This is a genomic window from Chloroflexota bacterium (genome assembly GCA_040902225.1).
GTDB lineage: Bacteria > Chloroflexota > Limnocylindria > QHBO01 > QHBO01 > CF-167.
Window position 1 is genome coordinate 739,603 of sequence record JBBDXT010000004.1, and the last position, 56,160, is coordinate 795,762.

Genomic DNA, 56,160 nt, shown 5'->3' on the forward strand with positions numbered 1-56,160 from the left:
GCGAACGTGGTCGATCGCCTCCTTGGTCTGTGGCATGACGCCGTCGTCGGCCGCCACCACGATGATGGCGATGTCGGTCACCTGGGCGCCGCGGGCCCGCATGGCGGTGAATGCCTCGTGACCGGGCGTGTCCAGGAAGACGATCCGCTTGCCGTTGTGCTCGACCTCGGATGCGCCGATGTGCTGGGTGATCCCGCCACGCTCCGCTGTCGCGACGCTGGTGCTGCGGATGGCATCCAAGAGGCTGGTCTTGCCGTGGTCGACGTGGCCCATGATCGTCACGATCGGGGCGCGGGTGACGACATCCGCCGCCTCCTCCTCGGTGAAGAGAACGCGCTTGCCCGCGCCCTCCTCCTCGCTGCCGGGCGCCACGATCTCCTGCTGCGAGGCCGCATCGGCGGCTGCCCGCTGCGCGACGCCCCGCTCGACCGTCTCGATCCCCAGCTCCCCCGCGACGAGGGAGGCGGTGTCGAAGTCGATCGACTGGTTGATGGTGGCGAAGATGCCGTTGCGGATCAGCTCCTTGATCACGTCCGCATGGCTGACGCTGAGTGCGGTCGCGAGGTCGGTGACCGATACGGACGAGGGAAGCTCGACCGGCGGGCCGCCTCGCGGGACGACCGGCTGGGTCTCGACCGCGAGGCCGCCGTCGGGCCCGCCGTCACGGCGCCGCTGCGGGCGAGGGCCACGTCGCGGCTGATATCTACGCGGAGGCATGGGCCACCTCCGCGAGGATCTGCTCCGGCACGACCGAGCCGCCCAGCGCGCGCTGGATCCCCTCAGCCAGGCGCTGGGGATCACGGCAGGACGGCTGGTCGCACACGTATGTCCCGCGTCCCGGCGCCTTGCCGCTCGGATCCACCGCGACCGAGCCGTCCGCGCCCCGCACCACGCGCGTCATGGATCGCTTGGGGTGCACCTCGCGGCACACCGCGCAGGTCCGCTGCGGCTGGTGATCAGGCCTCCGCTTCGGCATCGACCGGCGCCTCCTCGCGAGTTACGCCGTCGTCCGGGTCGGTGCTGTCGTCCAGGGCGGCGCTGTCGTCCAGGGCACTGCCATGCGCGGCGGCAGCGGTGGCGACCCCAGCGTCGGAACGAATGTCGATGCGCCAACCGGTCAGCTTGGCGGCGAGGCGGGCGTTCTGGCCCTCCTTGCCGATCGCCAGCGAGAGCTGGCGCTCCGGGACGACCACATTCGCGATCTTGTGCTCCTCGTCGATGCGCACGTTGAGGACCTCCGCCGGCGAGAGCGCCTCGGCCACGAACTGGGCGGGGTCCTCGTTCCAGAGCACAACATCGACCTTCTCGCCGTTGAGCTCGGCGACGATTGCCTGGATCCGCGCTCCGCGCTGGCCCACCGCCGCGCCCTTGGCGTCGACGCCGACCTGGCGGCTCTCGACCGCGACCTTGGAGCGACTGCCTGCCTCGCGAGCGATGCCGCGGATCACGACCGTCCCGTTATAGATCTCGGGAATCTCCATCTCCATCACGCGGCGCAGGAATCCCCGGTGGGTGCGGCTGACCACGAGAACCGGACCCCGCGTGGTGCGGCGTACCTCGAGCACGTAGACCTTCAGGTGCTGTCCGATGCGGTAATGCTCGCCGGGCAGCTGCTCGCTAACTGCCAGCACCGCCTCGACCCCCTTCCCGAGGTCGAGGACGACCGCCTGGTCGGTGGTGCGATGCACCACGCCGGTCATGATCTCGCCTTCGCGGCTGGCGTATTGACTGTAGACCACGTCGCGCTCCGCCTCGCGCAGGCGCTGGCGGTAGACCTGCCCGGCAGTCTGTGCGGCGATGCGACCGAGCTGCGCCTGGGTCACGTTCTCCGGAACGCGGACCTTGGCCCCCACGCCGGTGGTCGGGTCGATCTGCTGCGCGGCGGCGACAAGCATCTGGAGCTCGGGATCCTCGACCTCGTCAGGGGTGGCGACCACCTCGTACTCGCGATAGACGCTGATCTGGCCGGACTCGGGGTCGACGCGCACGACGACGTTCTCGGGCGCGTCGGCATTGCGGCGATAGGCGGATTCGATTGCCTGCTCCAGGGTCTCGATCAGGATCTCCTGGGGGACGCCCTTCTCAGCGTTCAGCTGGAGCAAGGCTCCGATGAAGTCCCGGTTCACATCCGCACCTCGCCCCTGCGGGGCAGAAACAAAAACGTGGGACTGGCGAACCGACCCACGTTGCACTCATGATCAGTATCGATTTGGTCCGCTCGAACGGTCCGCGAGACCGCCCGAAGTATAGCAGCCGAGGCACTCTCCTGCCACCCGCCGAGGGGGTCGACGGGTCGCTAACCGCCGATCAGATTTGCCACGTCGCGGATCGAGATGAGGATGACCAGGGCGATCAGGACCATGAACCCCGTCAGGTAGACGAGCGCCTCGCGCTCGGCCGGAAGGCGGCGGCGGCGGACCGCCTCGATGGCAATCACGGCCATCCTGCCACCGTCAAGCGGCGGGAAGGGAAGGACGTTGAGGACGGCCAGGTTGACCGAGAGGATTCCGACGAAGAAGAGCTGGATCGCGAGCGGCGCCTGCAGCACGCGACCCGTCTCGGAAGCGATCCCGATCGGCCCGACCGCGGTACCCGCATCGGGCGCCAGGCCAAGCAGGCCTGCAACCGCCGAGGCGAGGCCGCCGGGGATCTGCCGAGCCAGGTCGGCGGCAGAGGTGAACCCCTTCCAGGCAGCCTCGGCGGGACCACTTACGCTCGGCGGGACCTCGACGAATCGGTCGGGCTCGTAGCTGAACCCCACTGCCCCAAGCCCCTTCGCCTCGTCGGAGACGCTCAGCTTGCGGGGTGAGACGTGAATCACCCTTTCCGTCCCGGCGCGGCGGACAGTGAGGTCGACCTCGTGCCCGGCTCGCGAGCGGACGTAGGCAGTCAGCTCCCGCGAGACGTCGAAGGTGCGCCCGTCGGCGGCCAGGATCACGTCCCCCACTTCGAGCCCGGCGGTGATAGCCGGGCTGGCGGGCTGGATCTCGGTGATGGTCAACGGCCCGCGCCCCTCCGTGCCGGGCAGGCTGAGGGCGACCGCGAACAGGAGGGCGGCGAGCAGGAAGTTCATGGCCACCCCGGCCACCAGGACGACCATCCGCACCCAGATCGGCTTGCGGTTGAAGGCTCCCTCCATCGCCTTCTCGACCGCTGCCTCCGAGAGGCCGCGCTGCCGCATCTTGTCGGCCTCGACATCGCCGTCCTCGCCGAGCATCTTCACGAAGCCACCCAGCGGGATCCAGTTCACCGAGTAGCGCGTGCCATGCCAGACGATCGATGCAATGCGTGGCGGGAATCCGACGCCGAACTCCTGCACCGTGATGCCGGCCCGCTTGGCCACGACGAAATGGCCGAGCTCGTGGACGAGGACGAGGACGACCAGCACCCCGATGAAGGCCAGGATCGTTCCGAGCACGTCCATCAGGCGGCGCCGCCCAGGCCGAGCTCCAGCGCGAGAGCAGCTCGGACCTCACCGTCGAGCGTCATGATCCCATCCAGGTCGGGCTCTGAGGGGTCGCCCCAGCGCTCGATGGCGTCCGAGATGACCGCGGCGATGCGCGGGAAGGTGATCGTGCCCGCCAGAAAGGCCGATACCGCAGCCTCGTCGGCGGCATTGAGGATCGCTCCCCGGTTGCCACCCGCGGCCGCCGCGGCGCGCACGGCGTCATAGGCCGGAAAGCGACCCGGGGCGAGGGCCTCGAACTGCAGCGTGCCCCAATCCTGCGGGCCGGCATGGCGTGCCGGCGATGGCAGGCGCCGTGGGTAGGTCAGCGCGTACTGGATGGGGAGGCGCATGTCGGGTAGCCCGAGCTGGGCCTTGAACGAGCCGTCGGCGAACTCGACGAGCGAGTGCACCACGCTCTGGGGGTGGATCACAGCCTGAATCCTATCGTACGGCAGGCGGTACAACCATTTGGCCTCGATCGCCTCGAACGCCTTGTTGACGAGCGTGGCAGAGTCGATCGTGACCTTGGGGCCCATCCGCCAGTTCGGGTGCTCGAGTGCCTGGGCAGCGGTCACGTCCTCGAGTTCGCCCGCTGGTCGATCCCGAAAGGGGCCACCCGAGGCGGTGAGGACCAGACGCGCGACCTCGTCGAGCCGTTCCCCGGCAAGGCACTGCCAGATCGCCGAATGCTCAGAATCGATCGGCCGCAGGCGCTCCAACGGGTCGCCGCCGAGATCGGCCACCAGCCGTTCGACGAGGTGGCCACCGGTGACCAGCGTCTCCTTGTTGGCGAGGGCCACCCGGCGACCGCTGCGCAGTGCCGCAAGCACCGCCGGGAGGGCCGTCATGCCGGTGGTGGCGACCACGACGATCTCGGCGAGGTCCAGGGTCGCGAGCTCCTCGAGGCCACCCGCGGCCCACCGTTCGCGAGCCAGGTCTGCCGGGCTCCCATCGCTGCACCAGGCGCGCGCGGTCGGCCACTCGGCAAGCTGCTCAGCGAAGTCGTCGCTCCTGCGGCCGGCCGCGAGGCCGACGACGGAGATGTGATCGCGGTGCGCCGCTATCACCTCGAGGGTCTGGCGTCCGATCGATCCGGTCGATCCGAGCAGGACGACCCCGGTCACAGGCTGAAGCCGGCGATCAGCAGCGCGTAGCCGACCAGGACGGGTGCCGCGAAGAGGAACGAGTCGATCCGGTCTAGGACGCCACCGTGGCCGGGTACCAGGAAGCCCGACTCCTTGCGGCCAGCCGCGCGCTTGACCATCGACTCGGCCAGGTCGCCCGCCTGGGCGGCGAGGCCGACGATCGGCCCGATCAGCAGCGGCTGCCAGGCGTCGAGCCCGATCAGCCACGCGCCAACTCCTGCAGCGACCGTGGCGGCCAGCAGTCCCCCGACCAGTCCCTCCACCGTCTTGGAGGGACTGATGTGGTCGATCAGCCGTCGTCGTCCCAGCCACCGCCCGGTCAGGTAGGCGCCCGAGTCGTATCCCCACACCACCAGCAGGAGCAGGAGCATCCAGGCGGTCCCAGCGTGGAGGTTGAGCGCGCCGATGGGCGTGGTGGCGGAGCCACCGGCCGGCGCGAGGTGAGCGACCACCACGATGAACGGGGCCAGCAGCCCCACGTAGGCGACACCGAAGGACGTGACCGCCCAGGTCATGAAGCCATCGCGCGGCTCGGCGCGCGTGAAGCCGGCCACCCCGAGCACCACAACTGCCGCGGCAAAGGTTACGGCCGCCAGGCCGGGCGGATCGGCGGCGCGCAGCATGTCAGCCAGGGCTCCGCCCACCAGCGCCTGGTTGGCGGCAACCAGGCCGGCACCCGCCACGAGCAGGCCGGCCGCGAGCGCGACGACCTGCGGCGGCGCGAAACCGCCGGCGTCCAGCAGGGCGATCAGCTCGACCATGGCCAGGAAGACGAGCAGGCCGACCAGGGAGGAGACCCAGGGCTCGCCGAGGAGGGCGACCACGACAACGATCGGCGCCAGGATGCCGGCGCTGATCAGGCGGGTTGCGAGCATCGGCCCATCATGCGCCGTAGCGGCGCTGGCGTTGGGCGAACTCCTCGATCGCGGCATCGAGATCGGCCTCGGCGAAATCCGGCCACAGGGTCTCGGAGAAGACGAGCTCGGCGTAGGCGCCCTGCCACAGCAGGAAGTTGCTGGTGCGCTGCTCCCCTCCGGTGCGGACGATCAGGTCCGGATCGGGCAAACCGGCGGTGTAGAGATGTTCGCCGAAGCGATCCTCGTCGATCTCGTGGGCGGGCACGCCGGCGGCGACCAGGGCACGAGTGGCGTCGATGATCTCGGCGCGACCGGCGTAGTTGAAGGCGATGTTGAGTGCCATGCGCTCCCCGCCCCGGGTCCGATCCTCTGCCTCGCGGATCGAGCGCACGATGTCGGCGGGTGCCTCGTGCAGGCGACCGATGACCCGTACGCGAACACCCTGCGCCACGAGCTCGTCGGTGTGCTGGCGGACCGCACCGTCGATCAGGCCCAGCAGGCCTGTCACCTCGTCATCGGGGCGCCGCCAGTTCTCGCGGCTGAAGACGTACAGCGACAGGACCTCGATCCCCTTGTCGGGGGCGACCCGAACGATGGGACGGATCGCCTCCACACCCTGGACGTGGCCGGCGATGGCCGGCAGGCCGCGCGCTGCGGCCCAGCGGCGGTTGCCGTCCATGATGATCGCGACGTGTCGCGGATGCTCACGGAGCGGCAGCGCCTCAGACCTCCATCACTTCCGCTTCTTTGCGCTCGCCGCGCGCCTCGACAAGCTCGACGAAGCGGTCGGTCATGCGCTGCAGGGCCTCGAGCTCGCGGCGCTCCTCGTCCTCCGAGAGGCTGCCGTCACGGAGGGCCTTCTTGAGGTGATCGGCAACCTCGCGCCGGTGCACTCGCAGCTCGACCCGCGCCTCCTCGGCGCGCTTGCGGACCTGCTTCACCATCTCTCGGCGACGGTCCTCGGTGAGCGGTGGCACGCTGAGCCGGACAACGGTTCCGTCGACGTTCGGCGTGAGGCCGATGTCGCTCTTGATGAGGGCGCGCTCGATCGCCGACAGGACCGATCGGTCCCACGGCTGGATCACGATCAGGTGCGGGTCGGGCGTGCTGATGCCGGCGATCTGGTTCAGCGGAGTCGGAGTGCCGTAGTACTCGACCTGGATCCGCTCCACGAGCGCGGTCGATGCGCGTCCTGTGCGGATCCCCGCAAAGTCGCGTTCCATCGCCTCCACCGAGCGCTGCATCTTCGGCTCCGCCGCCAGGATCTCTGGGTGGGTCACGACCGCTCCTCGCCCCCAATGCGGGTTCCGATCGTCTCGCCGCGCACGGCACGCAGGATGTTCCCTGGCTGCGTCATGTCGAAGACCACGATTGGCATCTCATTGTCCATCGCCAGGCTCACGGCCGTGGCATCGAGCGCCTCGAGCCGGCTGGCAAGGAGCTCGGTATAGCCGATCTGAGCGAAGCGCGTCGCACCAGGGTGCTTCTCGGGATCGGCATCGTACACGCCGTCGACGCGAGTCGCCTTCAGGATCACCTCGGCCGCCAGCTCAACGGCCCGCAGGGTTGCGGCGGTATCGGTCGTGAAGTATGGGTTCCCGGTCCCTGCCACGAGCACCACCACGCGTCCCTTTTCGAGGTGCCGCACCGCTCGGCGCCGAATGTACGGCTCCGCGATCTCGTTCATCGCGATCGCGCTCATCACGCGCGTCGGGCACTCCGCCTGCTCAAGGGCGTCCTGCAGCGCCAGCCCGTTCATGGCCGTCGCGAGCATGCCCATGTAGTCGGCCGTCGCGCGATCCATGCCCGACGCGGCTGCCGCAACTCCACGGAAGATGTTGCCGCCGCCGACCACCACCGCCACCTCGATCCCATCACGGCGCGCCTCGGCCACCTGGGCGGCGATGCCACGCACCACGTCCGGGTCGATCCCGTACTGGCGGTCGCCCATCAGCGCCTCGCCCGAGAGCTTCAGGAGCACCCGGTGCGGCAGCCTGGCAATGTCGCGAGCGGGATCGGTCAATCTAGGCGGCCTCCTGGCCGTCGCGTTCCGCGGTCTCCCCGACCGCCATGCGCGCGAAGCGCGCGACCCGGATATTCTCACCCAGCAGGGCAATCTTCTCGCTGATGAGGTCGCTGACGCGCTTCTCCGTGTCGCGGAACGGCATCTCCAGCAGGCACACCGATTCCAGCCACTTGTTGAGCTTGCCTTCCACGATTTCGGCCACGCGATCGGCCGGACGCCCGTCGCGCTCCGCGTCCGCCGCAAACTGCTGCCGCTGCTCGGCGAGCACGTCGGCGGGCACATCGTCGCGGCTCACCCAGCTCGGCGACAGGCCGGCCACCTGCATCGCCAGCTCGCGGGCGAGCTGCTGGAAATCGTCGGTGCGCGCCACGAAATCGGTCTCGCAGTTCAGCTCCAGCAGCACTCCCAGGCGCGCGCCGTGGTGGATGTAGCTGGAGATGACGCCCTCGCGCGCCGCACGGCCCGCCTTCTTGGCGGCGGTGGAGAGGCCCTTCTCCCGAAGCCAGGCGACGGCCTGCTCGACATCGCCGGCGCTCTCCTCGAGCGCGCGCTTGCAATCCATGATCCCCGCCCCCGTCTGCTCACGGAGGCGCTTCACGTCCTCGGGTCTGATCATCGCGTGTGGTTCGTTCCTTCCTGTCAGGACCGATGCTGCCTCAGGCAAGCGTCGGATCTTCATCGGTCTCTTCCTCGGAGGCTTCGGCCGCCCGGCGGGCGCGCGCTCGGCGCTCCTCCTCCTCGTCCTCTTCGGGCTCCGGCTCGAAGACGAGCGCCTCGCCGCTGGCCAGCGCCGCGCTGTAGTCGGCGTCGGCCACAAGCGCCGCGTCGTCCACCGGCGGCAGCGCCTCGGCCTGCTCGAATTCCTCGTCGAGGCGGGCCTGTCGCTCGGCCTGGGCCTCAAGCGCGGCATCCGCCACCTTGGCGCAGATCAGCCGCACCGATCGGATGGCGTCGTCGTTGGCCGGGATGACCCAGTCGATCTGATCGGGGTCGCAGTTCGTGTCCGTCATGGCCACGATCGGGATCTCGAGGCGCCTGGCTTCGAGAACGGCGATCGACTCACGGTGCGGGTCGACGATGAAGAGGGCGCCCGGAACGCGCCGCATGCGACGAATCCCTCCCAGGGCCGTGTTCAGCTTGGTGATCTCCTCGGTGAGCTTGCCGGCTTCCTTCTTGGTGAGGCGTTCGAATTCGCCGGCGTCACGCCTCGCCTCGAGCGCCTCGAGGCGCTGGATGCGGCGCTTGATGGTCGTGAAGTTGGTGAGCATCCCGCCCAGCCAGCGATTGTTGACGTAGTGCTGCGCGGAGCGTTCGGCCTCCTGGGAGACCGATTCCTGGGCCTGCTTCTTCGTGCCCACGAAGAGGATCGAGTCTCCGCGACGGATCGTCTCGCGCACGAATTCGAGGGCGGCATCCAGGCGGGTGACCGTCTGGGCGAGGTCGATGATGTGGATCCCGTTGCGCTCTCCAAAGATGAAGTCGCGCATCTTGGGGTTCCAGCGCCGGGTCTGGTGTCCGAAGTGGACGCCGGCCTCCAGCAGCTGCTTCATGCTGACGGCAGCCAAGGGTATTCCTCCGGTTCTTTCCTCCGCTCGCCTTCAACTCCCGTCGGTCGACCCGTCGCGTGCGACGGGCACCGTTGACCGCGGGATCAGCGGGCGTGTGTGATGGGATCGTTCGGCCCTTGCGCGTGTGTGAGCACGCGATTGACCGGGCGGCAGTATAGCACCGGCGAGCTCCGAGCTCCCCCAGGCCGGCACGGGGACCCGTGCACACGGTACACAAGTACCCCAATCCACATCCCTCTCGTACCTTGACCGGGTGGGGATGCCTGCGACGATGCGGCTGCCATTTCGTGGAGGAGTCGCAATCGCATGCCATACCGGATCCGCCTGCCCCTGGTTCGCATCGCCGCCCTGGTGGCGATCATTGCCGGTGGCGCAATCTCCGTCCCGGCCGCTGCGACCGACCGGGTGGTGGTCGTCCAGCTGGGCGATACCCTCAGCGAGATCGCGCTGAAGCACGGCGTCAGCGTCGAGCAGCTACGCGCGCTCAACGGGATCGCCGATCCGAATCGCATCTACGCCGGCCAGCGCCTGCGAGTCAGCGGACAGGCCGCCAGCCGTCCCGCGGCGCCGGCCCCGAGGGCGAGGGAGGTCGTGCACGTCGTTGCGCGGGGCGAGAACCTGACCGGCATTGCGCGTCGCTACGGATCGACCATCAAGGCCATCGCCAAGGCCAACTGGATCGCCAACCCGTCGTTCCTGCGCGTCGGCCAGCGGCTCACCATCCCCGGCACCGCGCCGTCGACCACAGCCCCGGCACCGGCTGCGCCGGCGGCCGCCAGCAAGGTCCACGTCGTCACGTCGGGCGAGAACCTGACTGGCATTGCGCGTCGCTACGGGTCAATGATCGCCTCCATCGTCAAGGCAAACGGGATCGCCAATCCGTCGTTCCTGCGGGTCGGCCAGAGGCTCACCATTCCGGGCGCAGACGGCTCTGCGTCGGTGGAGAGCAAGATGCCCGCCGGCATGTCGTCGCTCGTGGCGAAGCGCAAGGAGATCGGCGACGTCATCCGCGCCGAGGCGAAGGCGCGGGGAGTGCCAGTCGCCTTTGCGCTGGCCGTGGCATGGCAAGAGTCGGGCTGGCGGCGCAGCCTCGTCAGCCGAGCCGGCGCGGTGGGTGTCATGCAGCTCACCCCGGCAACCGCCGACTGGGTCGCCGTCACGATGCTCGGGCACCGAGTGGACGTGTATGACGCCCGCTCCAACGTACGGGCCGGCGTCGCCCTCCTGCGCCATTACCTTGACCGATACCACGGTGACCGCAGGCTGGTGCTGGCGGCCTACTACCAGGGCCAGACCGCAGTCGATCAGCACGGCGTCTACCAGGTCACCCGCCCGTACGTCGCCTCGATCCTGGCGCTCGAGAAGCTCTTCGGCAGCTGAGAGGCTCAGCGCTCACCAGGCGTCGATGGCCCGTTGGTGGGTGAGCCGCAACCGGCCCTGCCCGCCTGGGCAAAGCGCCACCAGGTCGACGCGAAGTCCCTCGTCGACCGACCCGTGCACGGCTGACCTGTAACGGCCGAGGGCTGCCCGCAGGCGCCGTAGGCGCTGCCGGTCGATGCTCTCCAGCGGATCGCCGGCCCGGCCCGTCCGACGGACCTTGACCTCGATCGCAACGAGCACACCGTCAGGATCCCGCGCGACGAGATCGAGTTCGCCCTCAGGGCAGCGCCAGCGTCGGGCGAGGATCGTCCAGCCGCGCGTCTCGAGCCAGGTGGCGGCCGCCGCTTCAGCACGCTCCCCAAGCGCATGTCGCGGATCTGGCACCAGGTTCGCTCCTCGGCGGGAGGCGAGCAGCGATTCTCCCTATTCCTCGGGGTCCAGCTCCTCTTCCGTCAATACCAGACCGTCGAGCAGCATCTCCAGCGAGAGCTGCTCCCCGGCGAGCATCAGGCGCAGGGGCGCGAACGAGCGGCGATGCCATTCGCACGGGCCTTCGTTTATCAACGCCTCGACGTGGCGTCGCGTGCCGTAGCCCTTGTTGCGGGCGAATCCGTAGGCTGGATAGCGGGTGTCGAACTCGGCGCAGATCCGATCGCGGGTCACCTTGGCCACGATGCTGGCGGCGGCGATCGAGGCACTGATGGCGTCGCCGTCGATGATCGGTCGTTGCGGGAGATCCACCTCGCGCAGGCTGAGTGCGTCGATCACGAGATGGTCGGGCATCGGGCTCAAGTGCCCGAGCGCCTGGCGCATCGCGAGCTTGGTGGCCTGGAGGATGTTGATGCGGTCGATCACCTCGACCTCCATGCAGCCAACGCCCACCCCCTCCGCCCGGTCGAGGATAAGCTCGTAGAGCGCCTCGCGCCGAGCTCGGGTGAGCACCTTGCTGTCGCGCAGGCCCTTGATCCGATGTCGGTCCGGGAGGACCACCGCGGCGGCCACGACCGGTCCGGCCAGCGACCCGCGCCCCACCTCGTCGATGCCCGCGATGCGGCGGAACCCGGCGAGACGCAGCTCGCGCTCGTGCCGCATGTGCGCATCACGGGGAGGAGAGGCCGGCCGTTTGGCGCGGCGCGTTGGTGATTGGAAGAGACCGGCCACCGGCTCAGCGGCCGGGTCGGCGCTCGCGCAGGGTGGCTGACTTTCCGACCCGATCGCGCAGGAAGTAGAGCTGGGCGCGGCGAGCGACGCCATGCCGCACGATCTCGATCTTCTCGACCCGCGGCGCGTGCACCATGAAGGTGCGTTCGACGCCGACGCCGGACGCGATGCGGCGCACCGTCATGCGCTGATTCAGACCGCCACCACGCAGCCGCATGACCGTCCCCTCGAAGATCTGGATTCGCTCGCGGCTCCCCTCCACCACCTTGACCGACACCTTGACGGTGTCGCCCGGTGCGATCGCGGGGACGTCGCTGCGGAGCTGCTCGCGCTCGAGCTCCTTGATCGGATCCATCCTGCGGGAGACCTCGTTATCGCGGCATTAGCCGCGGATTATCGGCTCGATGGCACGCCTGCAACGGCGCGAACGTGACGAACGCGACCGACCTGCGGCCGCGACGGGCGGAGTATAGCAGCGGCCTCGGAGTCTCGACAACGGGCTGGTTCCCCAGCCCCAGGCGGTGGCGACGCCTATCGGCTACGGCGAATTGACGTAAGCAACCCCCAGCCACCCGCAACAACGAGGGTGGCCACGAGTGCCGCTACGACCAGGCTGGGAAGCCACTCGGTCGTGGTGCGGACAGCGCATGGCGTCGGCGTGCATGCCGGTCCACTCGAAACGTTGGCGAAGACCGGGATGGTCCACGCCAGCGCAAACGCCAGCACCAGCAGCCAGAGGACGAGACCACCGATCGCCCATGGCGAGAGGGCATTGCGCAAGCTGGTCACGCACGATTCTTTCCGGTGATTTGAAGCGGCGTCAATCCGCCGATCGTCGTAGCTCCTCCACGATGGCCCGGTCCTCATCCGACAACGGCGCAGCAGCGAGGAGATCCGGGCGGCGGGCGAGGGTGCGGCGCAGGGCCTCGATCCGCCGCCAACGTGCAACCTCGGCGTGATGCCCTGACAGCAGAACGGGCGGGACGAACGCATCCCGAAACTGCTCGGGGCGGGTGTAGTGGGGCCCTTCTAGGAGGCCGTCCGCGAAGGAGTCGGACTCGTGAGAATCGGCCTCGATGACGCCGGGGACGAGGCGACCAACGGCATCGATGAGCACCAGGGCCGGCAGCTCGCCACCGGTCAGGACGTAGTCGCCGATGCTCACCTCGCGGTCAGCCAGGGCGCGGGCGCGCTCGTCGATCCCCTCGTATCGGCCGCAGACCAGAACCAGGTGCCGTGCCGCGGCGAGATCGCGAGCCAGCGGATCGGTCAGGCGCTCGCCGGCGGGGTCCAGCAGGATCACCTGTGCACCATCCGCGCGGAGCGGCTCAATGGCGGCGAAGAGCGGCTCGGGGCGCATCACCATCCCCGCTCCCCCACCGTAGGGAGCGTCGTCGACGACCCGGTGCCGCCCGATGCCGTGAGTGCGCAGGTCGTGAACCGCCACCGAGATGATGCCGCGCTCGACCGCCCGGCCGATGACCGAGGTGCGCAGCGGCGCGTCGAACAGCTCGGGAAAGAGCGTGACGACATCGAAGTGGAGCAGCGTGTCGGACCGTTCGGCTCCCATCGATCAGACCTCCTCCGCATCGTACCGAACGACCATACGCCCGGACCCGACGTCGATCGAGCGCACCACCTCGCGCAGCGCCGGAACGAGCAGCTCGCCGGCGGGACCCTCGATGCGGTACACCTCGTTCTCGCCGGCCCTGAAGATCTCCACCACCTGCCCCAGCTCGTTCCCCGTCTCGTCGATGGCCGCGAGGCCGATCAGCTGATGCCAGTAATAGGTGTCCGGAGGCAGGGGCTCCGCCGACGCCTCCAGATAGCGCCCGGCCAGCTGCTCAGCCGCGGCGCGGTCAGAGATCCCCTCGAGCCGAAGAACCGGCACCCGACCGCCAAAGCCGGCCTCGAGGATCATTCGCGAGCTCGTCTCGTCCTCGATCCAGATCGACGCGCCGGCGGCCAGCCGCTCGGGATGATCGGTGAGGGCTTCGATGCGCAGCGAGCCGGCGAGGCCCTTGGCGCCAAGCACGCGCGCGACCGCGAGGCGCTCAGTCGTCGCCGACGATCTCCAGCTCGACATGCCGCCCGTCGCGCGCGCCCATCACCCGCAGCAGGCTGCGGATGGCATTCGCGATCCGCCCGTCGCGCCCGATGATGCGGCCCATGTCGCCCTCCCCAACCTTGAGGGTCAGGGTGACCTCGTCATTGGCTTCGCTGACCTCGACCACAACAGCGTCAGGATCGTCGACGAGCGAGCGTGCGACGTACTCGAGGAAGGCCTTCACTTTGCGGCCTCGTCCGTTTCAGCGGGCTCAGCCGCGGGAGCCTCCTCAGCCGCGGGAGCCTCCTCAGCCGCGGGAGCCTCCTCAGACTTGGCTGCAGCGGCTGCCTTCTTGCGCGAGCGCTTCGGTTTGGGAGCAGGCGATTCGAGCGCGGGCGCTCCAGCGGCCGACGGCGCGCTGCCGTTGATCTTGATCAGCTTCGCTACGGTGTCCGAGGGCAGGGCACCCTTGCCCATCCAGACAGCCAATCGCTCAGCGTCGATCTTGACGGTGGCCGGCTTGGTCAGCGGGTCGTAGAACCCGAGGATCTCCAGCGCGCGGCCATCACGCGGTCGACGCCGGTCGATGACCACCACCCGATAGCTGGGCCGCTTGGTGGCTCCCACGCGTGAGAGCCGAATGCGTACTGCCAAAGGTTCTCTACCTCTCTGCTGCTGTGACGGCAGTCACCTGCCGTTGCGAAGTCTCTGATCTCATCTGACGGTCAGCACGCCACTGATTTCCAGCCGATCGTCGGTGGCGGTTGCGCTGATTGCAAGCTCGCCGATCTGGTGGAGGATATCGCGAACTTCGTTTCCGGGGTCGAAGATGCCAGCCACCGCGTCGACCATGGTTGGTAGGTCGGCCCAGAATTCGTTGCCGGCGTGCGCACCGGCGAGCTCAAACGGCGCCCGGTACCGATCGTCGTTGGCAAGCGTCTCTCCGGCGGCATGCGCCTCCAACGCCGCCGTGACGTCGGCCGGATCGAGAGCCAGGATCACGACATCGTCCAGCATCGCGTAGGAGACTGTGCCGATCGGCACGACTGCGACCGTGGTGATCGTGGTGCCCGCCACCTCGCTCGTGGTCACCCTCGACCCGCGATCGGCCCGTGAAGACCGCATCCGATCGAGGGCAGCCTGCGCAGCAGCCGCATCGGACGGACGCAGCAGAACCTGTGCGTGGAAGCCATCGGCGTCAAAGCTCTGCAGCGCCACCGCGCCCTCGCCATCGAAGAGCGGCAGCAGGTCGCGGTTGAAGTTGATCCCCAGCCCGAGAGCTGCGATCCCGCGGAGCTGGTTCAGCGCATCGATCGCGGGGGTGAGGGCCGTCTCGCCAGCCAGGCTCGCCTCCAGGTCCTCGAAGCTCTGTGCGGCGCCGAAGAGGACGACCTCGGCGCTCGTGGTCCGCGGCATCCAGCCGGCGAGGGTGGACTGCTGCGTGCCGAGCGCGAACGCCGCGCGGGCACTTTCGCTGGCGGCGTCTGCGGTGAACGGGGCCACGCCGCCGATGCGCAGGCCGTCGGCATCCGCGGTGAGCGCCAGGGCCGCGGTGCCGAATCCTCCGAGCTCATCCCCCGCCGCCAGGCCAACCGCTCGTGGCAGGTCCACGTACACGGACGCCAGGTGATCGCTCGCGACCCGACGCATGGCGGCCGTGAAGGCCGGTGAGTCGGCCAGGGACGGAGCGACGTCCGCATCGGCCTCGAGGGAGGCGCGCAGCCGCTCCGGCGTGTTGGCCACCACCAGCAGGTCGTCGAGCAGGGCGTAGCTCGTCTGGTCGCTCGTCATCAGGGCGTGGCCCCGGAACGTCTCCTGCGCGAACGCGATCTCCAGCGACGCAAACAGGCGTGGCACCCCCGTGCGCGCTTCATCGGAGTCCTTCACTGCGACGAGCAGGAGCTTGCTCGGCGGCGAGCCGGCCTCAGCGGGCGCGACGGCGATCGCAATCTGAGCGCCCAGCCAGGGGCGGACGTCTGACGAGTAGTCGATCCCCGCCTGGCCAAGGAGGCGTCCTGCCACCTCGTCGATCTTGGCCTCGAGGGTCGCCGGATCGCCGAAGCCGCGCAGCTCACCGACGAGGCCGAACAGGTTCATCTGCTGCCCGGCCGACGGCTGGAGGTAGGCGTTGACGTAGATCGCGGTGTCGGCCGGTGCCGCGCGGGAGGCCCGGTCCGCGACGGCGGAGAGGAGAAGCAGATAGCCGACCACCACCGCTCCCCCGAGCGTGACGAGCAGAGCGGTGACCGCGACGACGAGCCGCCGCATGCCGGCTAGCCGCCCAGGATGCTGCGCAGACCGCTCTCGCTCCGCGGCAGCCGAACCGAGCCGAGCTGGCGCATCAGTCGCTGCATCTCCCCGAACTGCTTGAGCAGCCGATTGACGTCGGCGGGGGTCGTTCCGCTGCCCGTCGCGATCCGCCGACGGCGGCTGGCCTTGATCAGCTCCGGATGCCGGCGCTCCGCCGGTGTCATCGAGTCGATGATCGCCTCGATGTGCTTGAGCTGCCCGTCATCGACCGCCTGCTGGGCGGCACCGGCCAGCTGCCTGGCGCCGGGGATCATGCCGACCAGCTGCCCGATCGGCCCCATCTTCTTGACCTGCGCCAGCTGCGAGCGAAAATCGTCGAGCGTGAAGCGAGACTCCATCAGGCGCTGCGCGACCCGCTCCGCCTCGTCCTGGTCGACCGTCTCCTGCGCTCGCTCGACGAGCGACCGGATGTCCCCCATCCCCAGGATCCGCTGAGCGAGCCGATCGGGGTGGAATGGCTCGAGGCCGTCGGTGCGCTCCCCGGTGCCGATGAAGGCGATCGGCAGCCCGGTGGCGCTCCGAATGCTGAGCGCCGCACCGCCACGCGCGTCGCCATCCATCTTGGTCAGCACCAGCGCGGTGAGCGGCAGTCGATGGTGAAACGCCTCGGCCACCTTGACCGCGTCCTGCCCGGTCATCGCGTCGACGACCAGCAGCGTCTCGGCCGGGGTGACGGCCCCGGCGACGCGCACCAGCTCGTCCATCATCGGCTCATCCACGTGCAGCCGCCCGGCGGTGTCGAGCAGCACGACGTCCAGGCTTCGCTGGCGGGCCTGCTCCATCCCCGAGCGGGCGATCTCCAGCGCCGGTGTCCCGGCGGGACGGGTGTGAACCTCCACGCCGATCTGGTCACCGAGCGAGACGAGCTGGTCGACCGCGGCGGGGCGGTAGACGTCGGCAGCGACGAGGAGGGGCTTGTGCCCGTCGCGACGGAGCCGCACCGCCAGCTTGGCGGCGGTCGTCGTCTTGCCCGATCCCTGCAGGCCGACGAGCATCACCAGGCTTGGCCTGCCGTCGAGCTTGAGCACGTGGCGCGCGCCGCCAAGCACCGCCACCAGCTCGTCATGGACCGCCTTGACCACCTGCTGGCCCGGGTGCACGCCGGTCAGCACGTCCGCTCCCAGGGCACGCTCGCGGACCTTCGCCACGAAGTCCTTGACCACGCGGAAGTTGACGTCCGCCTCGAGCAGCGCAAGGCGGATCTCGCGCAGCGCAACGTCAAGGTCGGCCTCGGTGATCTTGGCCTTGCCGCGCAGGCGATCGACGACGCCCTGCAGCCGTGCGGACAGCGATTCGAACATGCAGTAACCGATGCGGGGTTCGTTGTCGCGCATGGCCGGCGGCCGCGCGAGACAGCTGCCCATTCTAGGCGGCTCGCCCCGGACCGGCAATCAGAATCGGGCGTGGGGATCAGGCCGCCAGCAGCCACTCCACGTAGGCCTCGGGGTCGAACGGGGCGAGCGAGTCGAGCTCCTCGCCGACCCCCGCGAAGAAGATCGGCAGCTGCAGCCGATCGGCGATGGCGACCGCCACGCCACCCTTGGAGGTGCCATCCATCTTGGTCAGGACGATCCCGGTGACGCCCGCCTCGCGGCTGAACGCCTCGGCCTGGGAGAGGCCGTTCTGACCGGTGGTGGCGTCGAGCGCGAGGAGGACGTGCCGCGGCTGGCCCGGCTGGCGCCGTTCGATCACGCGCCGGATCTTGGCCAGCTCGGTCATCAGCTGAACCTTGTTCTGCAGGCGGCCGGCGGTGTCGACGATGACCACCTCGATACCCCGCGACTCGGCCGTCGCCAGCGCGTCGAACGCGACGGCGCCCGGATCGGCACCAGGGCGCTGGGCGACCACCGGGACCCCGACCTGCTCGCCCCACAGGCGAAGCTGCTCGACCGCGGCGGCGCGGAACGTGTCCGCGGCGGCGAGGACCACGCTGTGGCCGTCGCGCACGAATCGCGCCGCCAACTTGGCGATTGTCGTCGTCTTGCCCGATCCGTTGACGCCCACCACCAGGATCACTGCCGGGGCCGGTCCGAGCTCGAATCTGCCGCAGCCCACTCGATCGAGACGCAGGCGAATCTCCTGCGCCAGGGCTGCGCGCACCGCCTCGCCAGTGGCCGACGCGCCGGCGCGTTCCTGCGTGGCGGCGATCAGCGCCACCGTGGTCTCTGGTCCCACGTCGGCCGCGACCAGGGCCTCCTCGAGCTCGTCCCAGGTCGACTCGACGACCCGGTCCCGGCCCAGCAGGGCGCGCAGCCGGCCGCCGAGTCCGCCGGGCCGTGGCCGCAGGCCGAGGCCCGGCGGCTCACGCCTCGGGCGCGCCATCATCCGACGGCCACCTCAACCGGGACATCGGCCAGGCGCAGCGAGAGGAGCCGCGACACCGCGGCATCGGTCATGGTCACGCCGTAGATCGTGTCCGCCGTCTCTATCGTGGCCCGGTTGTGGGTGATCACCACGAAGTCGATCGTCTGGGCCAGGAGGCGCAATGCATCGGCGAAGCGGCCGATGTTGGCCTCGTCGAGGGCCGCATCCACCTCGTCGAGGATGCAGAACGGGACCGGGTTGACGCTCAGCATGGCGAACAGCAGGGCAACCCCGGTGAGCGCCCGCTCCCCGCCGGAGAGCATCGGCAGCCGCTGGAGGCGCTTGCCCGGGGGCTGGACTGCGATCTCGATCCCGCCAGCCTCCCCGTCCGCGTCGCTCATCTGCAGCGAGGCCGAGCCGCCAGCGAAGAGGAGCCGGCAGAACTCGTCGAACTTTGCACCGATGGCGACGAACGCCGCGTTGAACTGTTGCGCGATGTCGGCTTCGAGGCGACCGATCAGCTCCTCGGTCGAGGCGCTGGCCGCGGACAGATCGGCGTCCTGCGCCACCAATGTCTCGAGGCGTCCGGCCAGCTCTCGATGCTCGTCGATCGCGAATGGGTTGACCGAGCCGATCTGGGAGAGCGTCCGGCGAACCCGGGTCAGCTCCTCTGCGATCGCCTCGAGTGGCGCATCGCCCAGATCCGCGTCGGCGATCGCGCCATCCGCGCCGGCGTCGACATCGTCGACGGTCGGCGGCAGCGACTCGATCGCCAGATCTCGCTCGCGGACGATCGCGACCAGCTCATCCTCGTGTCGTTGCGCCACGAGCGCGGCAGCCTGGGAACCTCGCTCCAGCTCTGCCATGCGAGATGCCGCACCGCCCCGCGTCCGCTCGCGCTCGAGGAGGTCGGCACGCAGCCGATCTCGCTCGGCATCGGCGAGGTCGCGTTCGTTCGTCGCCAGCGCGACCCCCGCGGCGGCGGCCGCAGAAGCCTCACCGGCCGCGTTGCGGTCTCGGTCCAGCGCGGCGAGCGATTCCCGGTCGCCGGCGAGAGTCGCTCGCAGCTGATCACTGCGCGCTTCCAGGAGAGCCTGCTCGTAACCGCCGCGACTCCGGGCCGAGTCGGTGGCATCGACCGCGGATTGCGCCGTCTGCCAGGCCGCGCGCAGCTGGTCGCGCGTCACGGCAAGCTCGGCGCGGCGTTCCCGCGCGGCGATCGCGGCTGCGGCAAGGGTGGCGACGTAGGTGTCGGCCGCTGACGGTGGCGCTCCGGAGCTCCCGGCCACGGCGTCGTTGCCTGACGCATCCAGCTCGGCTGCCAGGGCGCGCTCTCCGTAGCGCGCGTGGTCTGAAACCTCGACGGCGCGCGCATGGGCCGCGCGTGCCTGCGAAGTGCGCTGCTCTGCCTCGGACCGAAGGGCGCGGGCTTCGTCACGTGCGCGGTGCGCCTGCGACGAGGCGACCAGCGCCAGTCCGGCCGCCTCACCCGCCCGCGACTGCTCGAGCTCCAGCGATTCCACGAGCTGTGCGAGCTCCCGCCGCCGTTCGTGCTGTCGCGCCGCCTCCCCGGCTGCTTCATCCTGGCGCCCGCGGACGATCACCAGCCCGCGCTCATCGGCGAGGTCTCCTTCCGCCGTCACCGCGCACCATCCGGGCGGCAGACGGCGCCAGCCGCCGAGCAGCGTCGGCAGGTCAGGTGCTACGACGGCGCGCGCGAAGAGGCGCGGCGATGACGCGGCGCCGATCCACTCGGCCACGGTCATGGTCGCTCCGACAGCGGCGAGCGCGGCCGGACGCCCTTCCAGCGCATCGTTGCTCTCCGCCAGCAGGCGAGCCGAGCCGCGTGCATCGGCCGCGTGCTCGGCCACGCCATCGTCCTGCCACACCAGGGCCTGCTGGACCTCGCCGCCGACCAGCGCCTCGATCGCTGCCCATGCCTCGCGGGGAGGATCGATCGCGTTCATCAGCGTCCGCCATCCGGCGTTGGCCAGTCTCGATCCCAGTCGCGACCCGCTCTCCGCGCGCTCTCGCAGCGATTCCAGCTCGGCACGCAGGCTGCCCACCCGCTCCGCTAGGGCGGTCGCACCCGCGCGAGCCTCGTCGGCCCGGAGCTGCGCCTCGTCGCCCTCGCGGTCCGCCACCTGCAGGCGACCGATGGCCTCGGCCTCGGCAGCCTCCGCCTCCGTCAGCTCAGTCTCCGCCGCTTCGAGAGCCGTCCCCGCCGTTGAGGACGCCACCCGCGCCGCTCGCAGCTCCTCCTCGATTCGTTCGGCCTTCGCGGCAGCGCGCGCCACGGCCTCGTCGCGTCGGGCGGCCTCGGCGATCGAGGCCCCGGCACGTGCCCGCGCCGCGCTGACCGCCTCCTCGGCAGAGAGCGCGTCGCGGTCCGCGGCGTCGAACCCCTCGCCGGCTGCCCGCCAGCGGCGCTCGGCCTCCCTGGCAGCCTCCCACGTCGCGTCCGCGTTGGGATCCGCCGCCGCCGGCTCCGCCTGGAGCGCGGCCTGAGTCGCGTCGAGCTCAGCCTGCGATCGCGCGATCACCGACGAGAGATCGGCGAGCCTGCGGGCGATCGCCTCGGCGTGCGCCTCCGCTCGGATCAACGCCTCTCGTGCTGCCTCACGCCCCTCGGACGCTGCGCGCGCGCTGGACTCCGCTGACCAGTAGGCGGCCTCCGCGGTGCCGATCGCCTCGCGTCCGGCGGCCTCCTCGGCTCGCAGCGCCTCCACCGCGGCCTCGGCGGCGGCCTTCCTGCGGCGTGCCTCGCCCAGCGCCGTTCGCGCGATGAGCTCCCGACGGCGGTGGACCTCGATCACGAGCGTCCGGGCCCGCTGGCCCAGCACGTCGTGCTCCTGCTGGTGCTGCGCCTGGAGGGCCAAGCGGCGGACCTGGGGCTTGAGCTCGCCGATCAGGTCGCCCACCCGGGTCAGGTTGTCGCGCGCCCGCGCGAGCCGCCCGAGTGCCTCGTTCTTGCGAACCTGCAGGTTCTTGACGCCGGCAGCCTCCTCGAAGAGCTGGCGCCGCTCCTCGGGGCGCAGGGAGAGCGCCGCGTCGACGGTGCCCTGCCCGACCACCACCAGCTCGTTGGCCCCGAGCCGGCCCCCCGCCAGCAGGTCGACCACCTCGCGCAGCCGCGCGCGGGCTCCGTTGATCAGGTACTCGGTCTCGCCGGATCGGTAGGCGCGGCGGCCGATCGACACCTCGCTGAAGTCGATCGGCAGCCAGCCGTCGCTGTTGTCGAGGGTGAGGATCGCCTCGGCCATCCCCTGCGGGCGGCGTCCCTCGCTGCCGGCGAAGATCACGTCGTCGGCGCGCCGCGTGCGCAGCGAGCGGTTCGACTGCTCGCCGAGGACCCAGCGCACCGCGTCGGCCATGTTGCTCTTGCCGGACCCGTTCGGGCCGATCACCGCCGTCACTCCGCGCTCGAAGACGAAGCGGGTCGGGTCGGCGAACGTCTTGAAGCCGTGGAGCCGCAGCTCCTTCAACCGGGTCATCCGGCGCCCCTCGACGGTGCCGCGTCATCGATCAGCTGTGTCAGCGCCACGGCTGCCGCGTTCTCCTCGGCTCGCTGGCGGCTCGACCCGTGACCGATCCCCATCTCGCGCCCGTCGACGACGGCGGAGACGGTAAATGCGTGTCGGTGCGACGGGCCGCTCACGTCGGTCAGCTCGTAGTGCGGCTTCTGACGGTGCTGGCGTTGCGTCCATTCCTGGAGCCTGCTCTTGGCAGATTTGGGCGGCTCCTCCGTCCCGCTTGGCGCGATCAGGGACCCGAAGATGCGACGCAGCCAACGCTGCGTGGGACCGAACCCTTCGCGCACCGCCAGCGCACCGGCGAGCGCCTCGAAGGTCGCGGCCAGCAGCGACGGGCGGGCCGCGCCACCGCCACCGGCCTCGCCTCGCCCGAGCAGGACGTATCGGTCAAGCCCGAGCCCCAGGGCAATCGCAGCAAGCGACTCGCGGTTGACGAGTGAGGCGCGTCGGGCAGTCAACCTACCCTCGTCCTCGTCGGGGAAGCGGTCGTACAGCAGCCGGCTGACGACATGGCCGATGACGGCGTCGCCGAGAAACTCGAGGCGCTCGTTGTGCCCCGTCGCGGCGCCCGGATTCTCGTTGAGGAAGGAGCTGTGAATGAACGCCTGGCGAATGGCCTCCGGGTCCCGCAGGACGATGCCGAGTCGCTCACCCAGCTCGTCGATTGGCGGACTGGCCATGGCCCCGATCGTTACTGCTGGTGCTCCTCGATGAATTCGACCGCGTCCGAGACCTTCTGGATCTTCTCGGCGTCCTCGTCGGAGATCTCCATGCCGAACTCCTCCTCGAGGCTCATGATCAGCTCCACGAGGTCGAGTGAGTCCGCGTTCAGGTCCTCGACGAACGAGGCGGTTGGGGTGACCTCCTCTTCATCGACGCCGAGCTGCTCGACGATCAGCTTCTTGAGTCGGTCGAACGTGGTTCCGTCGGCCACCGTCAGGCTCCTCCAGGCGATGATCTGGCAACGCTTCCCAGGACGCCGTTCACGAGGCGGCGAGCCGCGTCCCCGGAGTAGGTCCGGGCAAGGGAAACGGCGTCTTGAATCGTCTCCCCGCTCGAGGTCGCGGCGGAGTATAGCACCTCCCAGAGGGCGCTCCGGAGGATCGTGCGCTCGACCTTGCCGAGCTCGCTGACCGGAATGGCGGGGGCAAAAGCGGCGATCCTCGCGTCCAGGTCCGAGCGGTGGGCGATGACACCCTCCACGATCTCGCGAGCATGGGACGCCACCTCCGCGTCACTGCCGTGCTCCACCACCAGGCGGGTAAGCGCCACGAGCGCTTGGGCGGGTCGAAACTCGTCCTCGAAGAGCGCAAGGAGTGCCAGTCGCCGCGCCTCGAGCCGCGGGCTTGGCCGGACGCGACGTCGCCGGGACGGCGCGCTGGTCAGCCGTCGCCTCCCGGTCCCGCGACCAGCGGCTCGGTTCCGCCTGCGATCAGCTCGGAAGCATCGCGCTGAGCGAGGGCCGGGTGCTCCTGGCTCCACTCGGCGATCAGCTGCGGGATGCCGGCGGTCGCCGCCTCGGAGGCGACCCTGATGGCATTCTCGAGCATCCGCGCCCGGGCGCGCCCGTGCGTCACGATGCTCACCCCGCGGACGCCGAGCAAGGGTGCGCCACCGTACTGCTCGTAGTCGAAGCGATGCTTCATCCGGTCGAACCCCGGCTTGAGGGCCAGGAGGGCCAGCGGGGCAATCGGCCCCTGCTGCAGGTCGGTGCGCAGTGAACGGAAGATGTAGCTGGTCAGACCCTCGAAGAACTTGATCACGACGTTGCCGACGAAGCCGTCGCACACCACCACATCGGCGACGTGGCCGACCATGTCGTTTCCCTCGACGTTGCCGATGTAGTTGAGCCCGCTCTCCTGGAGGCGCGGATACGCCTCGCGCGTCAGCGCGTCCCCCTTCTCCGCCTCCTCGCCGATGTTCAGCAGGCCGACCCGCGGGCGCGAGACCTTCAGCACGTGCTCCGAGTAGATGGACCCCATGACGGCGTAGTGCACCAGGTTGCTCGCCTCGGAATCGACGTTCGCGCCCACGTCCAGGATGAGAATCGGCCCGCTGGCGGTGACAAGGTGCGCGGCCAGGGCCGGGCGGTCGATGCCGTCGATGCGCCCCAGCCGGAAGACGGCCGCCGCCATGGTGGCGCCGGTCGATCCCGCGCTCACCAGCGCGTCGGCGAGGCCATCCCGGACCAGGTCGGTCGCCACCCGGATCGAGGAGCGGCGCTTGGCGCGCAGCGCGGCAGCGGGATGCTCCCCCATCTCGATCACCTCGGGTGCGTCGACGAACGAGACGCTGGCGGGGTGTCCGCGGCCGAACTCGGCGATCTCGGCCTCGATGCGAGGCACGTCACCGACCAGAATCACCTCGTCGGCGTGGGATGCGGCGTACGTGACCGCGCCGCGAACGATCTCGCGGGGAGCGAAATCGCCGCCCATCGCGTCGACCGCGATGCGCATCAGCGACGCTGCCTCAGCGCTGGCCTTCGGCCGGCGCGGTTGGCTCGACGGCGACCACCTCGCGGCCGTCGTAGTAGCCGCAGGTCGGACACACGTGGTGCGCGAGCTTCAGCTCGTGGCAATGCGAGCACTCCACCAGGGGCGGGGCGCTGATCGCCAGGTGCGACCGCCGCTCACCCTGGCGCGCCTTCGAGACCTTTCGCTTGGGGACGCCCACGCGCGACTCCTACATCGGTATTGAGGGGACGCCGCAGTATAGCCGCCGATTCGCGGCAGGGCGACAGGCCATCAGGCTCAGTCGCGCATCCCCTCGAGCAGGCGAGCCAGCGCGGCCAGGCGTGGATCAGGCTCGTTGCTCGCACAGTCACAGCTGCCGACGTCCATGTGCCGGCCGCAGCCGGGGCACAGGCCGGGACAGTCTGGCCGGCAGAGCGGGTGCATCGGCTCGCTGAGGGCCAGCTCATCGTGCAGGACCGGGGTCAGGTCGATCTGGTGCTGTGCGTCGATCAACAGCGCCTCTTCGTCGGGCGCCGGGGGCGGCAATGGCACGCTCCGCTGCGGATCCAGAGTCGGCAGGAACTCCTCCGCCAGCTGCAGGTGGACCGTCTCGACGAACGGGTCCAGGCAGCGTGAGCAGGTGCGCCGCACGGGAGCATCGACGGAGCCGCGCAGCAGGATCCCGCGATTGGTCCGTTGCAGCCGAACCTTCCCGTCGACCGGACCGGCCAGCTCGACATCGCTTCCAACGGAGAGGTACCGATCCCGGAGGGCGACCTCGCGGGTCGCTCCCGGAGCCTCCTGGAGCATGCCCGCCACGTTGAACATGATCACGACCCGGCGGCGGACCCCATTGCCTCCGGCTCGACCTCGACCTCCTCAGGATCGGAGCCGTCGGTGTCGGGACGAGGCGGGCGATAGCGCTCATCGAGCATGTCGATCCCGCGCTTGATGCTGGTCAGCGCCTTGATGCACTCGCCCTCCAGGCGGATCAGCACCCCGGCGGCGTACTCATCTCCGCCGCGGCGAATGTCGGCGGCCTCGCGGGTGGCGGTGTCGATGATCTCTTCCGCTCGCTGCTTGGCCATCTGCACCAGCTCGCGGTCCTCGAGCATGCGGGCCGCCTGCTCCTGCGCGCGGGCGATGACCGCATCACCCTCCTCACGTGCCCGCTCGGTGATGCGGGTCGCCTCCTCGGTGACGCGCCGGGCCTGGGCAACCTCGGGCGGAACCGCCACTCGCAGCTGGTCGATCAGCTCCAGGATCGCCGCCTGATCGAGCACCACGTTGTTGGTGAGGGGCAGCTTCTTGGCGCTGGCGGCGAGGGACTCCAACCGCTCAACGAGGAAGATGATATCCGTGGCTGCAACCTCCCGCGACGTCTCGTTCGTGGCGGGATTATAGTCGCGCGCCCGTGCCCTCAGTCTGGCGTCGAGAAGCGCGTGCGCAGCGCAAGGGCGACCGGCTCCGGCACCATCCCGGCGATCTCGCCGCCGAATTGGGCGACCTCCTTGGCCAGGCTGCTGGAGAGGTAGCCGTAGTCGAGGGCCGACATCAGGAAGACCGTGTCGACTCCGGGCTGCAGCTTGCGATTGGTGTGCGCCATCTGGAGCTCGGCCTCGAAGTCGCTCACCGCGCGCAGGCCGCGGACGATGAATTCGGCGTCGTGGCGACGTGCGAAGTCGACCGTCAGTCCGTCGAACCCGGCAACCTCCACGTTCGCCCCGAAGTCGGCGACCGCCTCCCGAATCTGCGCGATCCGCTCGTCGACGCTGAAGAGTGGTGACTTGCGCGGGTTGTTGAGGACGCCGACCACCAGCCGATCGAAGAGCGCGGCGGCGCGGCGGGCGACGTCGAGGTGCGCGTTCGTCATCGGGTCGAACGAGCCGGGGAAGACCGCGATGCGGCTCATCACTCCTCCACTCCATCGCCCTTGTCGTCCACCACCAGGAAGGTCAGTGTCGTTTCGCCGAAGCGTCGCTCGCGCCATCTGGCGAGCCCGCGCAGCTCCGGAATCGGAGTGCGCCAATGGTGCTTCACCACGACCGACGCACCCGGCGCGAGGCGTGCCAGCAGCCGCTCGAGCGGCGCGAGGATAGCACGCTCCTCGTACGGCGGATCCAGGAAGACCAGGTCAGGTGCCTTCGCCGCATGATGGGCGAGGTGGCGCCCGACATCCTCCTGATGCACCGCTCCCCGATCCTCCAGGCCGGTGCGCCGCAGGTTCTCGCGGATCGCGGCGACGGCCTGGCGGGCAACCTCCACGAAGTCGCAGTGGGCCGCCCCGCGCGACAGGGCCTCGATGCCGATGGCTCCGCTGCCGGCGTAGAGGTCGAGCACCTGCGCGTCCGCCGTGCGGTCGGCCAGGATGGCGAAGAGCGTCTCCTTGACGCGATCGGTGATCGGCCGCGTGGCGGTGCCACGCGGCGCGACCAACAGGCGACCGCGCGCGGTGCCGGCGATGACGCGCATCAGGCCGCGTCCCCCTCGTCCTCGGCGCTGGCCAGGTCGTCCCGCATCCTGATCAGCTCTGGGCGCGTCGTCAGCGTGGGATCGGCGCCGACCAGCCGTCGCGCGAGCGTCCCGGCCCGTTCGGCGAGCGCCAGGTGACGCGGTTCAAAGAGGGACGCCACCTTGAGCGGAGGCAGACCCGACTGACGGGTGCCGAGGACGTTGCCCGCGCCGCGCAGCCGGAGGTCCGCCTCGGCGATCGCGAATCCGTCGTTCGAACCGCGCACTACCTCAAGCCGCTCCCTCGACCGCTCGTCGACGGCGTCGGTGAGCAGGATGCAGAAGGACTGCTGCTCGCCACGACCCACCCGTCCGCGGAGCTGGTGGAGCTGGGCCAGGCCAAAGCGGTCGGCGTCCTCGACCAGCATCACCGTCGCGTTCGGCACGTCGATCCCGACCTCGATCACGGTGGTCGCGACGAGCAGGTCCAGCTCCCCGGCCGCGAAGGCGGCCATCGTCGCGTCGCGGCTGTCCGCGCGCTGCTGCCCGTGGACAAGGCCGATCCGCAGTCCGGGCAGCGCCGAATGTAGCCGTTCGAATTCCGCCTCGGCAGACGCCGCGCTGAGCGCCTCGCTCTCCGCCACCAGGGGGACCACCACGAACGACTGCCGGCCCGCGGCCGCCTCGGAGGCGAGGAACGCCTCGATGCGCGGCAGGGCGGCTCGATTGCGCACCTCGGTCCGGATCGCGCGCCGTCCCGGTGGCATCTCGCGAATGGTGCTGATCGCCATGTCCGCGTAGAAGGTGAGCGCCAGCGTGCGAGGAATCGGGGTCGCGGTCAGCGCCAGCAGATGCGGCTCGCGACCGGCGCCCTTCGCCTGCAGCGCCGCGCGCTGTGCCACGCCAAATCGATGCTGCTCATCGACCACGGCCAGCGCCAGGCGGTCGAACGAGACCGCCTCGGCAATCACGGCGTGCGTCCCGATCACGACCTCCGCCTCCCCCGCTCCGATCGCATCGTGGATGCGGCCCTTGGCCGCCGCGCCGAGCGATCCTGAAAGGAACTCCGCGCGGACGCCGAGCGCCTCGAGGAGCGGCGCCAATCCGAGGTAATGCTGTCGGGCCAGGATCTCGGTCGGCGCCATCAGCGCCCCTTGCCATCCCGCGCGCACGACGCCCGCCAGCGCCACCGCCGCAACCGCCGTCTTGCCACTCCCCACGTCGCCCTGCAGGAGCCGCCGCATGGGCTCGTCGGAGGCGAGGTCGGCGATGATCTCGTCCACGGCCCGGCGCTGGTCTGCGGTCAGCGCGAAGGGCAGCGCGCCCAGCAGCGCCGTCAGCTCCTGCTCGTGGATTGCGACCCCGGCTGCCCGCTCGCCGGCCCGTGCCTCGCGCGCCTGCGCCATGCTGAGCTGGAGGGCCAGCAGCTCGTCGAAGGCGAGCCGATCGAGGGCGGCCGGCACGTCTGCCGCCTCCTCGGGAAAGTGCGCGGCGCGCAGGGCATCGGCCAGGACGGGCAGGTCGCCGCGCTCCGCCGGTTGCAGCGGATCCTCGACGGCAGGCAGCGCACGCTCCAGCACCCGCGCCAGCAGCTCACGGACGCGACGCTGGGTGACGCCGCCCACCAGCCGATAGATTGGCACGACCCGAGCCGTATGGACCGACTCGTGCCCGACCGGCGAGAAGTCGGGCGAGGTGAACTGCGGACGCCAGCCGCGGTAGGTGACCTTGCCGCTCACCACGACTTCGGACCCCTTCTGCAGCCTGCGCTCGACGTACCGCCTTCCGAACCAGATCGCCTCTGCCGTGCCGCTGGCATCTGCCAGCTGGGCGATCACTCGCTGGGGTCGCCTGCCGAAGCCCGGCTCAATCGTGACCTCCACGACCTTGGCGCGCGCCGACTGCTTCTCGTCGGCGACGAGCTCCCCCAGCGGGCGCAGGTCGCTGAAGTCGTCGTAGCGAAACGGGAGGTAGAAGAGCGCCTGGCGTGGGGTCCCAATGCCCAGCTTTCCGAACGCGGCCACCCCGCGTGCCAGCTCGGGCAGGACCGAGCGGATCGGCCGGTCGAGATCCTCCGCCGAGAGCGGCCGTGCGGCCAGGCGCGGGCTCGATTGCATGGCCCGATCGTAGCGTGCTAGGATCGGGCCGTTCCGGCAGCGCCGAGGTCTGGTGCGCCGGTTCGTTCATGAAATGGAGACCCCCGATGGCTCGAGCATGTGACATCTGCGGCAAGCGGCCGATCACCGGCTGGAACCCGCAGTCGGTCGGCATGAACCGCAAGCGCGCGCTGCGCCGCTGGCTCCCGAACCTGCAGCCGATGGTGGTCCAGCGCAACGGCTCGCCGGTCCGCATCAAGGCCTGCTCGCGCTGCATTCGGACCGCCGAGAAGGTCTGACTCAGCCCTCGGCGCCCGCCTCGATCACGAGGGTGAACGGTCCATCGTTCACCAGCTCGAGCTCCATCTCCGCCCCGAAGCGCCCGGTCGCCACCGTCCGGCCACCCTCGCGCAGCCGCTCCACGAAGCGATCCACCAGCGGCTCGGCCACCTCGGGCGGCGCAGCCAGTGCGAAGCCTGGTCGCCGGCCACGGCGCAGGTCCGCGAGGAGCGTGAACTGGCTCACCACCAGGAACGCGCCGTCGACCTCGTCGATCGCCAGGTTCGTCCGTCCGTCCGCATCCTCGAAGTAGCGGAGGCCAAGCAGCCGGGCCGCCAGGCGATCGGCCAGCTCTGGCGTATCTCCCGCCCCGATCCCCACCAGCACAGCGGCACCTCGACCGATCGCGCCCAGGACCACCCCATCAGCACGCACCTCTGCACGGCTGACCCGCTGGACGACGAGGCGCACGGACCTACGAGCCCGAGGATGGGAGGGGGCTCGTGATCGGCGCGGAATTCTCGCCCTCCCGCGGCGGCCCAAGCGCAGCCTCCGTGAAGAGGGCCCGGGCGTTCCAGATCATCCATCCCTGGGCGCCGTTATCGCTGGCAGCCTTCATCTCCTGGAGCACCTGGCCAGCGGTGTAGGGCGCGAAGGGGCCGTAGCCGAAGTCCTGGATCCACGGCCGGATCACCATCGGCAGGCGGGCCCGCTGCTGGTTCATGATCTTGAGTGTCTCGTCGATCACCTCGTAGGGGTGGTCGTTCGGGACCTTGAAGCCGAAGGTGAACGGGCCGTAATGGCTCGGGTAGACCATCGGTGAGAAGTAGTCGACGTATGGCATGATGACTTCGGGGCGCTGACCGATCCCCTGGTCATCGGTGGCGATGAAGCTGATCGGGAAGACGTCGGCCGAGAAGAAGGCGCGCTTCGTGAGCAGGGCATCCGAGACGAGCCGGAAGAGACGCCGGATCGCCGGCAGCCGGAACGACTGCGTGTTCGGCAGGTTGGTGTCGGCGGTCGCATAGTCGCCGTCGCTGAAGAAGCGCACGTAATCGAGCTGTACCTCGTCGAAGCCCTTGTCGGCGAGGTCGGCGGCCAGAGCCGCGATGTACTCGGCCACCCCGTGGTTGTAGGGATCCAGCCAGATGCCGCCCCCGTAGTCACGCCACGGCTCGCCCGTCGCAGCGTTCCTGACGGCCAGCTCCGGGCGCGCGTTTCCGAGGGTGTTGTCCTTCATCACCACCATGCGGGCGATGGTGTAGATGCCGCGCTCCTTCAGTTTGGGCAGCAGCTCGTCGAGCTGGAAGAGCGGAGCCTCCATGACCGCCCCGACCGCGCTGGCGGCGGGCAGATCGGTGGACCAGTACAAGTTGCCGGCGGTCTCCTTGACGTCGATCACCATCGCGTTGACCTCGGTCCGATCGATCAGGTCGAGCATGGCGTCGAGGCGGCCGGTTGCCTCGAACACGGCCGATGGCGCGTAGAGCGCTCGCGCCACGAATGGGGTCAGCGCGACGTCCTTGGTCATCTGCGCATCGATCGGAATCACGCCCAGCCGATAGCCTGGCATCTTGTAGATGAGGTCCCCATGCTCCGGGACGCCGGGGAGGGTGTAGCGCCCGAGGGTGTCGGTCACCGCCGGCTGAGCTTCCCCATCGACGAAGACGCGGACCCCGGCGATCGGCTTTCCGTCGCCATCGGTCACCGCGCCGCTCACCACGTTCGGACGCAGCGCGATGGTCAGCCCCTTCTCGTCGGGGACGGTGCCGGTCCCGGCGTCGAACCCATTCGCGCTCACCTCGACGGTGGCGCCGCTCAGTGCCGTGATCGTGGCCGTCCCGTCCGCGCCGGTGGTCGCCGTGCCGTCCCCCGACCGCAGCATCGCGTTGGGCACCGGCGCCTGGTTGGTCCGATCCTCGACGGTCACGACCACCTCGCGTGGCGGCTCGGGCGTCGGGCTCTCCTTGGGCCCCGGCCCGGAGCAACCGATCACGATTGCGGCCAGCAGCACCGCGACGATGGCCGATCGAGCGCGACCGGCGGGGGGTCGCTGCATCACGCGAGCGCCGCCGCGCGGAGCGCCCGCACGGTCGGCCCGAGGTCGCCCGCCTGGCCGTACAGTGCCGACCCCGCGACCATGATCTCGCCGCCGGCGGCATGAGCCGCGCCGATCGTCTCGAGATTCACTCCCCCATCCACGCCGATCGGGAGCGAGAGCCCGCGACGCTCGATCTCGTCACGCAGCTGCGCCATCTTCGGCAGCACCTCGGCCAGGAAGGCCTGCCCGCCGCGCCCGGGGTGGACTGTCATCACCAGCAGCAGATCGATCGCCTCGAGGTATGGCAGCACCGCGTCGGCGGGCGTCTCCGGATTGATGGCCAGTCCCGCCCCGCGCCCGTAGCCATGGATCGCGCCGATCACCTCGCCGGGGTCGTCATCGGCCTCGACATGCGCCACGATCAGGTCGCTTCCTGCGTCGGCGAAGGCGCGCGCCTGGCGCAGTGGCTGGGAGACCATCAGGTGGGCGTGATACGGCACCGATGCGAAGGCGCGGACCGCCTGGACCACGACCGGGCCGATGGTCAGGTTCTCGACGAAATGGCCATCCATCACGTCCAGGTGGATCGAGTCAGCCCCACCCTCCACCGCCCGACGGACTTCATCGCCGAGCCGGGCATGGTCGGCATTCAAGAGGCTGGCGCTGATCTGCGCCGGGCGCGGGTTCATGCCGTGACCACCGGCGGCGCCGGCCGGATCGGCTTGCCGGCGAGCTGCGCGTGGAGCTGGCCACAGGCCGCCTCGATCTCCCGGCCGCGCGTGTCGCGCACCGTGACTGGCACGCCGGCGTTCTGGATGGTGGCCGCGAAGGCGCGGACCCCCGCCCTGTCGGTTCCGCTCCAGCGGGATCCCGGCGTCGGGTTCAGCGGGATCAGGTTGACGTGACAGAGCCAGCCGTGCGCCAGGGTTGCCAGGCCGGCAGCCTGTTCGGCGTCGTCATTCATCCCGTCGATCAGCACGTATTCGAGGCTGACCCGACGCCGCGTGCGGGAGGCGAAGCGCCGACCGGCCGCCACGACCTGGGCGATCGGCCACTTGCGGTTGATCGGAACCAGCTCGTCGCGCAGCTCGTCGCTGGCAGCGTGCAGGCTGATCGCCAGGTTGACCTGCGGCAGCTCCTCGATCATGCGGTCGATCCCCGGCACCACACCCGACGTGCTGACCGTGATGTGCCGTGCGCCGATCCCCAGACGAGCCGGATCGTTCAGCAGGCGCACCGCCGCGAAGACCGGGTCGACGTTGTTCAGTGGCTCGCCCATCCCCATGAAGACGATGTTGTAGTGGCTGCGACCACCTCCGGGTCGCCAATCTGCGCCAAGCGCGAGCCACGGATCGCGATGCCAGTGCAGCACCTGGTCAACGATCTCGCCGGCGGTGAGCTGCCTGCCGAACCCGGCCTGTCCCGTCGCGCAGAACGGACAGGCAACGGCGCAGCCCGCCTGGGAGCTGATGCAGATGGTCGTGCGCCCGGTGCCGGCGCCGCGACCCGGGTATCGCATCAGGACCGACTCGATGCGCTGGCCATCGGCCAGCTCGTGCACCGCCTTTGCGGTCAGCCCCCCATCGGCGACCTGCGTGTGACTGCCGACGATCGAGGAGAAATCGAATGCCTCCGTCACCGCCGAGCGCAGCGGACGGGGCAGGTCGGTCAGGTCATGCAGCCCGCCGACGGTTGGGCGATGCGCACCCGCCAGCACCTGCACGGCCCGATACGCGGGCTCACCGCGGGCGGTGAGCCACGCGGTGAGCGTATTCAGATCGACCTCGCTGATCGCCGGATGCGTCCCGGCGAGCGGACGTTCAGTCACGACGCCCCAGGATCATCATCAGGTAGTAGAAGAAGGTCAGCAGTGCTGCCAGCGCAGCGGCGACGTAGGTCCAGGCCGCTGCCTTGAGCACCTCGCGGGCGCCGACCTGGCGCTCGCCACTGATCCCGAGGCCGCTGACGAAGGCCAGCGCCTTTCCGGACGCGCCGATCTCGACCGGCAGCGTCACAAAGGTGAACACCACGGCCGCCCCGAAGACGATCAGGCCGACCCAGGCCAGTCCCAGCAGGTTGAACCACACACCTGCGATGATCAGCCACGGCGCCAGGCCCGAGCCCAGCTGCGCCGCGGGCACGATCGTCTGCCGCACCGCCATCCACGGGTCGCGCTCCCGGTCCTGCAGGGCGTGACCGACCTCGTGCGCGATGACCGCCGCGGCGGCGACCGAGAGGGTGCCCGAACCGGCGGGGAATCCAACCGTTCGATCACGCGGGTTGTAGATGCCGAGCTGGCTGGTACCCGCCACCGCGGAGCTGACGCGCAGCACCTTGCCGCGCGGGTCGTAGTGGTCGGTCAGCTGACCCGGCACCGGCTCGATCTGGACGTCGGTGAGGCCCTGCCGGTCGAGCAGACGGCGGGCAAAATCAAAGGCTGAAAGGTCAATCCCGGAGTCGACCTTCGACCACCGGGCATAGGTCGAGCGAACTCGCCAAGCGGCCCATCCGGTGATGGCGAGGCTCGGGAGCATGACAAGCACGATGTACGGCAGGAAACCACCCATGGTTGTTGCTGCTACCTCCTTGGAAGCGCGCCGAGTATAGCCGAGCCTCCCTTTCGCCTCCGTGAAGGCGCGGTGAAGATGGCGCTACGCGGGGGCCGTTCCGCCGCCGAGCAGGACGTGCTCGCGCGGCAGGCCCCGACGCCAGGCGTCGGCCGGCATGATCGGCCTTCCCTCGGGCTGGACGAGCTCCAGCGCCAGCGCACCCTGTCCGCAGGCCACCAGCGGCCAGTCGCCGGGGAACAGGGTGCCGACCAGGGGTCCATCCACTCCCGCCACCGGATGGGCGGCGCGGACGTGGAGCCGCCGCCCGTCGAGCGTGGTCCAGGCCCCCGGCCAGGGCTGCAGGGCGCGCACCCGCCGGTCCACGAGCGTGGCGCTCTGGCGCCAATCGATCCAGCCATCACTGCGGCTGAAGGGACGGACGAGGGTGGCCTGGCTCTCATCCTGCGGCGTCGTCACGATCTCACCCGCGACCCAGGCATCCAGCGCCTGGGGCACGACCGCGGCGGCGACCTGCGCGAGGCGCTCCTCGAGCTCGGGCGTCGTCTCGCGGCTGGTGAGCGTGACCGGCCACTGGGCAACGATCGGACCGGCGTCCAGCTCGGCGGTCATGACCATCAGCGAGACCCCGCCCTCGGCGTCCCCGGCAAGAATCGTCGAGGCCACCGGCGCCGCGCCGCGATGGCGCGGCAGCAGCGAGGGATGCACGTTGAGCGGCGGGCGCGACGCGACGCCCAGCAGGTCGGTTGGCACGAGCTGGCCGTAGGCAGCCAGCAGCAGCCCGTCGGGCGCGAAGCGCCGGAGGAGCGCCCTTCCTTCGTCCGAGCGCAGGCGGCGCGGCGTCTCAACGGCGACGTCGTGCTCTCGCGCCCAGGCGGCGACGGGTGAAGGACGGGTCTGGAGCCCGCGACCGGCCGGCTTGTCCGGCTGGCTGACGACCAGCAGGTCGTCGCACAGCGCCGGGAGACGCGAGAGGAGCGGGACGGCGAACGATCCAGTGCCGAGAAACGCGACGCGGCCCAGCGGCGGCACTAGATCCCCGCGGTCGTCGGTTCCTCCACCTCGCTCGGATGCTCGCTGACGCGAACCAGCTCTTCGAGCGAATCGAGGTAGTCGATGTACAGGGCGCCGTTCAGGTGATCGATCTCGTGCTGCAGCGCGCGCGCGAACAGCTCCTCTCCCTTGACGCGGAACTCCTTGCCATGCCGATCACGGGCCTTGACCGTGACCTTGGCGTGACGGTGCACCTCCGCCACGAAGCCCGGGACGGACAGGCAGCCCTCCCAGTCGATCACGTCGCCACTGGCTCGGATGATCTGCGGATTGATCAGCTCGGTCACCTTCTCCTCGAGCTCGATCACCGCGACCTGCAGCGGCACACCGATCTGGTTGGCTGCCAGCCCGATCCCCGGCGCGTCACGCATCGTATCGACCATCTCCTGCAGGAGCCGATGCAGCGACGCATCGAAATGCGTCACCTTCCTGGCGCGCTGGTGCAGGATCGGCTCGTCGGCGGTCAGGATCGGACGGTTGGCCATCGTTCGCATTGTACCGATCCGCGGATCGCATCCCTCCCGGGTGGACCGCTGCCCCTAGAGCAACGATTCGGGGTCGACATCAATCCCCACGCCGGACGGAACGCGCTCCAGCGCCGCCGCCCGGGCCACCTCGTCCTGCGCGCGAATCACGACCTGGAAGCGCCAGCGCCCCGCGCGGCGAGGGACGTACGATGGGAGCGGCCCGTGCACCTCGACCCCCGGCTGGGCGACCGCCGTCGCCGCATCACGTCCGCGGGCCTCCGCCCGGCCGCGATCGGGATCGGCGACCAGCAGCCGCGCGAGGACGCTCGCCGGCGGATAGCCGAGCAGCCGGCGCCGAGGCAGCTCCTCATCGGCGAACCCGTCGACGTCCATGCGTGCCGCCGCGCGGATGGCGTAATGACCCGCGGCGTAGGTCTGGATGAGCACCCGCCCGGGCTGCTCCCCCCGTCCGGCGCGCCCGGCCACCTGGGCCAGGAGCTGGAAGGTGCGCTCCGGGGCGAGGTAGTCCGGCAGGTTGAGGGTCACGTCTGCGGCGATCACCGCGGCAAGGGTCACGCTGGGCAGGTCGAGCCCCTTGGCGGCCAGCTGGGTCCCCACCAGGACATCGACGCGGCCGTCGCGGAAGTCGTCGTAGATCGCCTCGAAACCGCGACGCGCTGCGAGGGCATCGGAGTCGAGGCGGGACACGCGCAAGTGGGGAAAGCGGGTGCGCAGCTCGGCCTCGACCCGCTGTGTCCCGGCTCCGAAATAGCGGATCCGGCTGCTGCCGCAGTGCGGGCACTTCTCGGGCGCCCGCGCCGTCCGGCCGCAATGGTGGCAGCGCAGCTGCGACCCGCTCAGATGGAAGACGAACGGCAGGTCGCAGTCGGGGCAGCGCAGGCTCTCGCCGCAATCGCGGCAGAGCACGAAGGTCGCGGCTCCGCGACGGTTCATCAGCAGGATCGCCTGCTCGCTGCCCTGCCGCAGACCCGACAGCGCGGCGGTCAGCGGTCGCGAGAAGATCGAGCGATTTCCCTCGGCCAGCTCGGCGCGCAGATCCACGATCTCGACTGACGGCGTCCGGCCCACCCGCCGCTCCACCAGGCGGGCCCGATCGACCAGTCCGCCGCGAACGCGGGCCAGGGTGACCACGTCGGGGGTGGCGGTCCCCATCATCACGCGCGCCCCGGTCAGCGCGGCGCGCCTTCGCGCGACCCAGCGGGCGTCGTAGCGCGGCGTTCGATCCGCCTTGTAGGCGCCATCATGCGCCTCGTCGACCACGATCAGCTGCAGATCGGAGAGCGGCGCGAAGGCCGCCATGCGGGTCCCCACCACCACGCGCGCCTCACCACGCAGGATCCGCCACCAGGTGTCGTGGCGCTCGCCCGCCGACAGGCCGGAGTGCAGCACCGCCAGCTGGTCGCCGACCAGCGACGCGACACGGTCCGCCAGCTGGGTCACCAGCGAGACCTCCGGCACGAGCACGATCGCCGTGCCTCCGCCGGCCGCCAGCAGCGAGCCCAGCGCGGCCAGGTAGACATCGGTCTTGCCGGCGGCGGCGACCCCGTCCAGCAGCAGCTCGCTGCCCGCCGCAAGCCCCTGCAGCTGGGCCAGGGCCGCCTGCTGCTCCCCGGCGAGGCGGTGCTCGCGCGCGACCTCGGTCGGCCGGTGCGCTCGCGGGTCACGCTCGATCGTCTGCCAGTCCATCGTCGCCGCGCCGCGGGCCACCAGGCGCCGCCCCGCAGCCAACACCGACGAGGAATCGACGCCGATCTCCTCTGCCAGCTCCGGCACGCTTCGCACTTCGCTGCCCAGGGCGTCCAGGATGGCGCGCTGGAGGGGCGCGGCGCGGCCTGGCGCATCGGCCTCTGGCAGGCGGCGCAGCGTCCTCACGCGGCGCGCCTGTAGCTCCGGCGGTCGCAGCGACCAGCGAGCAGCAAGGGCCCCGGAGCGGCGCAGTCCATCAGCCGCGGCGCTCCAGCGCGGGCCGAGCAGGCGCTTCAATATGGCATCGCTGATCTCGTCCGAATTCGAGAGTGCGGCACGTAACGGATCGGGCAGGAGGCTGACATCGGGCGAGGTCCAGCGCCGCTCCAGGCGAGACTCGAGGCCGGGCGGGAGCATCGCTACGATCGTGGCGCCGAGAGGCGCGCAGTAGTACCCCGCGATCTCCTCGGCCAGGGCGAGCAGATCGGGCGTCAGCATCGGCACGGAGACGACCGCCTCGACCGACTTCAGCTCGATCCCCGGATCGGGTTCCGGAGTCCCTGGGAGCAGGTAGCCGAGCGCCAGCCTGCGGCCATACGGAACGAGCAGCAGGGAGCCCGGCGCGGGCGCTCCGAGCTCAGGGTCCAGGCGGTAGCTGAACGCTCGCTCCGGCCGGTCGGCGAGCGCTTCGACCGCGACGCGCACAGTCTCCCCGGCGGCCACCTCGGCCACCCTGCTCAGACCTGGACGCGCCGCGGTGGGTCGCGTCGGGCTTCGGCCTGGATGATCTCCCAGATCTGCTCGACGGCGTCATCCGGATGATCGGTCTGGTTCACGATCGCGTAGTCGTAGTCACCCGCGGCCGCCATCTCCGCCTCGGCGTTGTGCCGTCGCAGCGCACGCGCGTGGCCGTCCTCCGACCCGCGGCGCGCGAGTCGCTGGTCGAGATCCTCGATCGAGGGAGGCATGATGAAGATCAGGAGCGCATCCGGCACCAGCGCGCGAACGGTTCGCGCACCCTGCGGATCGATGGTCAGGATCGCATCGCGTCCGGCCGCCAGGATGCCACGCACCTGGTCGACCGGCGTGCCATACAGCTGGTCGTGGACGATCGCATGCTCGAGCAGGCCATCGCGGTCACGAAGCTGCTGGAACTCCTCCGGGCTCAGAAAGTGGTAATGCACCTTGTCGATCTCGCCGTCGCGTCGCTCCCGGGTCGTGGCCGTGACGATCGGAACGACCTGCGGATGGCGTCGCGACAGCTCCGCCACGATCGTGCTCTTGCCGACCCCCGACGGGCCGGAGACCACGACCAGCAGCGGGTTGGGGAAGGCAAGGCGCTTGGCGGGCCTGGGAGCGGGGCGATCGCCGCTCAACCCGTTGTCTCCACGACCGCTGCGCCAATTCCGGCCGGAAGCCGGTCGGTGACGATCCCGCTCGCCACCAGCGAGGCGGAGAGGTCCGATGGCAGCTCGCTCCAGGCCGTGAGCCGCCGCCCGTCGATCGGGCGGTCGAGGGTCAGGCGCGCGGCGTGCAGGAACTGTCGCTCCAGGCCGCCCGGCCCGATTCCGCCGCCGTAGCGCGTGTCCCCGGCGATCGGCAGCCCGAGGTAGGCGAGGTGCGCACGCAGCTGATGGGTCCTGCCGGTGAGCGGGTGGAGCGCCAGCAGCGAATGCCCGTCAGCGCTGCCGAGCGTCTCGTACTCGGTCACCGCCTCGCGGCCGCCGACGACCACCGCCATCCGCTGCCGGTCGCGCGGATCGCGCCCGACCGGCGCCTCGATCCGGCCGCGCGGCGCTGGGGGTGCGCCCCGCACCAGCGCCAGGTACTCCTTCTCGACGCTGCGAGCGCCGAACTGCTGCATCAGGCTGGCCTGCGCGGCATCCGTCTTGGCGACCAGGATCAGGCCCGAGGTCTGCTTGTCGAGCCGATGCACGATCCCCGGCCGCCCGACGCCGGCGATCGATCCGAGCCGCTCGCCACGCTCCTCCGCGCGCCCGACCAGCGCATGGACGAGGGTCCCGGTGGAGTGCCCGTGGCTCGGATGCACAACCAGCCCGGCCGGCTTGTCGACGATCAGCATCGACGCATCCTCGTAGGCGATCCGCAGCGGGATCGATTCGCCGTGCAGCGTTGGATCGGGGGGCGCCGACAGCTCGACGCGGATGAGCTCACCACCGCGCAGCCGGTCCGACGCGCGCGCGCGCCGGCCGTCGACCAGAGCACGCCCGTCCGAGATGAGCCGCTGCGCGTGGGCCCGGCTGATCTCCGCGACGGCGCTCACCGCCAGGTCGAATCGCCCGCTCGAGGCTGCCCCCGTCACCACGCGGTCACCGACCGTGGCCGCATCGCTCACGCGGTTGCCTCGCGTCGGTCCGGGCTGCTCAGGAAGAGGTAGACGACCAGGATGCCGATACCGACCACGACCGACGAATCGGCGACATTGAAGGTCGGCCAGCGCGTGTCCCCGATGCCGACCGAGAGCCAGTCGGTCACGTAGCCCTGGCGGAGCCGGTCGATGAAGTTGCCGAGCGTCCCGCCCAGGACGATCCCGAGCACGACGTGAAGCCAGGTGGTTCGATCGCGCAGGCTCCGGTGGAAGTAGGCGACCATGCCAATCGAGAGCACGGACACGATCAGAAAGAGGACGGTGCCGCCCTGGAAGAGGCTGAATGCCGCCCCGCGATTCTGTGCGTGCCAGATCTGCACCAGGTCCCCCAGCAGTCGAGCCTGCTGACCGACCGCCAGGTTCGTGACCACCAGCGCCTTCGTGAGCTGGTCGGCCGCCAGGATGGTCAGAGCGGTGAGCAGCAGGACGACGGCCTTCGCGAATCCGCCGTTCGTCATTCCCTCGCTGCTCACGTGACCGATGGTACGCGATGCGCCGCGTCAGGCGCGGCGCAGGCTCAGGCGCAACCCGCCCTCGGGCAACGCCGCCTCCTCGACGGCAGCGCTCCGGCCCAGATCGGTGTCGCCGCCGAGCTCGAGTGTGACCGCCAGGATCTCGGCGGCCAGCCAGTCGCGATGTGGGATCAGCTGTGCGACGAGGGTGGGCGCACCGTCGATTGACGCGTCCACGCGATCGCTCACCTCGAGCCCCGCCGTCTTGCGCAGCCCCTGGAGCCGATGCGCCACCTCGCGCGCAAGCCCCTCGGCCTGCAGCTCGGGCGTCAGATGCGTGTCGAGCGCGACCAGCAGGTCGCCCGCCTCCGCGACCTCGTGGCCGGGTCGTGCGCGCGCCGTCAGCTCGAATTCGTCGGGAGCCAGCGAGACCCCGCCCGCCTCCGCTCCCCCGCCCTCGAGGAGCCGCCAGTCGCCGGTCCTGGCCGCGGCCAGGACCCTTCCCACGTCGGCGCCGTGGCGCGGGCCGATCACCGGCAGGAGCGGATAGAGCGTGCGCTCCACGAGCTCCGACGCGTCGGTAAGCACCTCGAGCGACTTGGCGTTGAGCTCGTCGAGGATCTCGGCCTGCAGCTCTGCCGCGGTGGCCGAGTCCGGGCTCAATTGCCCATTGGCCGACGCGGGCAGCTTGACGCGCACGCTCGCCAGCGGCTGGCGTGTCTTGAGCCCCGAAGCCGCCCTGGCGGTGCGGCCCAGCGACACGACCTCGCGCGCCAGCGAGACGGCAGCGTCGATGTCGGGCTGCGACCGGCCGGGGACGCGATCGGGGTAGTCGGTGAGGTGGACGCTGTCGGTCGCGGCCGGGTCGACGGCGACCACCAGGTTGCCCCACATCGCATCGGCCAGGTGGGGCACGAACGGCGCGAGCAGACGGGCGACGGTGGCCAGCACCTCGTGCAGCGTGGCGTACGCCGCGCGCTTGTCGTCGTCCAGCTCGCCCTTCCAGAAGCGCCGGCGATTGCGCCTCACGTACCAGTTGGAGAGGTCCTCGACGAAGCCCTCGATCGCTCGCGCGGCGCGAGCAGCGTCATGGGTGTCCAGCGCGCGGCGCACGTCGCCGACCACCGCGTCCAGCCGCGACAGGACCCATCGGTCCAGCAGGGTGCGCGCCGACTCCGACGCCACATCGGCCTGCGGGGGGGTCCAGCCATCGAGCCGCGCATAGGTGACCAGGAATCCGTAGGTATTCCAGAGGGGCAGGAAGAAGCGGCGCACGACCTCGTGACCGGGGCCGTACCCAAAGTTCAGGTTGACGGCCGGGTTGGCGGCCGAGTACATCCAGCGCATCACATCGGCGCCGATCTGCTCCGCCGCCTCGTCGAAGGGAATGGCGTTCCCACGGCTCTTGTGCATCTCCTCGCCATGCTCGTCCAGAACGGTGGCGTACCCGAAGATCGTTCGGGTCATCGGGGCGCCGGCCAGGACGGTCGACATCGTCAGCAGGGCGTAGAACCAGTTGCGGAACTGGCCGGGAAAGGCCTCGACCAGGAAGTCGGCCGGGAACCACTCCGCCCAGTAGTCGCGATCGGTGTTCCAGCGCAGCGTGCTGAAGCCCACGATCCCGGCGTCGAGCCACGGGTTGCCGACGTCGCCGATCCGCCGCGAGCGCCCGCCGCACGATGGGCAGTCGATCTCGACCATGTCGATGAATGGCTTGTGCGGCGAGTGCCCAGCGAACGCCTCCCAGCCGGCCACCGCCCGCTGCTCGAGCTCGTCGCGCGACCCGATCACCTCCCAGGCCGCGCAGTCGGCGCATTCCCAGATCGGCAGCGCCAACCCGTAGTAGCGCTTCTTGCTGATCATCCAGTCGCTCATGTTTCGCAGCCAGTCCAGCTCGCGCTCCTCCAGGCCGATCCCCGGCGGGAGCCAGGAGATCTGGCGCGTCACCGCGCCGATCGGCTCACGGAGCGGGTCCATCGCGATGAACCACTCATCCACCAGGCGAAAGACGAGCTGTGTCCCGCAGCGCCAGCAGACCGGGTAGTGGTGCAGGTAGCGCTCGCGGCTCACCAGCAGGCCCTTGCGCTCGAGGTCGGTTGCCACGTCGGTGGCGAGATCCGCCGCGGGGTCCTCGGTGGCACCGGCGAAGCGACCCGTCTGCCAGCCATAGCCGTCACGGAAGATGCCGAACTCGTCGATCGGATCGAGGACCGCCAGCCCGTCGCGCTTGGCCAGGGCGAAGTCCTCCTGCCCGCAGGCAGGGGCGATGTGCACGATGCCGGTTCCCTCTTCGTCCGAGACCTCGGTCCACTCGATCACGCGGTGCTCGATGCCCGACTGGATCGGCAGCTCGTCGAATGGGCCGGCATAGGCCAGCCCGATCAGCTCGCGACCCTTCGCCTCGCGAGCGATGGTCGCATCGGGCATGACCCGGGGCTGCGAGCCGTGCGAGATCCACGAACGCCGCCCGTCGCTGCCCTCGACCAGCACGTAGGTGAGCTCCGGATGAACCGCTGCCGCCACGTTGCTGGAGAGGGTCCAGGGGGTCGTGGTCCATACCAGGAGGTCCTCGCCGTCGTGGCCGGGGCTGGTGATCGGCAGCCGGATCGTGAGCGACAGGTGCCGGATCTCACGGTAGCCCTCGGTCGCGATCTCCATGTTCGAGAGCCCGGTGCCGCAGCGCGGGCACCACGGCATCACGTCGTGGCCCTTATAGATCAGGCCCCGTGCGTGGCATTCCTTCAGGAAGGCCCAGATCGTGTAGTTGTTCTCGTCGCTGTTGGTGAAGTAGCTGTGCTCCCAGTCCATCCACATGCCGAGCCGCTTGCTCTGCTCGGTCTGGAGGGCCGCGAAGGTGTTGACCCGCTCCTTGCACAGCTCCACGAAGCGGTCGATCCCGAACTCCTCGATCTGGCGCTTGTTGTTGAAGCCGAGCTGCTTCTCGACGTCGACCTCGATCCACAAGCCCTGGCAGTCGAACCCGTTCTGGTAGCGCTGCCGCTCGCCGAGCATGGTGTGGTAGCGCTGGTAGAGGTCTTTGTAGGTGCGGCCCCAGGCGTGGTGCACACCCATCGGGCCGTTGGCCGTGATCGGGCCGTCCAGGAAGCTGAAGCGACGCTCCGCCCGCTCGTTGCGCGCGAGGTAGCGCTCCATCGTCCGCCGCTCGCGCCAGACCTCGATCTGCTCCCGCTCGACGGCGGGGACATCCAGCTTTCCGGATACCGGTTTGAACACGACCACTCCACTCAAAAAGAAAACCCGTCCCTGATCCGGGACGGGAAGCTGACTCCCCGCGGTACCACCCGCGCTTGACCGATGCCGCCGATCGACCTCGATCCTCTCGTCGCGCCTCGCTATCGGGGGGCCGGCCCGGGAGGCGTTACCACGGCGCTCGCCGCTTGGCACCTCCGGCTCGGGAGGGATCGCCCGCCGTCTCGAGGCCGCCCGCTCACACCATCCGGGCTCGCTGCATGCTCGATCTCGACGCGAACGCTGGCTCCGTCATCGCCGTCTTCGATTGCGCGGATCGTCGCAGCGCAGCGCCCGGCTTGTCAATCTCGTTAGGCGAGGATGGTTCGAGTCAGCATGGCGAGTGCCGCCAGGCTGCTGACCATCACCAGCCCGCCGAGGCGCGGATACCAGACTCGCGCGATGAGCGCGCCGATCGCGCCGAGCGGACCGACAAGCACCAGGGCGGCCAGCAGGATCCGCGCCTCGTCGATGGGGAGCGCCGGCCGGCCGGTGACCGTGACCGCGGTCCAGGCAATGGCTGCGCCGATCAGGGGGAGCGCGATCGGAAGGGCCGCAACCACCGCCTCCGGTCCGGGCACGGACAGCCACGCGGGCCGCTGCCATTGGGCGCGCTCTCGCCGGCGCGCGACTCGTGGCGTGGCGGCGGGCGTGAAGACGGCCTCGCCTGATGCAGCGAAAACGGGTGCGGGCACCGCTTCCGGCGCGGCCGGTGCTTCGGGCACGACCTGCGCAGCCGCGCCGGCTCGCTCCGCCTCGGCGGCCACCTGGGCGGCTGCCCGCTCCGCCGCGAGCCGCTGCTCGATGAGCGTTCGCTCGATGCCCGTCAGCACGCGTGGCGCAGCGGGCGCCGGCGGCCGTGGAGCTACAGGTGGCGCCGGCGGCGCAGCCCGTCGCGCGGCCACCTCGTCCAGGCGCTCCTGGAGGCGGACGGCATGGGTCATTGCTGCCAGCAGGTCGCTCTCGACGGCGGCCGCGATCGCCAGGCGGCCGTGGTCCGTCGGCGCCACGATGAGTGGCGGGCGGCGGGAGAGACGGATCAGCTCGATCGGCTCGTCGCCCCGCAGCACGGCTGGCCCGACGGCCCAGCCCAGGGCTCCGAAGCGCGGCTGGAGCGCTGCGGCGTTCTCGCCACCGACCGCAACTCGCGTCACCGGTCCGCGCACCAGGCGGTAGCGACGCTCGCCGCCGAGCCAGTGCAGCCGCAGGACACCGGGCTCGACGAGCAGGCGATACGACGCGACGAGCGCCACCAGGTAGGCCGCGACCAGGGCGGCCAGGGCCCCAGCCCCAACCAGCGAGATGCCGCCCGGGCCGCCGAGCAGCAGCCCGCCGGTCACCGCAGCCGCTGCGATCAGCACAAAGGCGACCGGCGCCGCGAAGAGACGGACTCGATCGCGGGCGAGCCGAACGGAGGTGATCTGGGTCGTCAGCTCGGACATCGGTCAGACCTTCTCGGTGACGCGATACTCCAGGTAGCGCCCGGTCAGCAGGCGAGTCTGCGCGTCCAACGCGGGCAGATTGCTGAAGAAGATACCCACGAAGGGGAGGCCGGTCCAGCCTGCGTACACGAGCAGCTTGCGGAACCAGCCCCAGTCGGATGGCCACGGCGGCACGATTCGGTGCTCGACCCAGATCAGCACGATCAGCGCGACGAGCCCGATCGACAGCATGCTGGAGGCGTAGATCGGCAGGTTCTGGCCAAGCGTCGTCCGAGCAAAGGCCGGGTTGATAACGAGCGGCACCGCCGCGCCGAAGATCACCACGAACGGCGCGATCGCCCAGTTGATGTGCTCGCCGAAGAGGTTGAGGATGCGCCAGGCGCGCGACCAGAACGGGATCTCGCGATGCGCGATCGCGTTCTGTACCACGTACGGCAGGTCGGTGACTCCCCACGCCCAGCGGCGTGCCTGGAGGTACTGGCTGGCCAGCGAGCCCCAGTAGGTCTTGGCTCGCACCGCGTCCCCGTAGATCGGGATGAAGAGCGGCACCGCCCGGAACCGATCGCCGAACGTGAAGAAGCTCTTCCAGTAGAAGCGGCTGTCCTCGGGGATCGCATCGGTCGCCCAGTAGCCCACCTCGTGAACCATGTGCAGGGTCGTCGAATAGCTGCCGAAGCTCTGCAGCTTCTCCGGGAGCACGCTGCGCCACATCTGCAGCTGGGTGAGGACCGCCGCGAAGAGCCGCAACAGGAGCGGCGCCTCCCATATGTTGTTGTGAAAGTACGGGACCGGCTGGTAGAGCTGGGTGTCGCGATTGGGGTCGGTGACGTGCACCCAGCTCAGATAGTTGAAGTACTCGGGATGGACCCGGTAGTCGGCATCGAGGTCAGTCACCATCAGGAGGCTGGGGTCCATGCCACGCTCGCGCACGAGGAGCCGATACAGCCACCGCCCGCCGAAGGCCATCGCGCTGCTCTTGCCGACCACGATCCCCGGTTCGAGCGGGTCGAGGATGTGCAGGAAATCGGCGAAGGCCGAGGCGAATTCGGTCCGCAGCGCCTCCACGTTGGCAATTCCAGCGGCATCGGTCTCGCGCGTGATGATCGCGCAGATCTTGCGCTCGGCCGGCCAATCAGCCTCCGCCAGGGCCCGGACGGTGTGGCGCAGCTTCTCCAGCGACTCGGTGTAGGTCGGGATCAGGGCGAGGTGCGTGTAGGACCGCCAGTCCGGCAGAGCCGGATCGTCGAGTGCCTCCAGCCGTCCACGCCAGTCCGTGTCGAGCACCCTGCGGATGCGGCGGTAGGCGACGATCACCGCCCCGGAAAACCAGAGAGCGCGACAGAGCCAGTAGAAGTCGAAGCTCAGCACGAAATAGGCCACCAGCCACGGGTAGCTGAAGCTGAGCCAGATCGGGCCGATGATGACCGCCCAGCTGACCGTTCCCGGGACCATCTCTAGCAGTCGCTGCAGCCAGAGATAGCGCTCCTGTGTTCGCGCCTCGGACATGGCCCCCTCGTCTGGGTCGCCGCCGTCGTCGCGGACGGCGACGAGCGCAGCGGTCGTTAGTAGACCGGCGTCAGCCAGTCGCGGTAGGCGTCAGAGCGACCGCGCACCGCGTCGAAGTAGAGCTGGTGCAGGCGGTGCGTGATGGGGCCAACCTTGCCAGTCCCGATCTGCCGCCGGTCGACCTCGACCACCGGAGCCAGCTGGGCGCCCGTCCCGCACAGGAAGACCTCGTCGGCCATGTACAGCTCAGTGCGGTCGATGCTGCGCTCCTTGACCGGGAGGCCGAGGTCGCCGGCCATCGTGATCATGTGCTCGCGCGTGATCCCCTCCAGGATGTTGTCGCTGCCCGGGGGCGTGATCAGGGTCCCTTCGCGCACGATGAAAAGGTTCTCCGCGCTGCCCTCGCTGACGTGGCCATCGTGCGTCAGCATGATCGCCTCGTCGAAGCCGTTCATCTGTGCCTCGCTCTTGGCGAAGGCGCCGTTCACATACGAGCCGGTGATCTTGCTGCGAGCCGGGATGGCGTTGTCATCGGTCCTGCGCCAGGTGCTCACCTGGGCCCGGATCCCCGCCTCGGTGTCGATGTACTTGCCGAACGGCACCGCGAAGATGGTGAGGTCGGACTCGAGGTTGTGGAGGCGAACGCCGATGATCTCGCTCGACTTGTAGCAGATCGGTCGGATGTAGGCATCCTCGCGGAAGCCGTCTCGCCGAAGGAGCTCGACGGTGATCCCGACGAGCTCCTCTGGGGTGTGTCGCAGCTCCAGCTGGAGGAGCCTGACGGACCGATGAATCCGCTCGAAATGCGCCAGAAGGTCGAGCCCGTAGAGCTGTTCCTGCTCGGCGTTCCAATAGCAGCGGACGCCCTCGAAGACGGCCGTGCCGTAATTGAAGGCGTGGGTCATCACACTGATCTTGGCTTCGGCAAGGGGCACGAAATCCCCGCGGAAGTAGGCCCACAGACCTGCCGTGCGGTCCGCCTCGGCGGTGGCCGTGGCGGTTTGCTGCTTCAGCAACGTGACCTCCTCAGTCGCCGGGCCGCGCCCCGACGAGCGCGGACCTATCGGCGCTGGCAGTATACGGCGCCCCGCACCACGCTTGGCCGCGGTGGGCATCGGCTCACTCAGTGCCCCACCGCCGCTCCAGCCGGCAGCAGCAATGCCGCAGCCACGTATGCGAGGTAGATCGGGCCGCCGATCAGCAGCGACCAGGCGCTGAGCCGGCCGCGCCGCAGCATGACACCGAAGATGAGGAGCGTGGAGACGAAGGCGGCGCCGGCCGACGCGAACGCGAGTGCACTGCTGGCCTTGAAGGTCCACTCCGTGAACAGGATGCCCAGCACGGTGGGCAGGCAGCTCTGGAAGACCATGGCGCCGCTGATGTTGCCCATCGCCAGCGTGTCCTTGCCGGATCGCACCCAGATCACGCTGTTGAACTTCTCCGGCAGCTCTGTGGCGATCGGCGCGATGACCAGGGCCAGGATCCTTGGATCCAGCCCAATGGTGCTCGACAGGTTCTCCACCGCCCCGACGAAGACCTGGGCGCCCACGATGATCAGGGCTAGCGCGGCGATCACCTGCGTGACGATGATGCGAAGCCGTGGATGGTCGACCGCTTCGCCTGGCCCACGCCCGTGCGGAAAGACGTCGAGGTCGACGAGCGGTTCTGGGGCGCGCCTGGTCAGCCGGCTGAGGTGGAGCCGGTTGAGCTCGCTCGAGTCGCCCTCCTCCGCGGGATCGGTGAAATGGGCTCGCACGTAGACGGCATACAGGATGACAAGCCCAGCGGCGATGAGCCAGCGCCCGGCCTCCAGCTCGGGTGGCAGAAAGGCGCAGCCGATGGCAGCGGAATAGGCGACCAGGAAGTAGATCACATCTCGGCCCAGGACCCGTACGTTGATGTTCATCTGGGTCCCACGCCGTCCGTTGCGAGCAAGGAGGACGATCGCTGTTCCGGTCACGAACATCGCGAGCGTCGAGAGCATGAACGGTGCGCCGAGGATGGCGCCCACGCCGATCTCGGCCGAGTTCGGCGAACCGCCGCCGAAGATCGTCGGCCCCACGATGGCGATGACGGGGATGAGGGTCTCCGGCATCGCCGTCGCGACTGCCGCGAGCACGCTGCCGACCGCCCCCTCGGCCAGGTTCAGTCGGTGCCCGAACCACTCGATCCCGTTGGTGAACAGCTCGGCGCCGAGCAGGATGACCACCAGCGCGACGAACAGCAGAACCAGATCCATTGGCCTTCAGCCCTGTCCCTTCGATGGGCCCAAGATCGGGGTTATGGGCGCAGGTGCTGTGGTGCCACCGGCAGCAGAGCGACGTGCCTGGCGCGCTTCAGCGCCACGGTCAGCATGCGCTGGTGGCGCGCACAGGTGCCGGTCTTGCGCCGCGGCTCGATCTTCGCGCGCTCGGACAGGTAGCGACGCAGGCGGTTGACCTCCTTGTAGTCGATCGCCTCCGCCTTGTCGACGCAGAAGTTGCAGACCTTGCGCCGGCGTCGATCGCGGTAGTAGTCCGCCGTTTCGCGGCGGGAACGTGGGCTTGCCATGCTCTAGATCGCTTCCTCTCGCGTCATGTCAGCTAGAACGGGATGTCGTCGACGTCGATCGCATCGACCTCGGCAGCGGCCGGCTGTGCCGCCGCACCGCGAGGCCGGACTGCCGGTGGGGCGTCGGAAGCACCCTCGCCGAAGCCGCCACCCTCGCCGGGCTCGCGGCGCTCGAGCGACTGCACCCGGGCGAAACGGATCTCGAGCGACGTCCGCTTCTGACCGTCCTTGCCTTCCCACTCACGGGCGCGCAGCGCGCCCTCGGCGAAGACCTTGTGCCCCTTGCGCAGCCGCTCGGCGGCGCGCTCGGCGGCCTGCTCCCACAGCTCGACGCGGAACCACTGGGTCTCCTCCTGCCATTCGCCGTCGGGACCCTTGGATCGGTCATTGACGGCCACGCGCAGCTCGGCGACCGCCTTGCCGCCGGGGGTGTAGCGCAACTCGGGGTCGGCCCCAAGGTTGCCGATGATCATCATCTTGTTCAGGGTCATGGTGCTGCTCTCCTCCGACCCGCCAGGGTCATGCCTGGGCGGCTACCTCGTCTTCGTCGCCGACCCCGTCTGGGAGCTCATCGGCCAGGAGGTCGTCTGCCTCATCGAGCTCAGCGGGGATCACCTCTTCGGCGTCCAGCATGTCGTCATCGGCCCGCCCCAGAGCCTTGTCTTCGAGCACGGTCACCAAGTGACGCAGGATCTCCTCGGTGATCAGGATCCCACGTTCGATGCTGCGGACCTCGGCGGGTGCGATGTCGAAGTGGATCAGGAAGTAACTCGCCTCACGGAAGTGCTTGATGTCGTAGGCGAGGCGACGCTTGCCCCACGGCGAGACCTTGGTGAGTGCCCCGCCGGCGTTGACAATGGCACGCGTCACCTTCTCGACCGCCGCCTGGAGCTTGTCGTCCTCCAGGTCCGGCCGGAACAGGAGCATCAGTTCGTAACGGCGCATCGGCCGACCTCTCCTCTCTATGGGCTTGCGGCACCCTCGGCTTGCGCCGTGACGGGTGCGGCAGAAAGGAGCCCATCTCGCGAAACGACCTCCATCGCTGGAGGCCATCCGGAGTATACGGTTCCGGGCACCTCGTCGCAATGCGTGCGGGGTGGCACCCTATACTGGGCGACCGATTGGCTCCACCCTCGACGAGGAACCGCGTGCCGGCCAACCCGATCCTGATCTGCGCACCCAGCCCGGAGCTGCGCGCCCGCCTCGAGCAGCTGCGCGAGGCAGGCTACGTCACCACGGCCGTCGAGACGGCGGCGGATTCCGTCAACGCGCTGGGCGCAGTGCCCTTCGACCTGATCATTGCCGAGGGACTTGCCGTGTCAGGGGCGATCGGCCGCATTCGCGGCGCAACCCCGAGGCAGGTTCCGCTGATCGTCGTCTCCCCCGCCGGCGACGTGGAGGCCCGCATCGCCTTCCTCGAGGCCGGGGCCGACGACGTGATCGCCGCGAGCTTCGCAAGGACAGAGCTCGAGGCTCGCGTCGAGGCGCTCCTGATCCGGACCGGCAAGGCTCGTCCGGAGGGTGCGGCGGGGACCGGGGCTGGCACGATCGTGACCTTCTTCTCACCCAAGGGCGGGGTCGGAACGACGACGCTCGCGGTGAACTCGGCCGTGCTGCTGGCCGCCGGTCCCAACGCGATGCAGGGCCACGCCGCGCGTGTCCTGTTGATCGACCTGGACCTGCAGTTCGGCCAGGTCGCGACGCACCTGAACCTCTCACCGCGCTACGACATCGCCGACCTGTGCGGCGACGAGCAGGCACTGGCCGATCCCATCCTGGCTGCGGGCTACCTGACCCTGCACGCGTCAGGTGTCAGCGTGCTTGCCGGACCCTCGAACCCGGAGGCTGACTTCCGGGTGACCGTCGACCAGCTCGAGAAGGCGCTCCGCATCCTGCGTCCTGGATTCGACCATGTCCTGGTCGATTGCGGATCGCGCCTCGACCCCCGCACGCTGTGGATGCTCGAGCAGGCCGACACCCACGTATTCGTCATCTTCCCGGAGATCGCGGCCCTCCGCGCCTCGACGCAGATGCTCGGCTTCCTGGCGGAGACCGCGACGCTGCGGGCCACGACGCACCTCGTCGTCAACCATATCTTCCCCAAGGAGCTGCTCAAGACGCGGGACGTCGAGAACCTGCTCCGCGCCAAGCCGGTGGCCGAGATCCCGTACTCTGAGATCGACATGATCCGCGCAGTGAACGAGGGCGTGCCGGTGGTCTTCAGCCGCCCCAGCTCTCCCGCCTCGCGGGCGATCCAGGTCCTGACGGTGGCGATCGTCGGCGCCGAGTGGCGTCAACGGCCGAGTACAAAGAAGAGCCAGGCGCCCCGTCGCCGCGGGCTGCACCTCGGTCGACGCTGAGGCGGGGTTGGTGCCGGAGGAGGGATTCGAACCCCCACGCCCTTGCGGGCGGCCGGGTTTAAACCGGCCGCGTCTGCCATTCCGCCACTCCGGCCCTGGACGAGGTGGTGCGTCAGCCTAGCCGATCCGCAGGCACCAACAGCTCGGCGATCTGGATGGCGTTGAGGGCAGCGCCCTTGCGCAGGTTGTCGGCCACGCTGAACCACTCGAGCGCGTGGTCGTCATCGGGGTCCTGGCGGATGCGCCCGACGAAGCACGGGTCGCGGCCGGCAGCCTGCAACGGCGTGGGGTAGACGCCGGCTGCCGTGTCGTCGAGGACCTCCACGCCGGGGGCATCGCGCAGGATCGCGCGCGCCTCATCGGCGGAGATTGCCCGGTCGAACTCGGCGTGGACGGAGATGGCGTGGCCGATGACCGTCGGCACGCGCACGCACGTGGCCGTGACCCGGAGATCCGGCAGGCCGAGCACCTTGCGCGTCTCCTCGCCCAGCTTGACCTCCTCACCGGTGTAGCCGTTCGGGCGTACTGACCCGATGTGCGGGATGACGTTCATGGCCAGTGGATGTGCGAACACACGCCCGCAGGAGACCACATCGCGGCCCAGGCCCGTGCCCACCACGTCGGGCTGGCGCGCGGCCACCACGATCTGCTCCACGAGCTCATTGGCGCCGGCCTGCCCCGCCCCCGACGCGGCCTGGTACGACGACATGATCACGCGCCGGACACCGGCCCCACGGTGGAGGGCAGCGAGCGGCATGACCAGGGTGAGCATCGTGCAGTTCGGGCTCGCGATGATGCCCTTCGGTCGATGATGCGCCGCCTCGGGGTTGACCTCGGGCACGACGAGCGGCACGTCGGGGTCCATGCGCCAGGCGGCCGAGTTGTCGACCACGACCGCCCCGCGCGCCGCCGCAATGGGCGCCCACTCGACGGATGCCTCGTCAGGCGTGTCGAAGAGCGCCAGGTCGACGCCATCGAACGATTCCGGGCTGATGGCGACCACGGGCACTGCCCGTCCACGGTGCGTCAGCATCCGTCCCGCTGAACGCGCCGTGGCGATTGGCACCAACTCGGTGATGCCCAGGTCGCGCTCCTCGAGGATGCGCATGATCTCGCCGCCCACGGCGCCGGTGGCACCCACCACCGCCAGCTTCACGAGCCGATCTCGGGGGCGGCGGGCGCGACGGTCGTGGGTTCCTCGCGATAGATCGCGGGGTCGGCGAGCCGGAATCGATCATGGACGACCTGCACTGCACGCTCGATCTCGGCGGCGCGAACTACGCACGAGATGCGGATCGGCGAGGTGGAGATGATCTCGATGTTGATGCCGGCGTCGGCAAGCGCGTCGAACATGTCGGCGGCGACACCGGGATGCGTCTTCATGCCCGCTCCGACCAGCGACACGCGGGCGATGTCGTCGTCTGTCAGGACGTCTGACGCTCCGACGTCGATGCGCACCTGCTCCAGCGCCGCCCGCGCCCGCCGCAGGTCCTCCTTGGGAAGCGTGAAGGAGATGTCGGTATGGCCGGCGGCTGACACGTTCTGCACGATCATGTCGATGTTGACGCCGGCGTCGGCCAGCGGGCGGAAGACGCGGGCCGCGATTCCCGGTCGATCCGGCACGCCCAGGATCGTGACCTTCGCCTCTGAGGTGTCATGGGCAATCCCCGCGATGATCGCCTGCTCCATCCGTTCACCCTCCGCTGTGACCCACGTTCCCTCCGCGTCGCCGAGGGACGATCGAACGTGGATCGGAATCCCGTGATTCCGCGCCGTCTCCACGCATCGTGACATCAGCACGCGTGCCCCGCTGGTGGCCAGCTCAAGCATCTCCTCGTAGGAGACGGCGGCCAGCTTGCGAGCGTCGGGGACGACGCGTGGGTCGGCAGTGAAGACTCCGTCGACATCGGTGTAGATCTCGCAGACGTCAGCCCCCAGCGCGGCGGCCAGGGCGACGGCGGTCATGTCTGACCCGCCGCGGCCGAGCGTGGTCACGTCGTCGGTGGTCGAGACGCCCTGGAAGCCGGCCACGATGGCGATGGTGCCCGCCTCCAGCGCCTCGGCGACGCGGTTGGCGCTGACCTCGACGATCCGAGCTCGCCCGTGGGTCGCGTCGGTGATGATGCCGGCCTGCGCGCCGGTGAACGAGACCGCATCACGCCCAAGGTCGATGATGGCCATCGAGACGAGCGCCATCGAGATGCGTTCGCCGGCGGTCAGAAGCATGTCCAGCTCGCGCTCGTGCGGATCGGACGACACTTCTGCGGCAAGCCCCATCAGATCGTCGGTCGCGTCTCCCATGGCCGATACGACCACGCAGATGCGATCCCCGGCGGCCGCGGAGGCCACGACGCGTTCAGCGACGCGCTTGATCCGCTCCGCGTCGCCGATGGACGTGCCGCCGTACTTCTGGACGATGGTGGCCATGCACGGGAGGGTACGACGTTAGCCAACCCCAGGCCAGATCCTGCGCATACTGTCGGATGTGATGTCCTACGACGATCTCCTGGCCCTTGTGCGACGGTACGACGGGAAGACGCTGGAAACGCTCACTGGTAAACGATTTCGCGTCGGCATCTACCGAGATTGCGCATTCTTCACGCCTGAGTCGTCCGGGTACGGACAGAGTGATGGCCGAGCTGCTGCGGAGCGGTTCGTTGCCCGATATAACGCTATCGGCAGCCTTCGGCCGAGCGCCTATTCCCGTGTCACGCGAAATGCGTCTTACTACCTCGCGTTGATTCGGGCCGACTCCCACTAGAATCCGTCCGGGCCGCGAATACGATCAAGTGGACGTCAATCCCAGGTCACGACCGAGCAGTTTCGGAGAAGCCCGCCATGAAGGACAAGCGGAAGTCGGCCAAGAGCACGACCCCGATCTTCACGGACGAGGAACGAGCCGCGATGAGGGCGCGCGCCCAAGAGCAGAAGGCGGCCGCGCGCCGCGGCCCGCGCGCACAAAAGGCGGACGGCGAAAGCGACGTGCTGGCGAAGATCGCCGAGATGCCGGAGCCGGATCGCGCCATGGCCAAGCGGCTCCATGCGATCATCAAAGCCAGCGCGCCAGCCCTCTCGCCGAAAACCTGGTACGGGATGCCCGCGTATGCGAAGGACGGCAAGGTCGTCTGCTTCTTCACAAGCGCAGATAAGTTCAAGTCGCGGTACGCGACGTTCGGCTTCAATGACGACGCGAACCTCGACGAAGGCGCCATGTGGCCGACGTCCTTCGCGCTGAAGGAGCTCACTGCCGCCGAAGAGGCAAGGATCGCGGCGCTCGTGAAGAAAGCGGTGAGCTGATGGAGGCGACGACGGGACTCGAACCCGTGTAAACGGTTTTGCAGACCGCTCCCTGGCCACTCGGGCACGTCGCCATGCTCATCTCGCGCTGGCTGCCCCGCGAGGATTCGAACCTCGGTTCACGGATCCAAAGTCCGCTGTCCTACCACTAGACGACGGGGCAATCGCCTCGCCTCACGCTAGCAGGTCGATCGCTCCACGAGCCAGCCCGGACACAAGAATGGAGCGGAAGACGGGACTCGAACCCGCGACCCTCACCTTGGCAAGGTGATGCTCTACCAACTGAGCCACTTCCGCCCGCTCGGCCGATGATACCGCGTGGCTGGTGCCGAGGGTCAGAATCGAACTGACGACACCCGCCTCTTCAGGGCGGTGCTCTACCAACTGAGCTACCTCGGCCCGCCCCATCGATCCGCACCCTGCGGCCCGCTCGTGGTCGCGTCTCGGCTGGCGACGATAGCACAGGGTCCGATTGAGCGGCAAGCAACGGCCCGGCTCACGAAATCTGGCTTGGGTCCTGCCCGAACTGCCCGGCCAGGCCGCGCAGGACGGCGATCCGCTCCGCGATCGGCGGGTGCGTATCCCACATGCTCTTGGCCCGGGTCTCGAAGCTCTTGATCGGATTCACGATGTAGAGATGCTGGGTCGCCCGGTTGGCGACCTCGAGCACGTCGGGGTCTTCGGCAATCGTGCGCAGCGCCCGCGCCAGGCCGATCGGGTTGCGCGTCAACTCCACCGCCGAGACATCGGCCAGGGACTCGCGCTGCCGGCTGACCGCCAGCTGGACCATGCGGCCGATGAGCGGCGCCACGATGGCAAGGACCAGCGCGACGATGAAGAGGATTGCTGCCAGGCCTCCCCCACCCCGATCTCGGTCGCCGCCGTCGCGGCGCCCGCCGCCCCAGAAGGTGAAGCGCAGGAACCAGTCCGCCAGGAGGGCGATGCTGCCGACCAGCACGCCGACCAGCAGCGCGAAGCGGATGTCGAAGTTGCCGACATGGCTCAGCTCATGGGCGATCACGCCCTGGAGCTGCTCGCGGTCCATCTTCTCGAGCAAGCCAGTGGTGACCGCCACGGACGCGTGCTTCGGATCGCGCCCCGTGGCGAACGCGTTCGGGGCGGAGTCGTCGATCACGTACACCTTCGGCATCGGCAGCCCGCTGGCGATCGTCATCTCGGTCACGACGTTGAGCAGTTGGCGATATTGGTCGGGTGGATCCTGCTGTGGCACCTCCCTGGCGCCGCTGGATAGCAGCACCAGCCGGTCGCCCCCGAAAAACGAGCCGACGCTCATGACCGATGCCACGACCAGGGCGATCACCACGCCACCCCAGCCGAAGCCGCTCGCATACCCGATGGCGGCGCCGAGCGCCGCCAGGACGATCGCGACCACGAACACCAGGATCCACGAGTTGCGCCGATTGCGAGCGATCTCGCGGAAGAAGGTGCTCGGCGCCGGGCTCGCGGTCATCGCCGCTGTCCCGGTGAAGGGGAAATCGGTCCTAGGCCTCCGCCTGCGGCGGTGGCGCGGACTGCGGCGGTTCGTCGCGCAGGTTCACGGTCGGGACCACCGCATCGGCCTCCTCGATCTGGAAGTAGTCGCGCTCCTTGAATCCGAACATCCCGGCGATCACGACGCTCGGGAAGGTCTGGATCGAGGTGTTGAAGTCCCGCACGGTGCTGTTGAAGTGCTGCCGCGCGAAGCCGATCTGGTTCTCCGTGGTGGTCAGCTCCTCCTGGAGCTGGAGGACGTTCTGGTTCGCCTTCAGGTCGGGGTAGTTCTCGACCAGGGCGAACAGCTGGCGCAGCGCGCCGGTCAGGAAGTTTTCAGCCTGGGCGGACTGCGCCGCCCCGGCGGCCCCCGCCTGCGAGGCGCTGACGGCGGCCCCGCGGGCCTCGATGACCTTGGTCAGCGTCTCCTGCTCAAAGTCCATGTAGCCCTTGACGGCGTTGACGAGGTTCGGGATCAGGTCGTGCCGCCGCTTCAGCTGGACGCTGATCTGGTTCCACGCCTCGTCGACG

At 69.6% G+C, this 56,160-nt stretch carries 60 protein-coding genes and 5 tRNA genes (2 of these 65 cut by a window edge); 4 read left to right on the forward strand and 61 right to left on the reverse strand.

Annotated elements, in window-relative coordinates:
* The 11 genes from infB to rpsB form a co-directional block, all read right to left on the reverse strand.
* Positions 1–717, reverse strand: the 5' end (the start) of a protein-coding gene (infB, locus tag WEB29_05970; protein MEX2136496.1) for a translation initiation factor IF-2. It extends 1,194 nt beyond the left edge of the window; 717 of the gene's 1,911 nt are visible here — the first part of the coding sequence; its start codon is at positions 715–717; the stop codon falls past the left edge of the window.
* On the reverse strand, positions 704–976 hold the full coding sequence (locus WEB29_05975) for a YlxR family protein (GenBank protein MEX2136497.1): 273 nt from the start codon (positions 974–976) through the stop codon (positions 704–706). Before WEB29_05975 ends, infB begins: the two co-directional genes overlap by 14 nt.
* Positions 957–2,126 (reverse strand): transcription termination factor NusA, encoded by a 1,170-nt coding sequence (nusA, locus tag WEB29_05980; GenBank protein MEX2136498.1) that lies wholly within the window; start codon positions 2,124–2,126, stop codon positions 957–959. Before nusA ends, WEB29_05975 begins: the two co-directional genes overlap by 20 nt.
* Before the next feature lie 170 nt (positions 2,127–2,296).
* A complete protein-coding gene (locus WEB29_05985) occupies positions 2,297–3,424 on the reverse strand; it encodes a M50 family metallopeptidase (GenBank protein ID MEX2136499.1) in 1,128 nt (375 codons plus the stop codon).
* Positions 3,424–4,572, reverse strand: a complete 1,149-nt coding sequence (dxr, locus tag WEB29_05990; protein ID MEX2136500.1) for a 1-deoxy-D-xylulose-5-phosphate reductoisomerase — start codon at positions 4,570–4,572, stop codon at positions 3,424–3,426. The genes WEB29_05985 and dxr overlap by 1 nt, the downstream gene beginning before the upstream one ends.
* Positions 4,569–5,468, reverse strand: a complete 900-nt coding sequence (locus WEB29_05995) for a phosphatidate cytidylyltransferase (GenBank protein ID MEX2136501.1) — start codon at positions 5,466–5,468, stop codon at positions 4,569–4,571. The genes dxr and WEB29_05995 overlap by 4 nt, the downstream gene beginning before the upstream one ends.
* A 7-nt stretch (positions 5,469–5,475) precedes the next feature.
* Entirely contained in the window at positions 5,476–6,168 is a 693-nt protein-coding gene (gene uppS / locus WEB29_06000) for a polyprenyl diphosphate synthase (GenBank protein ID MEX2136502.1), read from the reverse strand.
* Between the two features lie 4 nt (positions 6,169–6,172).
* Positions 6,173–6,730, reverse strand: coding sequence for a ribosome recycling factor (frr, locus tag WEB29_06005; GenBank protein ID MEX2136503.1), 558 nt, complete (start codon positions 6,728–6,730; stop codon positions 6,173–6,175).
* Entirely contained in the window at positions 6,727–7,473 is a 747-nt protein-coding gene (pyrH, locus tag WEB29_06010) for a UMP kinase (protein MEX2136504.1), read from the reverse strand. Before pyrH ends, frr begins: the two co-directional genes overlap by 4 nt.
* Position 7,474: 1 nt before the next feature.
* Entirely contained in the window at positions 7,475–8,092 is a 618-nt protein-coding gene (tsf, locus tag WEB29_06015; GenBank protein ID MEX2136505.1) for a translation elongation factor Ts, read from the reverse strand.
* A gap of 40 nt (positions 8,093–8,132) precedes the next feature.
* Complete coding sequence (gene rpsB / locus WEB29_06020) at positions 8,133–9,041, reverse strand: 30S ribosomal protein S2 (GenBank protein ID MEX2136506.1); 909 nt, start codon at positions 9,039–9,041, stop codon at positions 8,133–8,135.
* Positions 9,042–9,350: 309 nt separating this feature from the next.
* Here rpsB and WEB29_06025 point away from each other — a divergent pair, with 309 nt between their 5' ends.
* Positions 9,351–10,424: a LysM peptidoglycan-binding domain-containing protein gene (locus tag WEB29_06025; GenBank protein MEX2136507.1), complete on the forward strand. Its 1,074-nt coding sequence runs from the start codon at positions 9,351–9,353 to the stop codon at positions 10,422–10,424.
* A gap of 12 nt (positions 10,425–10,436) precedes the next feature.
* Here the strand turns inward: WEB29_06025 and WEB29_06030 are convergent, their stop codons facing one another.
* From WEB29_06030 to recG, 22 genes are all read right to left on the reverse strand, one after another.
* A complete protein-coding gene (locus tag WEB29_06030; GenBank protein ID MEX2136508.1) occupies positions 10,437–10,808 on the reverse strand; it encodes a YraN family protein in 372 nt (123 codons plus the stop codon).
* Between the two features lie 39 nt (positions 10,809–10,847).
* The gene (locus WEB29_06035) at positions 10,848–11,516 is read right to left on the reverse strand and encodes a ribonuclease HII (GenBank protein ID MEX2136509.1); all 669 of its coding nucleotides are present in this window, start codon (positions 11,514–11,516) and stop codon (positions 10,848–10,850) included.
* Positions 11,517–11,589: 73 nt separating this feature from the next.
* Positions 11,590–11,940 (reverse strand): 50S ribosomal protein L19, encoded by a 351-nt coding sequence (gene rplS / locus WEB29_06040; GenBank protein MEX2136510.1) that lies wholly within the window; start codon positions 11,938–11,940, stop codon positions 11,590–11,592.
* Between the two features lie 176 nt (positions 11,941–12,116).
* A complete protein-coding gene (locus WEB29_06045; GenBank protein ID MEX2136511.1) occupies positions 12,117–12,374 on the reverse strand; it encodes a hypothetical protein in 258 nt (85 codons plus the stop codon).
* A gap of 31 nt (positions 12,375–12,405) precedes the next feature.
* A complete protein-coding gene (gene trmD, locus WEB29_06050; GenBank protein ID MEX2136512.1) occupies positions 12,406–13,155 on the reverse strand; it encodes a tRNA (guanosine(37)-N1)-methyltransferase TrmD in 750 nt (249 codons plus the stop codon).
* 3 nt (positions 13,156–13,158) lie between these two features.
* Positions 13,159–13,671, reverse strand: a complete 513-nt coding sequence (gene rimM / locus WEB29_06055; protein ID MEX2136513.1) for a ribosome maturation factor RimM — start codon at positions 13,669–13,671, stop codon at positions 13,159–13,161.
* A complete protein-coding gene (locus WEB29_06060) occupies positions 13,640–13,876 on the reverse strand; it encodes a KH domain-containing protein (protein MEX2136514.1) in 237 nt (78 codons plus the stop codon). The genes rimM and WEB29_06060 overlap by 32 nt, the downstream gene beginning before the upstream one ends.
* Positions 13,873–14,286, reverse strand: a complete 414-nt coding sequence (gene rpsP / locus WEB29_06065; GenBank protein MEX2136515.1) for a 30S ribosomal protein S16 — start codon at positions 14,284–14,286, stop codon at positions 13,873–13,875. The genes WEB29_06060 and rpsP overlap by 4 nt, the downstream gene beginning before the upstream one ends.
* Before the next feature lie 60 nt (positions 14,287–14,346).
* Complete coding sequence (locus tag WEB29_06070) at positions 14,347–15,900, reverse strand: DUF3352 domain-containing protein (GenBank protein MEX2136516.1); 1,554 nt, start codon at positions 15,898–15,900, stop codon at positions 14,347–14,349.
* 5 nt (positions 15,901–15,905) lie between these two features.
* Positions 15,906–17,276, reverse strand: coding sequence for a signal recognition particle protein (gene ffh / locus WEB29_06075; GenBank protein MEX2136517.1), 1,371 nt, complete (start codon positions 17,274–17,276; stop codon positions 15,906–15,908).
* Positions 17,277–17,352: 76 nt separating this feature from the next.
* Positions 17,353–18,267 carry a signal recognition particle-docking protein FtsY gene (gene ftsY / locus WEB29_06080; GenBank protein MEX2136518.1) on the reverse strand — a complete coding sequence of 305 codons (915 nt, stop codon included), beginning with the start codon at positions 18,265–18,267 and terminating at the stop codon, positions 17,353–17,355.
* A complete protein-coding gene (smc, locus tag WEB29_06085) occupies positions 18,264–21,740 on the reverse strand; it encodes a chromosome segregation protein SMC (protein ID MEX2136519.1) in 3,477 nt (1,158 codons plus the stop codon). The genes ftsY and smc overlap by 4 nt, the downstream gene beginning before the upstream one ends.
* The gene (gene rnc / locus WEB29_06090) at positions 21,737–22,459 is read right to left on the reverse strand and encodes a ribonuclease III (GenBank protein MEX2136520.1); all 723 of its coding nucleotides are present in this window, start codon (positions 22,457–22,459) and stop codon (positions 21,737–21,739) included. The genes smc and rnc overlap by 4 nt, the downstream gene beginning before the upstream one ends.
* 11 nt (positions 22,460–22,470) lie before the next feature.
* The gene (gene acpP / locus WEB29_06095; GenBank protein MEX2136521.1) at positions 22,471–22,713 is read right to left on the reverse strand and encodes an acyl carrier protein; all 243 of its coding nucleotides are present in this window, start codon (positions 22,711–22,713) and stop codon (positions 22,471–22,473) included.
* Between the two features lie 2 nt (positions 22,714–22,715).
* Positions 22,716–23,261, reverse strand: coding sequence for a transcription antitermination protein NusB (locus WEB29_06100; protein MEX2136522.1), 546 nt, complete (start codon positions 23,259–23,261; stop codon positions 22,716–22,718).
* Positions 23,162–24,235, reverse strand: coding sequence for a phosphate acyltransferase PlsX (gene plsX, locus WEB29_06105; protein ID MEX2136523.1), 1,074 nt, complete (start codon positions 24,233–24,235; stop codon positions 23,162–23,164). Before plsX ends, WEB29_06100 begins: the two co-directional genes overlap by 100 nt.
* Positions 24,236–24,248: 13 nt before the next feature.
* Complete coding sequence (gene rpmF / locus WEB29_06110; GenBank protein ID MEX2136524.1) at positions 24,249–24,452, reverse strand: 50S ribosomal protein L32; 204 nt, start codon at positions 24,450–24,452, stop codon at positions 24,249–24,251.
* Positions 24,453–24,529: 77 nt separating this feature from the next.
* Positions 24,530–25,042, reverse strand: a complete 513-nt coding sequence (locus tag WEB29_06115) for a DUF177 domain-containing protein (protein MEX2136525.1) — start codon at positions 25,040–25,042, stop codon at positions 24,530–24,532.
* Between the two features lie 20 nt (positions 25,043–25,062).
* A complete protein-coding gene (locus WEB29_06120; GenBank protein ID MEX2136526.1) occupies positions 25,063–25,566 on the reverse strand; it encodes a hypothetical protein in 504 nt (167 codons plus the stop codon).
* Between the two features lie 86 nt (positions 25,567–25,652).
* Complete coding sequence (gene coaD, locus WEB29_06125; GenBank protein ID MEX2136527.1) at positions 25,653–26,144, reverse strand: pantetheine-phosphate adenylyltransferase; 492 nt, start codon at positions 26,142–26,144, stop codon at positions 25,653–25,655.
* Positions 26,144–26,704, reverse strand: a complete 561-nt coding sequence (rsmD, locus tag WEB29_06130; GenBank protein ID MEX2136528.1) for a 16S rRNA (guanine(966)-N(2))-methyltransferase RsmD — start codon at positions 26,702–26,704, stop codon at positions 26,144–26,146. Before rsmD ends, coaD begins: the two co-directional genes overlap by 1 nt.
* Entirely contained in the window at positions 26,704–28,800 is a 2,097-nt protein-coding gene (gene recG / locus WEB29_06135) for an ATP-dependent DNA helicase RecG (protein MEX2136529.1), read from the reverse strand. Before recG ends, rsmD begins: the two co-directional genes overlap by 1 nt.
* Before the next feature lie 86 nt (positions 28,801–28,886).
* On the opposite strand from recG, the gene rpmB reads away from it, so the two are divergent.
* A complete protein-coding gene (gene rpmB, locus WEB29_06140; protein MEX2136530.1) occupies positions 28,887–29,078 on the forward strand; it encodes a 50S ribosomal protein L28 in 192 nt (63 codons plus the stop codon).
* A 1-nt stretch (position 29,079) separates the two neighbouring features.
* Here the strand turns inward: rpmB and dtd are convergent, their stop codons facing one another.
* The 19 genes from dtd to rpsF all read right to left on the reverse strand — a co-directional run bounded on the left by dtd (position 29,080) and on the right by rpsF (position 49,426).
* Positions 29,080–29,529 carry a D-aminoacyl-tRNA deacylase gene (gene dtd / locus WEB29_06145; protein ID MEX2136531.1) on the reverse strand — a complete coding sequence of 150 codons (450 nt, stop codon included), beginning with the start codon at positions 29,527–29,529 and terminating at the stop codon, positions 29,080–29,082.
* 4 nt (positions 29,530–29,533) lie between these two features.
* Positions 29,534–31,117 (reverse strand): putative glycoside hydrolase, encoded by a 1,584-nt coding sequence (locus tag WEB29_06150; GenBank protein ID MEX2136532.1) that lies wholly within the window; start codon positions 31,115–31,117, stop codon positions 29,534–29,536.
* Complete coding sequence (rpe, locus tag WEB29_06155; protein ID MEX2136533.1) at positions 31,117–31,788, reverse strand: ribulose-phosphate 3-epimerase; 672 nt, start codon at positions 31,786–31,788, stop codon at positions 31,117–31,119. Before rpe ends, WEB29_06150 begins: the two co-directional genes overlap by 1 nt.
* The gene (rlmN, locus tag WEB29_06160; protein MEX2136534.1) at positions 31,785–32,927 is read right to left on the reverse strand and encodes a 23S rRNA (adenine(2503)-C(2))-methyltransferase RlmN; all 1,143 of its coding nucleotides are present in this window, start codon (positions 32,925–32,927) and stop codon (positions 31,785–31,787) included. Before rlmN ends, rpe begins: the two co-directional genes overlap by 4 nt.
* Positions 32,920–33,666 carry a zinc metallopeptidase gene (locus tag WEB29_06165; GenBank protein MEX2136535.1) on the reverse strand — a complete coding sequence of 249 codons (747 nt, stop codon included), beginning with the start codon at positions 33,664–33,666 and terminating at the stop codon, positions 32,920–32,922. The genes rlmN and WEB29_06165 overlap by 8 nt, the downstream gene beginning before the upstream one ends.
* Before the next feature lie 84 nt (positions 33,667–33,750).
* Positions 33,751–34,698, reverse strand: a complete 948-nt coding sequence (gene fmt, locus WEB29_06170) for a methionyl-tRNA formyltransferase (protein ID MEX2136536.1) — start codon at positions 34,696–34,698, stop codon at positions 33,751–33,753.
* Positions 34,698–35,204, reverse strand: coding sequence for a peptide deformylase (def, locus tag WEB29_06175; protein ID MEX2136537.1), 507 nt, complete (start codon positions 35,202–35,204; stop codon positions 34,698–34,700). The genes fmt and def overlap by 1 nt, the downstream gene beginning before the upstream one ends.
* Before the next feature lie 54 nt (positions 35,205–35,258).
* On the reverse strand, positions 35,259–37,625 hold the full coding sequence (gene priA / locus WEB29_06180) for a primosomal protein N' (GenBank protein MEX2136538.1): 2,367 nt from the start codon (positions 37,623–37,625) through the stop codon (positions 35,259–35,261).
* Between the two features lie 5 nt (positions 37,626–37,630).
* On the reverse strand, positions 37,631–38,269 hold the full coding sequence (gene gmk / locus WEB29_06185; protein MEX2136539.1) for a guanylate kinase: 639 nt from the start codon (positions 38,267–38,269) through the stop codon (positions 37,631–37,633).
* A complete protein-coding gene (locus WEB29_06190) occupies positions 38,266–39,249 on the reverse strand; it encodes an RluA family pseudouridine synthase (protein MEX2136540.1) in 984 nt (327 codons plus the stop codon). The genes gmk and WEB29_06190 overlap by 4 nt, the downstream gene beginning before the upstream one ends.
* Positions 39,246–39,755: a signal peptidase II gene (gene lspA, locus WEB29_06195; protein MEX2136541.1), complete on the reverse strand. Its 510-nt coding sequence runs from the start codon at positions 39,753–39,755 to the stop codon at positions 39,246–39,248. The genes WEB29_06190 and lspA overlap by 4 nt, the downstream gene beginning before the upstream one ends.
* Before the next feature lie 27 nt (positions 39,756–39,782).
* The gene (gene ileS, locus WEB29_06200) at positions 39,783–42,968 is read right to left on the reverse strand and encodes an isoleucine--tRNA ligase (protein MEX2136542.1); all 3,186 of its coding nucleotides are present in this window, start codon (positions 42,966–42,968) and stop codon (positions 39,783–39,785) included.
* Between the two features lie 326 nt (positions 42,969–43,294).
* Positions 43,295–44,425 (reverse strand): hypothetical protein, encoded by a 1,131-nt coding sequence (locus WEB29_06205; GenBank protein MEX2136543.1) that lies wholly within the window; start codon positions 44,423–44,425, stop codon positions 43,295–43,297.
* 3 nt (positions 44,426–44,428) lie between these two features.
* Positions 44,429–45,931 (reverse strand): hypothetical protein, encoded by a 1,503-nt coding sequence (locus tag WEB29_06210; GenBank protein ID MEX2136544.1) that lies wholly within the window; start codon positions 45,929–45,931, stop codon positions 44,429–44,431.
* A 56-nt stretch (positions 45,932–45,987) separates the two neighbouring features.
* Positions 45,988–46,944: a branched-chain amino acid transaminase gene (locus WEB29_06215; protein MEX2136545.1), complete on the reverse strand. Its 957-nt coding sequence runs from the start codon at positions 46,942–46,944 to the stop codon at positions 45,988–45,990.
* 110 nt (positions 46,945–47,054) lie between these two features.
* Positions 47,055–48,170, reverse strand: a complete 1,116-nt coding sequence (locus WEB29_06220; protein ID MEX2136546.1) for a sodium:calcium antiporter — start codon at positions 48,168–48,170, stop codon at positions 47,055–47,057.
* A gap of 41 nt (positions 48,171–48,211) precedes the next feature.
* Entirely contained in the window at positions 48,212–48,481 is a 270-nt protein-coding gene (gene rpsR, locus WEB29_06225; protein ID MEX2136547.1) for a 30S ribosomal protein S18, read from the reverse strand.
* 32 nt (positions 48,482–48,513) lie between these two features.
* On the reverse strand, positions 48,514–48,972 hold the full coding sequence (gene ssb / locus WEB29_06230; GenBank protein MEX2136548.1) for a single-stranded DNA-binding protein: 459 nt from the start codon (positions 48,970–48,972) through the stop codon (positions 48,514–48,516).
* Positions 48,973–49,000: 28 nt separating this feature from the next.
* Positions 49,001–49,426 (reverse strand): 30S ribosomal protein S6, encoded by a 426-nt coding sequence (gene rpsF / locus WEB29_06235; protein MEX2136549.1) that lies wholly within the window; start codon positions 49,424–49,426, stop codon positions 49,001–49,003.
* A gap of 203 nt (positions 49,427–49,629) precedes the next feature.
* On the opposite strand from rpsF, the gene WEB29_06240 reads away from it, so the two are divergent.
* On the forward strand, positions 49,630–50,841 hold the full coding sequence (locus WEB29_06240) for an AAA family ATPase (protein MEX2136550.1): 1,212 nt from the start codon (positions 49,630–49,632) through the stop codon (positions 50,839–50,841).
* An 8-nt stretch (positions 50,842–50,849) separates the two neighbouring features.
* On the opposite strand, the gene WEB29_06245 is transcribed toward WEB29_06240, so the two are convergent.
* From WEB29_06245 to WEB29_06255, 3 genes are all read right to left on the reverse strand, one after another.
* Positions 50,850–50,935 (reverse strand) — tRNA-Leu (locus WEB29_06245).
* A gap of 18 nt (positions 50,936–50,953) precedes the next feature.
* A complete protein-coding gene (locus WEB29_06250) occupies positions 50,954–51,997 on the reverse strand; it encodes an aspartate-semialdehyde dehydrogenase (GenBank protein ID MEX2136551.1) in 1,044 nt (347 codons plus the stop codon).
* Positions 51,994–53,268 carry an aspartate kinase gene (locus WEB29_06255; protein ID MEX2136552.1) on the reverse strand — a complete coding sequence of 425 codons (1,275 nt, stop codon included), beginning with the start codon at positions 53,266–53,268 and terminating at the stop codon, positions 51,994–51,996. The genes WEB29_06250 and WEB29_06255 overlap by 4 nt, the downstream gene beginning before the upstream one ends.
* 411 nt (positions 53,269–53,679) lie before the next feature.
* On the opposite strand from WEB29_06255, the gene WEB29_06260 reads away from it, so the two are divergent.
* Positions 53,680–54,138 carry a DUF1801 domain-containing protein gene (locus tag WEB29_06260; protein ID MEX2136553.1) on the forward strand — a complete coding sequence of 153 codons (459 nt, stop codon included), beginning with the start codon at positions 53,680–53,682 and terminating at the stop codon, positions 54,136–54,138.
* On the opposite strand, the gene WEB29_06265 is transcribed toward WEB29_06260, so the two are convergent.
* From WEB29_06265 to WEB29_06290, 6 genes are all read right to left on the reverse strand, one after another.
* Positions 54,139–54,212: transfer RNA gene (locus tag WEB29_06265), tRNA-Cys, on the reverse strand.
* A 15-nt stretch (positions 54,213–54,227) separates the two neighbouring features.
* Positions 54,228–54,301, reverse strand: a tRNA-Gln gene (locus tag WEB29_06270).
* A 58-nt stretch (positions 54,302–54,359) separates the two neighbouring features.
* Positions 54,360–54,435: transfer RNA gene (locus WEB29_06275), tRNA-Gly, on the reverse strand.
* Positions 54,436–54,461: 26 nt separating this feature from the next.
* Positions 54,462–54,537: transfer RNA gene (locus tag WEB29_06280), tRNA-Phe, on the reverse strand.
* 97 nt (positions 54,538–54,634) lie between these two features.
* Entirely contained in the window at positions 54,635–55,609 is a 975-nt protein-coding gene (locus WEB29_06285) for a M48 family metallopeptidase (protein ID MEX2136554.1), read from the reverse strand.
* Between the two features lie 31 nt (positions 55,610–55,640).
* On the reverse strand, positions 55,641–56,160 hold the 3' portion of the coding sequence (locus WEB29_06290; protein ID MEX2136555.1) for a LemA family protein. Its footprint extends 92 nt past the window's final position; only the last 520 of its 612 coding nucleotides appear in the window; its start codon lies off the right edge, out of view — the gene reads right to left on this strand; it ends in the stop codon at positions 55,641–55,643.

Bases quoted from the DNA above. Each gene is read 5' to 3' on its own strand.
- trmD (MEX2136512.1), bottom strand. From the start codon at position 13,155: ATGGGAGCCGAACGGTCCGACACGCTGCTCCACTTCGATGTCGTCACG.
- ssb (MEX2136548.1), bottom strand. From the start codon at position 48,972: ATGACCCTGAACAAGATGATGATCATCGGCAACCTTGGGGCCGACCCC.
- rpe (MEX2136533.1), bottom strand. From the start codon at position 31,788: ATGAACCCGCGCCCGGCGCAGATCAGCGCCAGCCTCTTGAATGCCGAC.
- recG (MEX2136529.1), bottom strand. From the start codon at position 28,800: ATGCAATCGAGCCCGCGCCTGGCCGCACGGCCGCTCTCGGCGGAGGAT.
- WEB29_06150 (MEX2136532.1), bottom strand. From the start codon at position 31,117: ATGCAGCGACCCCCCGCCGGTCGCGCTCGATCGGCCATCGTCGCGGTG.
- WEB29_06285 (MEX2136554.1), bottom strand. From the start codon at position 55,609: ATGACCGCGAGCCCGGCGCCGAGCACCTTCTTCCGCGAGATCGCTCGC.
- ftsY (MEX2136518.1), bottom strand. From the start codon at position 18,267: ATGATGGCGCGCCCGAGGCGTGAGCCGCCGGGCCTCGGCCTGCGGCCA.
- WEB29_06255 (MEX2136552.1), bottom strand. From the start codon at position 53,268: ATGGCCACCATCGTCCAGAAGTACGGCGGCACGTCCATCGGCGACGCG.
- rimM (MEX2136513.1), bottom strand. From the start codon at position 13,671: ATGTCGAGCTGGAGATCGTCGGCGACGACTGAGCGCCTCGCGGTCGCG.
- WEB29_05975 (MEX2136497.1), bottom strand. From the start codon at position 976: ATGCCGAAGCGGAGGCCTGATCACCAGCCGCAGCGGACCTGCGCGGTG.
- plsX (MEX2136523.1), bottom strand. From the start codon at position 24,235: ATGCGCATCGCGGTCGACGCGATGGGCGGCGATTTCGCTCCCCGCGAG.
- rsmD (MEX2136528.1), bottom strand. From the start codon at position 26,704: ATGCGCGTCATCGCCGGCACCGCGCGCGGTCGCCTGTTGGTCGCGCCG.
- WEB29_06210 (MEX2136544.1), bottom strand. From the start codon at position 45,931: ATGTCCGAGGCGCGAACACAGGAGCGCTATCTCTGGCTGCAGCGACTG.
- coaD (MEX2136527.1), bottom strand. From the start codon at position 26,144: ATGAGCCGCATCGCGGTCTTCCCCGGCTCGTTCGACCCGATGACGAAC.
- WEB29_06205 (MEX2136543.1), bottom strand. From the start codon at position 44,425: ATGTCCGAGCTGACGACCCAGATCACCTCCGTTCGGCTCGCCCGCGAT.
- rnc (MEX2136520.1), bottom strand. From the start codon at position 22,459: ATGGCCAGTCCGCCAATCGACGAGCTGGGTGAGCGACTCGGCATCGTC.
- WEB29_06035 (MEX2136509.1), bottom strand. From the start codon at position 11,516: ATGCGGCACGAGCGCGAGCTGCGTCTCGCCGGGTTCCGCCGCATCGCG.
- WEB29_06165 (MEX2136535.1), bottom strand. From the start codon at position 33,666: ATGGGTGGTTTCCTGCCGTACATCGTGCTTGTCATGCTCCCGAGCCTC.
- rpsR (MEX2136547.1), bottom strand. From the start codon at position 48,481: ATGGCAAGCCCACGTTCCCGCCGCGAAACGGCGGACTACTACCGCGAT.
- WEB29_05995 (MEX2136501.1), bottom strand. From the start codon at position 5,468: ATGCTCGCAACCCGCCTGATCAGCGCCGGCATCCTGGCGCCGATCGTT.
- WEB29_06260 (MEX2136553.1), top strand. From the start codon at position 53,680: ATGAAGGACAAGCGGAAGTCGGCCAAGAGCACGACCCCGATCTTCACG.
- WEB29_05985 (MEX2136499.1), bottom strand. From the start codon at position 3,424: ATGGACGTGCTCGGAACGATCCTGGCCTTCATCGGGGTGCTGGTCGTC.
- tsf (MEX2136505.1), bottom strand. From the start codon at position 8,092: ATGATCAGACCCGAGGACGTGAAGCGCCTCCGTGAGCAGACGGGGGCG.
- rpmB (MEX2136530.1), top strand. From the start codon at position 28,887: ATGGCTCGAGCATGTGACATCTGCGGCAAGCGGCCGATCACCGGCTGG.
- ffh (MEX2136517.1), bottom strand. From the start codon at position 17,276: ATGCGCGACAACGAACCCCGCATCGGTTACTGCATGTTCGAATCGCTG.
- rpsF (MEX2136549.1), bottom strand. From the start codon at position 49,426: ATGCGCCGTTACGAACTGATGCTCCTGTTCCGGCCGGACCTGGAGGAC.
- def (MEX2136537.1), bottom strand. From the start codon at position 35,204: ATGGCCAACCGTCCGATCCTGACCGCCGACGAGCCGATCCTGCACCAG.
- smc (MEX2136519.1), bottom strand. From the start codon at position 21,740: ATGACCCGGTTGAAGGAGCTGCGGCTCCACGGCTTCAAGACGTTCGCC.
- rplS (MEX2136510.1), bottom strand. From the start codon at position 11,940: ATGGATCCGATCAAGGAGCTCGAGCGCGAGCAGCTCCGCAGCGACGTC.
- WEB29_06115 (MEX2136525.1), bottom strand. From the start codon at position 25,042: ATGCTCCAGGAGGCTCCGGGAGCGACCCGCGAGGTCGCCCTCCGGGAT.
- WEB29_06070 (MEX2136516.1), bottom strand. From the start codon at position 15,900: ATGCGGCGGCTCGTCGTCGCGGTCACCGCTCTGCTCGTCACGCTCGGG.
- WEB29_06025 (MEX2136507.1), top strand. From the start codon at position 9,351: ATGCCATACCGGATCCGCCTGCCCCTGGTTCGCATCGCCGCCCTGGTG.
- WEB29_06220 (MEX2136546.1), bottom strand. From the start codon at position 48,170: ATGGATCTGGTTCTGCTGTTCGTCGCGCTGGTGGTCATCCTGCTCGGC.